The following is a 54395-nucleotide window of genomic DNA, read 5'->3' as shown; positions in this document are numbered from 1 at the left end:
ACGCGCTTGAGGCCGGCCCTACCGATACGCGAGCCGAATAATGCAAGACTCCGAAAATACGCGAATCGCGTGCGTGGTGACGAGAGTCGACCAGGGAGACAGAGTCTCCCGAGAGGTTTTCGAGCTAGACGGCTACATCGTGTTCCGGATCGGACCGCAAGACGGAAAAGCGCTGCTTATCCGCTGCGACGACCCCCAATGGTGCTACGACGCTGCTCGGGTGTTCGAGCTAGGCGGCGACCGACTCAAGCACGCGCAAATGATGAACGAAAGGGACCGACGTCTGTGACAGACGACAAACCGCCGACCGACGAAGCCGAACTAGCTCAGTGGTGTAAACGAAAGTACGAAAAAGACGGGCTCTCAATCCGCGGGGTAGCAGACGCAATCGGGCGCAGCTATGCCGAAGCCAACCGGCTACTCAAAAAGGCCGGCACCAAAATGCGACCGCCCGGGACCCGGCCCATTAAGCCCGATCCGGCACTAAGTAAGGCGTACAACCGGGGCGGATCAATCGCAGCCGCCGCCGCGAAATTCGGGCTCAAACCCGACGCCGCACGGCGGCGACTCCAGGCCGATCCCAACGTCACGATCCGCCGGCACGGTCCCGCGTTCAAGCCGCCGGCCGACGAGTCCGCACCCCCGACCAGCAAGCGGAGCAGGCCGACCGAATGAACGACGACCAGCTCAGCGCCGACACCCGCGGACTCATCCGCCGAGTAATCGCGGCGACCGCCCGCGCCATGAGCGCCAACCACCCGTGCGTCTTCGCACCGTGGGCCGTCGGCGTCGCCGCGCTCCCCACTACCGAGCACGCCCCCGGGCTCCACGCGCAGCTCCACGCCGCCGCGTTCGGCGCCGGGCTCGTCGGCGACCAGCTCGGCGCCGGCGCAGCCCCCGCAGACTCCGCGCCGCCCGGCGCGGGCAGCAACACCGACAGGAAGGACGACGACGAGTGACCGACGCCGAGCAGGAGAAACCCGCCGACCCGGTCGTCCCGGACTTGCCCGATGACGTGGTCGTCGCCGAGCCCGGCACCCCGGAAGCGGAAGCGGCGTGGCGCAAACACGCCGGGTGGTCGTGACCCCGCCCCGGCATGGCACGAGAACCGAAGGCGCGAGCCAAGCGGGACGCCGAGCGCGACGGCGCGCGCATCCCGAAGACTTGCAAACACGAACGCGTCTCATCCGAGTGGCTTACGCGCACGCAAGGCCACTGGGAAAAGGACACGTGCGACGACTGCGGCGACCAACGACGGCTTGAGTGGTTCCCGCGGCCGGGGCTCTTCTGAGCCCTATCGGAAACGTTCACGCGCGATGCACCCGACACGCGTCGCGCTTGAGCAGCCTGGACAGCCCGTGTAACCCTCGGGGTTGTCAGTGTGGGTCAAGTGTCCGCACAGGCGTTCCGAACGGTGCTGCGAGCTGTTCAACGGGGAAGACTCGCCGGCTGGCCACGTCCCGGCCCGGCGATACGCGAACGGCCCCCAACCCTTGCGGTTGGGGGCCGTTCGGACAATCAGCCACGGACCTAGTCCGCGCTCAAGCGCCGGGCGCGTCCGGTACGCATCCCTGTGCGGCTCGGCGGCGCATCCGCGGCCGGCGCAGCCAAGTCCGTGACGTACTCGCCGGCCGTCACCAGGCCGGGCAGATTGCCCGCGGCGAGCAGCTCGCCGACGCACCGGCGGAGCACTTCCGCCGCCGGCGAGTCCGCCGGCAACCCGTCCGCCGCCGCCGACCAGGCCGCGAGCAGCCGGTCACGCGCAACCAGCACGTCAACCGCCTCACGAGCGGCGTCCGCCCGCTTCGCAACGCCGTGCCGCGCTGCCCACTCGTCGAGCAGCGCGAGACGGTCGCCGAACGCAATGTGCGCCTTGCCGCCGATCGACGGCCGGCCGGGTCCGCGGCGAGGCTCGTCGCCGGTCACTCGCCAGACCCGTTCTCGAGGATTTTGGATCCGCGGCCGGCCCGCCGGCGCCGCCCCGCCGGCGCCGGACCGAAGACGACGAGCAGCGTGACCACCAGGACCAGGCCGAGCAGCTCGGCGACGCCGACGAGCACGCTCCCGCCCGTGACCACGGACACCAGGTGGCCCCACCAGGCGAAGACGGGACCGAGCACGTTCCCTAGGAATTCGAACATGCCGGCCATCATGACCACGCCAGACGCGAGAACCGAACCACCGTGACCCGCGTGTTGCCGTCTTCGGCGCTGCCCCAGAGTCGCGCGCCGATCATGGCCGGAAAGTCGTCCGTGGTCGTCTCGTCGAGCACCGTCGAGCACTGAGCCGTGTGGAGCTCGTCGACACCGTCGATTGTGTACCAAACGCTGTAGTAGCTGAACAGGCTCATGGTCCCTGTGTCCCTCTCAGTCGGTGGTCTTACATAAACGATATCGTTTATTACCGAGGGGGCGTTACACCAGTGCCAAGCCGGCCACCCCGCGCGTGCCGATGCGGCAACGTCGTACCCGCCGGCAAGCGGTGCCCGAGCTGCTCGCCGAGCTGGTCGAACCGGCCGGCATCGTGGGACGGCGGAAGTACCCGCCGATGGCGCCGCATACGAGCCGCTCAGCTAGCCGCACACCCGCTCTGTCAGACGGACGGGTGCATACGGCTCGCCGAGCACGTCGACCACGTCACGGCGCTCTCAGAGGGTGGCGACCGGTACGACCCGGCCAACTTGCAAAGCCTCTGCGTCGAGCACCACGCCGGCAAGACGGCCGACGAGTCCCGCCGAGCAGCCGCGCGGATACGCTCCAGCCGTGACGACTGACGACGAAAAAGCCGCCATCCGCGACCAGCTCGACCTAGCCGGCGCCGAATGGCACACCTACACCGCGCCGAGCGGCGCCACCGTCGAAGTTGCCTACGTCGACCACGCCGACGACGCCGGCCAGACCACCACGTACACCGTCGTCCGCGACGCCGCCGACCGCGGCAACCCGCTCGTCTACACCGCCGCCGAATGGGACGCGTTCGTCAAGGGCGTCGACGCCGGCGTATTCGACCCGCCCCAGTAACCCGGCCACCTTTCGTGCGCCGGGCAAACCGCACACGAAAGGACAGCCCCCCGTGAGCTTCTCTATGCACGCGTCCGGCACCGTCGCCGGCGCGCTCGACCAGCTCGACCAGCAGACCGTGACTGGCGACCCCTCACAGGCCGACCGGGTCCGCGAGTTCATCCGCGCCGAACTTGCCGACTTCCCCGAGCGTGACGGGCTCGGCGTCACCGTGCACGCGTCCGGGCACCACTCCGATACGAGCCGGAACGTGAGCATCTCTATCCAGCCCAACAACCTCACGGTCGACCGGTGATCGACACCACGGGGCGACACCCCGGCACTGTCCACATTGCCCGGTTCTTTGACGCCGACCACCTGTCGCGCGAGGACATGCGCACCGTCTCTCAGGCGTGCTGCGACCTCGCCGCCGACATGATCGGCAAGCTCGACGACGGCGCCGAGCTGAGCGCCGGACTTCGGAAGCTCCTCGAAGCGAAGGACTGTTTCGTGCGAGCCGTGCTCTAGACCCGAGCGGGGTAGCGCAGTCGGTAGCGCGCCGGGCTCATAACCCGGAGGACGCCGGTTCAAGTCCGGCCCCCGCCACGACGCCGCGGGTACCCACGGGCGCACGAGAGCGGCACCGGCAACCGGGTTCAACTCCCGGCCGTGCGCCCACACACACCAAACGGACCGGAGCAACCGTGAACACCCTGCGCGTGCTCGTGCTCTTGCTCGCCGTGCTGGTGCTGCTCACCGTCGGTCTACTTTGGACAGCACAGCAGCTCAGCACCCCCTAGGGGGGTCGGAATCACGGGGGCCGACGGCCGGACATTGCGCCCCGTAGTGACGCGCGCAGCGTGACGAATTGGCCGAACCGAGTTACCCAAACGAGTGATCCAGCACGGGAGGTGCGCAGGTGGCACGACCAGGCCGCGCGCCGAAGCCGACCGCGCTCAAGCTACTCGACGGCACCCGCGCCGACCGGATCAACCAGCACGAGCCGTTGCCGCGCGGGCTCCCGCCGGCGGCGCCGGCCGGGCTCGCCGACGACGTCCGCGACGTGTGGGACTACACGGTGCGCGAGCTGGATTCGATGGGGATCGCGTTCGCCGCGGACCGTGACGCGCTCGTCTGCTACTGCGAAGCCGTGGTGACGCACCGCCGGGCGTCCGAGCTGCTCGCCGTGTCCGACGTGCTCGTGACCGGCTTGCACGGCGGACAGGTCCGTAACCCGGCGCTACAGGTTCAGCGCGACGCCGCCGCGGTGGTCCGCGGGTACGCGCAAGAGTTCGGGCTCACGCCGAGCGCACGCACGCGGATCGAGCACAGGGCCGGCCCCGATGGCTCGGAAGAAAACCCGTTCGCCGGCACGGGCTAGCCGTGCTCGGCAGGCTGCGCCGGCCGACGGCGTCGAGCTGTCCGCCGCGGACGACAAGCGTCGTCGCCGGCTACTGCTGTCCCGCGAAGTCGCGTACTACCTGACGTCGCGCGGGATCCCGTGGCCCGACTGTCCGCCGAAGCTCAAGACGCCCGAGCCCGACGAGCAGCCCGGCGCCCGGTTCGACCCGGCGCGCGTTGACCGGGTGCTCGCGGTGTTCGGCCGGCTGCGCCACACGCAAGGCAAGTGGGCGGGCAACCCGCTCAAGCCGGACGCGTGGCAAGTCGCGTACGTGCTCGCGCCGGTTTTCGGTTGGGTGCACCAGAACGACGCCGGCGATTGGGTACGCGTCATCCGGCGCGTGTACGTCGATATCCCGCGGAAGAACGGCAAGACGACCACGGCCGGCGGGATCGCGACGTACCTCACGTGCGCGGACCGTGAGGCCGGCGCGCAGGTCTACGCCGTGGCGAGCGGACGCGATCAGGCTCGCTACTGTTTCGACCCGGTCAAGCAAATCGCCGAGCGCTCGCCGGCGCTGAGCCCGTACGTCAAGACGCTCGCGAGCCGGATCGTGCACAAGCCGTCGGGCTCGTACTTCGCGGTCGTGTCCAAGGTGGCCGATCTCTTGCACGGCGCAAACGTGCACGGCGCGATCATCGATGAGCTTCACGTACACAAGACGGCCGAGCTGGTCGAAGCCGTCGAGACCGGTACAGGCTCGCGGACGCAGCCGCTGACGGTGATCATCACGACGGCGGACGACGGCCGGCGTACGACGATCTACGCCCGCCGGCGCGAGTACGTCGAGCAAGTCGCGCGGCGCGCGCTCGCCGACCCGGGTCTGTACGGCGTGGTGTGGGCGTGCGATGAGGATGACGACCCGTTCGCGGAAAGCACGTGGCGCAAGGCGAATCCGGGGTTCGGGGTGTCGCCGACGCGCGAGTCTCTCGCGCAGGCCGCGCTACAGGCGAAGGCGTCGCCGGCCGATCTCGCGAATTTCCTCCGGCTGCACCTAGGCCGGCGGACGAAGCAAGAGACCCGCTACTACGAAATGGCCGATTGGGACGCGAACGCGTCCCTTGTGGACACGAGCAAGCTCCGCGGCCGGCGCGCGTTCGGCGGGCTCGACCTCGCGTCTACGTCCGACTTGCTCGCGCTGTGTTGGCTGTTCCCGGACGACGACGGCGGCTATGACGCCGTGTGGCGCTTGTGGACGCCCGAAGAGAACATCCCGAAGCTCGACAAGCGCACCGCGGGTTCCGCGTCGGCGTGGGTCCGGCAGGGGCTGATCACGGCGACGCCGGGCAACGTCGCGGACTACGGCTACGTGCGCGACGCGATCGCGCGGGACCTGGACGCATACGACGTTCAGGAAATCGCGTACGACCCGTGGAACGCTACGCAGCTGGTCAACGACCTGGTTTCGGACGGCGCCCCGATGGTCCAAATGCGACAGGGCTACGCGTCGCTTTCCGCGCCCACAAAGGAACTACAGCGGCTGCTACTTGAGGGCACGCCAGAACGTCCGGTGTTCCGCCACGGCGGCAACGCCGCGGTGCGCTGGCAGGTCGACAACGTCGCGGTTGCGATGGACCCGGCCGGAAATGTCAAGCCGGACAAGGGAAAGTCCGGCGACAAGATCGACGCCGTGGCAGCTGCGATCAACGCCCTCGCACGCGCGATGGCGTCGACGGGGCCGGCGCGAAGCAAGTACGAAGACGACGACCTGATGATCTTGGGTGGCTAAGTGTTCCGCAGGGAGCGTGACCGGCTGCTCCGGTTCGCGCTGCGCGACCGGTTCGCAGTCACGACAACGAACGGCGAGACGGTCGAAGGCGTGTTGTTCGACGTCGACGACCGCACGATCGTGCTCGCCGACGCCGCCGCGGTGAACGACCGAGGGACCCGCACGCCGCTTGACGGCTGGGTGTACCTCCCGCGCGCGCACGTGCTGTACCTACAGCGTCCACATGAGACCCGGGGAGGGTGATTCGTGTTCCTGTCGAACGGATCACCGGTGCCGGCACGTGTGCAGGGGCTCGCCGACGTTACGCCGATCTTCGCGGACGCGAGCTACTACGCGACGGATGGCCTGTCGCTGCTCAACCAGTTCGCGGCGTACGGCGAGCTGTACCGCCGGCAACTGTGGATCGGCGTTCTCGTGCGGAAGCTCGCGTTCGGCACGGCCCGGCTCCCGTACCGCGCGTACGCGATCACCGATGCCGGCACCGAGCAGCTTGCCGACAACGATCCGCTCGTGTCGCTGCTCGCGCGTCCCAACGACCAGCTCGACGCGTTCCGTCTGTGGCTGTGGACGTCGGCGACGTACGACGTGTACGGAGAGGCGTATTGGCTCAAGCTGCGTGACGACCGCGGGCGGGTGCGCGAACTACAGCCGATGCACCCGGCGAACGTGATCATCCGACGCGATGAGCTGGGAGAGCTGGTCTACTTCTACAGCGCCGGCGTACGTGACGTGTCGCTGCTCCCGCCGATCCCAGCCGCGGACGTGGTGCCGTTCACGGCGTACAACCCGGACACGCTCGTGCGCGGACTCTCCACTTTGGAGGGACTCCGCGAGACGCTCTACAGCGAAGACGCCGCCCGCCGCGCGACAGCGTCGTTCTGGCGGCGCGGGGCGCGACCGTCCATCGCGCTCACGCACCCGGCGACCCTGTCGAAGCCGGCGCAGGACCGGCTACAGGCCACATGGGACAGCAACCACACGGGCGCCGACCTCATGGGCGGCACAGCGATTCTCGAAGAGGGGTTGACCCCTCACGTGCTCCAGCTCTCCGCCGAAGAGATGCAGTACGTCGAGACGCGCAAGCTCAACCGCGAGGAAGTGTGCGCCGCGTACGACGTTCCGCCGCCCGTGGTGCACATTCTCGACCGGGCGACGTACTCGAACGTCACCGAGCAGATGCGCAGCATGTACCGCGACACGATGGCGCCCCGGCTCAACATGTTCGAGTCGGCCGTTGCTCACCACCTGGTCCCGGACTTTGACCGGTCCGGGAAGACGGTCGCGAAGTTCGACCTTGACGAAGTGCTGCGCGGCGATTTCGAGACGCGCTCGACTGCCGTGCGCGAGCTGATCAGCTCGGGCGTCATGATGCCGGCCGAAGCCCGGCCGTTGTTCAACCTGAACCCGGCCGGCCCCGAAGCGGCGCAGCTTTTCGGCAACGCCGCGCTCGTGCCGCTCGGCTCGAACGCGACGCCGCCCGGCGTCGACGACCAGGGCAACGCGCTCCCGCGGCCGGCTCCGACTCGCCGGCCGCCGGCGCTCCCGGCCGGGGAGGGCCAGGCGGACGACGGGGCCGGCCAGACCCGCGCGTACGACCTCCGGTCGCTGGCCGGCCGTCTCGGGCGCGTCAAGGGACAGCGCGACGCGCTCAGGTCCCGGCTCGCGGACGAACACCGCGCCGCCATCTCCGAGTACTTCGGCCGGCAGGGCACCGCCGTACAGGCCGCTCTAGCCACGAAGGACGCGAGCGGCCTGGACGCCGCCTACTGGGCCGGCGAGCTGGCAACCCTGTTCGGCACGCTCGGCGACGCTACGGCGCGGATGCTCGGCGCCGCCGTCGCGCAGCAGCTCGGCGCCGACGACTACGACCCGGCCACGCTCGCCGCGTGGATCGCGGCCGGCGCGAAGGTAGCCGCCCGCGGCGTCACGGACGTAACCGAGCGCGAGCTAGCCCGAGCGCTCACCGATGCGTCCGACCCGGCCGGCGCCGCCCGCGACTACTTCGGCGGGCTCGACGGCCGCGCCGAGCAGCTCGCCGCAACCCGGGTGACCGTCGTCGGCGGCATGGCCGAACACGAAGCCGCCGCGTGGGCCGGCGCCCACACGAAAACGTGGCACGCCGGCCGGCACCCCCGCGTGTCTCACGAAGCGATGGACGGCGAGACGGCGCGGATGGGAGCCCGGTTCTCCAACGGAATGACCGGCCCCGGCGACCCGGCCGGCGGCGCCGACGAGTGCGCCGGATGCAACTGCTACCTCACGTTCACCGGAGAGTGACCCATGCCCGACGTGATCCTTAAGGACGCGGTCGCCGCGATCGAGCCCGGCGACGACGACGAAGAGAGTCCACACGGGACGTTCGACGTGATCCTGTCCGCGCCGGTCAAGGATCGCGACGGCGAGACGATCAAACCGGACGAGTGGGAAACCCCGCTGCCCGAGCACATCACGTTCGACATTGACCACGGGATGAGCGTCGCGAGCACCGTCGGTTCCGGCCGGCCGTCCATCGATGATGACGGCAACCTGCGGGTCTCGGGCACGTACGCGTCGACCGAGCTGGGCCAGAACACACGCGCACTCGTCAACGAACGGCATATTCGGACGACGTCCGTCGCGTTTCTGCGCAAGTCCGAAAAGGATGCGAAGGGGACTGCCAAGGTTCGGCGCGAGCTGCTCAATGGCGCGTTCGTCGCGGTGCCGGCCAATCCGGCGGCGCTGGTCCTGTCGAGCAAGGCTCTCGCCGGCAAGGCTGGCCGGCGCAACTCCGCCGCCGACGCCGAGACGATCCAGGCGATTCACGATCACGCCGGCAAGCTCGGCGCGAGCTGCGGCGACGGCAAGGCCGTGCGCCTGGTCAAGACGGCCGCTGACCACCTGTCCGAAGACGTCGCGTCGCGACTGGGCGACGTCGACCCGACCACGCTTCCCGAGCCCGTGCGCGCTGCGCTCGCCGAGCTTGGGCTTATTGACCCGGACGACACCGAATCGTCCGCCGCGGGTGAGTCCGCCGAGGAATCCGCCGCCGAACAGGCCGCCGAGGAAACCGCCGACGACGCCGCCGCCGACCGTGCCGCGCTTGCGTTGCGCGCTCGTCGCATCCGGGCAGTGTCCGCTATCACCGCTACGGAGGATTGATCATGCCTACGCTTGCCGAGTCGCGCGAGAAGGTGCGCGAGCTTGCGGCGAAGATGCTTGTCGTCGTTGAGGATTCCAAGCTCAGCGACGCCGAGAAGATCAAGCAGCTCGACGTGTTCGAGCCGGATCTCAAGGCCGCACAGGACGAAGTCGCTTCCAAGGAAGCGGTCGACCGTCGCAAGTCCGAGATTTTCAAGGCCGCCGGCCGCAAGGGCGACAACGACGCCGGCGGCGAAGGCGACGACGAGAAGAAGAACCGGGGCGGCTATCACACGCTCGGCGAACAGTTCGTCAAGTCGTTGGGGTACAAGAACCTGGTTGAGCAGGGTCTCAAGGGCGGTCGCTGGACTTCCGGTGACGTCGAGCTTAAGACGACCCTCACCGAGGGCACCGCCGGAACCCCGGGCGGTGGCTACGACCTGGTGACCACCCCGCCCAACGTGCTTCCGGGCATTGTGGACATTCGCTTTCGGCCGCTGTTCCTTGAGGACCTCCTGCCGAAGGGCGCGACGTCGTCGCCGCTTATCCGCTACCTCGTTGAGGAAGCGGTCACCAACGCCGCCGCCGCGGTCGCCGAAGGTGATCTCAAGCCCGAGTCCGCGCTGAGCTTCACGACCGTTGACGAGACGCTGCACAAGGTTGCGACGTTCCTCCCGGTCACTGACGAGATGCTTGAGGACTGGACTCAGATTCGGTCCTACCTGGACGCTCGTCTCCAGCTTTTCGTTCGCCAGGCCGCGGAAGCTCAGCTTCTCAGCGGCGACGGCACCGGCGCGAACATGGTCGGTCTCCTGAACCGGCCGGGTCTCGCGGCGACCGTCACCAAGGGCACCGCGCCGAGCGCCGCCGGCGACAACAACATGGACACCGTCTATCGCCAGATCACGGCGATTCGTCAGAACGCGTTCATGGAGCCGGACGGGATCGTCATCAGCCCGACCGCGTGGCAGGAAATCGTTCTGAGCAAGAACGAGCAGGGTGCGTACTACGCGAACGGCCCGTTCATGGGTGTTCAGCCCGAAACCCTTTGGGGCAAGCGGGTTGTGCAGACGGCCGCGATCGCGTCGGGCAAGGCGCTCGTGGGCGCGTTCGCGCAGGGCGCGCAGATGTTCGCCAAGGGCGGGATCACCGTCGAGGCGAGCAACAGTCACGCGGACTACTTCCAGCGGAACAAGACTGCGATTCGCGCTGAGCGTCGGCTCGGGCTCGCGGTCTACCGCCCGGGAGCGTTCGGGCTCGTCGCCGGGCTCTGATCCCAACCGATCCGGACGCCCCGCCCCACCCCCCCATCCCTCGCGGGCGGGGCGTCCACCCCGGAGAGGCACACACCATGTCCCGAAACACCCCGAAGCGCGTGCGCTCGACGGGCGCCGTCGAGACGCCGGCCGGCGACGTCGAGACCACGGCCGCGATCGGCCGGCCCGAGTCGACGGGGGCCGTCGAGTTCTCTCACGCCGAGCCCGTCGAACACACCGCGAGCCACCTGAGCGAAGACGTCACCATCCGGCAGGAACCGCCCGGCGAGCCGTTCACGTCGTCCGTCGGGTGGCTCAGCGAAGCCGAGTCGAAGGTTGTCCAGCCCGCGGAAAAAAACTCGAGCGCGGGCAAGCCGGCGCCGGCCAACTCGCCGGCGGAGACGAAGGGCGCTCGTGTCGACGGGCCTCGCAAGTCCTGACGACCTGACGGCGTACTTGGGCGTCGAGCCGCCGAGCGCTGAGCAAGCCGCGTTCCTGCTCGCCGCCGCGACCGCCGTCGTCCGGTCCTACTGCGGGTGGTCCATCACGAAGACGGAGGACGTCACCGCGTGGACGGTGGACAGCCGCGGGGGTGCCGTGCTCACGGTCCCGACGCTGTACCTGCGTTCAGTCGTCGCCGTCATCGTGCGGGGGACGCCCGTAGACCTGTCTGAGATCACCTTCAGCGCGTCGGGCGTGCTGGTCCGGCCGCGCCACCCGTGGCCGGTCGGTCTCGGCTCTGTGGCCGTTCAGGGGACGCACGGGTACGACCAGGCGCCGGCCGACGTCGTCGCCGTCGTGTGCTCGCTCGCGTCCCGCGGCGTCGCGCTCGCCGGCAAGGGTCCCGTGACCAGCTACCGCGTGGGCGGTGTCCAGGTGAACTACGCCGCGAACGGCGTCGACGCGACCGGGCTCAGCACGACCGAGACGGCCGTTATCGACGGCTACCGACTGCGGGAAGCGCGGTAACCCGTGTTCCCGCTCGGCACGCTCACGGCCACCGTCGTGCACATCGAAACCAACGACTACGGCGACCGCACCGAGACGGGCCGCGCCACCTACGCCGGGTGCGTGGTCCAGCCGCTCAGCACCGTCGAGCAGCTCGACACCGGTGACCAGGTGGTGACGCGGTGGACGCTCTACGGCCCGCCGCTGCTCGACGCGAGCCCGACGGACCGGATCGAAGTCGCCGGCGACACGTACGAGCTTGACGGAGATCTCCAGCTCTGGCGCGGGCTCGACGGCCGGCCGCATCACGTTGAGGCGTTCCTACGACGGGTCAAGGGGTGAGCAATGGCGACTGATATCGAGTTCCGCGCGGACGTCGAGGGGATCAACCAGCTCGCGAACGGCCCGGAGGTACACGCACTGCTGCGGGCGCGAGCTCAACTCGGCGCTCAGTTCGTCCGCGGCGCCGCGCCGGTCGACACGGGCGCTTACCGGGCCGGCGTCGACGTCGTCGACGTCGGGCGCGGTGGTCCGCGGCGCGACCGCGCCGAGGTACAGCTACGCGCCAACTCGGGTGACGCGGTGTTCGTCGAGTTCGGCTCGCACGGGCGCCCCGGCCGGCACTTGCTCGCGCGCGCCGTCGACGTGATCGAGCACGGCTGACCGTGGTCGACAAGCTCGCACCGTTTCCCGACGCGGAAACGGTTGTCATGACAATGCTCGCGCCCATCGCGCACACCGTGACGTCGACCCCGCTCCCGCTCACGCCGCCGATGATCCGCATTCAGCGCGTCGGCGGGGCCGATGACCGGCTCACCGACTTTCCGCGGATCGAAGTCGCCTGCTACGGCGCCGACCGCGCGCAAGCGTGGGACCTCGCCGAGCAGTGCCGGCAAACGATCCTCGCGAGCCGAGCGACGGTCGTCGGCGGCGTGCTCGTCGACAACGCCACGACCGACACCCCGGCGCAGCAGATCCCGTACGACGCGCCCGACGTGCGTCGCGTCGTCGCGTATTACCGGCTCGCGTGGCGCCGCCCGCGCAGCACCTGACCGAAATCCGAACGTCCATTTTGGAGGGCTCGCGTGACTACGCCCACGACGACCACGTATGACGAGCTGAAGAATCTTCAGAACGACTTGATTCGCAAGGCGCTTGAGGGATCGGTGTTCTTCGCGCCGTACGCGTCGAGCCTGCCGACCGCGCTCACCGCCGGCGCGTCCGCCGGGCTCGTGCCGCTGCCCGACGGCTACGGCGATATCGGCTGGTGCGACAAGGGGGACGGCGCCACCTGGTCCCGGTCCGTCGACACGTCCGACGTGACGTCGTGGGGCGCCGTCGAGCCGACCCGGCGCGATATCACCAAGCAGACGAACGGGCTCAAGATCACGGCGCAGGAAACGAAGCGCTCGACGATCGAGCTGTACGAAGGCGTCGACCTGTCGACGACCGTGCCGGCGCCGACCACGGGTGAGATCACCTTTGACAGCCCGGCCCGCCCCCAGACGCGCTACTTCCGCGTGCTGGGACTGTTTCAGGACGGCGTCGGCGCGGACGCGATCTACGTCGCGAAGCTGCTCCCGAAGGCCAACGTCACGGACACGGGCGACCAGAAGTGGACCGACGGGGACGACCCGGTCGGGTACGAAGTAACGCTCACGGCCAACTACGACGAAGTCTCGAAGACCGCCATTCGGCATTTCTTCGGCGGTCCCGGTTGGCGCTCGCGGCTCGAAGACATGGGCTTTCCGGCTGTTACGCCGTGACCGAAGCCGCGGCGCGGCGTCGAGCTGCCCCGGGGGGCCGGCCGGCGCCGCGCCGCACCCGAACACTTCCCACCGTCCCGAAAGGACACCCCGCCATGCCCATGCTCAAGTCTCCCGCCGGTGACCTGTACCGCACCGACGACGACGCCGAAGTCAACACGCTCGTCGTCGGACACGGATACAGCGTGCTTCCGGACGACGAGCAGCCGGCCGGCGACGAGCCGGACCAGGCGCCGGCCGATCCCGAGCCCGCCGCCGAGCCGGCCACACCGACCGAGCCCGCCGAGCCGGCGCCGGCCGAAACCGCCGGCCCGACCACCGAGTGACAACCGCTCTACACGGAGGAAAGCCCCCCATGCCGAAGTCTTTCAAGTGGGATCGCTACGTCAGCGACGCCCGTACCGAACCGTTTGTGCTTGAGCTGAACGCCGATGACGCGATCAGCATTCCGGCGCCGGACGGCGAAACCGTTCTGCGCATTGAGGAATCGCGCAGCTCCCGCGCCACGCTCAAGCTGCTCTGTGGCGAGCACTACACCCGCGTGAGCGACCTGATCAGCGTTGCGCCGGCCGGCGTACTCACGTCGCTCGTCTCCGACATGGTCGACCACTTCGGACTCAACGCGGAACCGCCGGGGGGTTCGCTGGCCTCGTCGCGCTGATCGAGCAGCACGGCGAGGCTATCGAGTACGACCTACAGGCCGAGCTAGGCGTTGACCTACTCGACTACTTCCGGGCACGCCGGCCGTGGCCGCAACTCTGGCGCTTCCTCGAACGGATGCCGGACCACGCGCATTACAAAGTGGCGCTACAGGAAGACATTGACCTAGCGCGCCGCGCACGCGAGCACGCGAAGGGCAAGCCGAGCCGGCGCCCCAGAGTCGCCGGCCAGGTGTGGACGCCCGAGCGCGCCGCGCTCACCGACGTCGCGGACATTCTCTTGCGCGTACTGGCTTCCCTTGAGGCGCAACGAACCGGCAAGACGAGCAAACCGCAATCGATGCCCCGGCCGCTCACCGCGGCTGCGCGACTCGACCAGCTCGACGCCGCACAGCGGCACCGCGACCGCGTCCGAATGATGCTGCCCCACCAAGGGAGGTGACCCCGTGGCGTACTCCGCCGGCGCTGCGTACGTCTCAGTCCTCCCGAGCTTCAAGGGGTTCAACACCGCGGTAAAGGCCGGGCTCACCGAGCAGCTCGGCGGGCTCGGGACACAGCTCGGCGCGCAGCTCGGCGGCGAGCTGAGCGCGTCCTTTGTGCCGGCCGCACGCAACGTCGGCGCCGAGCTGGAATCGGCGGCGAACCGCGGCACCGCGGCAATGACGACGCTCGCGCGGGGAACCGCGCCCGTGCTCGACAAGCTCGCCGCGGTGTCGCCGATCCTCGGGCGCGTCCGAGACGGCTTCACCACGTCGGAAGCGGCCGTGTCGGCGTTCAGCGGCACCGCCGGCACGCTCGGCGGCAAGCTTCGGACCGTCGTCGACGTCACGAACGAGACGGCCGCCGGGTTCGGCAAGATGGGCAAGCAAGCCGACACCGTCCTACAGCGCGTCGGCTCGCGAGTGCAGTCGGCCGTCACGGCGCCCGTCCGCGCGGCCGGCGACGCGCTCGGCTCGTTCGGCCTGTCGGCCGGCTCGGCGTTCACCGTGGCCGGCGTCGCCGCCGTGACGATGGGTATCAAGTTCAACGCGTCGCAGGAATCCGCGACGATGGCGTTTACGACCATGCTGCACAGCGCCACACAGGCGCGCGACTTCATGGCTCAGCTCACGCAGTTCGCCGCACAGACACCTTTCGACTTGCCCGGGGTCACCAGTGCCGCGCAAAAGCTTATGGCGTTCGGGTTCCAGGCTCGGGACGTGCTTCCGACGCTCACAGCGATCGGTGACGCCGTGTCCGGGCTCGGCGGGTCCACAGAGGCCATCGAGCGCGTAACGACCGCCATCGGCCAAATGAGCGCCAAGGGCAAGGTTCAGAGCGACGAAATCCTACAGCTCACCGAAGCCGGAATCCCGGCGCTGCGCATCCTCGCCAATCAGTACGGCGTGACGACCGGCGCGATGCAGGACATGGTGACGAAGGGGCTTGTCCCGTCGAGCGAAGCCGTGCCGAAGTTGCTCCAGGGCATCGAACGCGGCACGAGCGGCGCCGCCGGCGAGACGACGGCGTTCGCCGGCATGATGAGCCAGCAGGCGACGACGATCACCGGCGTCTGGTCGAATTTCGTCGACAATTTCAACCGTGCCATGGGAAATCTCATGGCGCCGGCCATGCCCGGGATCAAGTCGGCGCTTACGTGGCTCACGACGCAGCTCGGCACCCTGCCCGGGTGGTTCGAGCGCGTGCGCGCCGTCGCCGCACCCGTGTTCGCTCAGCTCGTCCCGGTGTTCCAGGCCGTCGGCTCGTTCGTCATGACGTCCGTCGTGCCGGCCCTGCGCAACCTGTGGACCGCGGTACAGCCCGTGGTCGTGATCGTCGGCGGCGCGCTGCTCGCGGCGCTGCGACTGGCCGGCTCGATCCTGTCCACTGTGGTCGGTCCGGCACTCGTCGCCGTGTCCGGATGGGTACGCCCCCTCATGCCGATCGTCGTCGGCATCGCTGCGGCGTTCGCCGGATGGTTCGCGATCGGACTCGCCGTTACGTCCGTCGTCCGCGCCGTCGCGTTGCTGCGAACGGTTATTGTCGGCGTCACGGTTGCGTGGCGCATCTTGAGTCTCGCGTTCTCAATCAGCCCGATCGGTGCGATTATCACGCTCGTCGCCGCGCTGGTCGCCGGCGTAATCTACGCGTGGACGCATTTCGAAGGCTTCCGCAACGTCGTGCTCACCGCCTGGTCCGCAATCCAGACGGCCGCCTCGTTTACCTGGAATTCGATTCTCAAGCCGGCGTTTGACGGAATCGTCACCGCGGTCAAGGCGGTCGGCTCGTTCTTTTCGTGGCTTTGGGGAATTGTCTCGCCGATCCTGTCGGCGATTGGGCTTGCGGCGCGCATTCTCGCCGCGATCATCATTACGGTCGTCGTGACGCCGATCGTGCTCGCGTTCAAGGTTTGGGCCGCGATCATGACGTGGCTCTACAATACGATCGTAAAGCCGATCATTGACTTGATTGCCGCAATTTTCGTCGGATTCTACAATCTTGCGATCAAGCCGATTGTTGACCTGATCGTTTTGGGAATTCGCGCAGTTGGCGCGGTGATCGATTGGCTGTGGCCGGTTTTTCAGCGCGCGACTGCGATTATGGGTGCTGTAGTTGCCGCGCTGTACAACATTTTCATCAAGCCGTACGTGGACGGCGCAGTTGCGCTTTTCCACGGTCTCGGCTGGGTGTTCGGACAGGTCGCCGACGGTATTCAGTGGGCGCTCGGCAAGCTCGGCGATTTCTTTTCGTGGATCGGCGGCAAGATTCACACTGCCTGGGACGCGGTCGGAAACGTAGTGCGGTCGGTCTACACCGATCACATTAAGCCGTACATGGATAAGGGCGCCGACGCCGTCCACTGGATCGGAAACGCGTTCGACTGGGCCATTGATCACATCTCGAAAATCTGGGACCAGGTCAAGGGAATTGCCGCGAAGCCGGTCAATTTTATCATCGATTTTGTCTACAACAAGGGAATCCGGGCAGTCTGGAACTGGGTTGCTGACTTGCTGGGACTCGGCAAGCTCGCGCCGGCCGGACTGATCACATTCGCCGGCGGAGGCGTGCTCGACGGCTTCGCGCCCGGCCGCGACGTCGTTCCCTCGCTGCTGTCACCTGGTGAGGCCGTGCTCGTGCCTGAGCTGGTCCGCCAGATCGGGCCGGCGAACATCATCGCGGCGAACGCGGCGGCGTCCAACGGCCGGCCGGCGACCGTCGTCGGTGGGGGTCGGTTCGCCGGCGGTGGAATCGCACGGTTCGCCGGCGGGGGCGTCGTTTCCGACTTGCTCGGGTTCATCGGCGACATTGGCTCTGACGTCGTCGACATGTTCTCTGACCCCGTCGGCTGGATCGGCTCGCACATCGGGGCCGGCGCATCGCAGTGGGTTTCGATGCTCGCCAAGATGCCGGCGACGCTGATCGACAAGTCCGTTACGTGGCTTTGGGACAAGATCACCGATTGGATCAATCCGTTTTCGTCGAGTGGTGGCGGTGGCGGAAACGCGAGCCTTGCCGGCTGGATCGCGCAGGCAATGGCGCTTACCGGCGTCCCGGCGAATTGGGCTGGTCCGCTCAACACGCTTATTATGCGCGAGTCCGGCGGTAATCCACGGGCTATCAACTTGTGGGACAGCAATGCTCAGGCCGGCCATCCGTCGCAGGGCCTTATGCAGACGATTCCCGGAACGTTCGCCGCGTACCGCGACCCGCGGTTGCCGAACGATATCTACAACCCGGTCGCGAACATCGTTGCGGGCATTAATTACATCCGTTCGCGCTACGGCTCGATTTTCAACGTTCAGCAGGCCGTCGGATCGACGCCGAAGGGCTACGACTCGGGCGGCTGGCTGCCCCCGGGCTATTCGACCGTCTACAACGGCACTGGCCGACCGGAAGCGGTGTTTACGGCGGACCAGTTCGACGTGATCACCGCGGCGGCGAGCGGGTCCGTCGGCGGCGAATTCTCCGGCGTGCTCGTGCTCGACTCCGGCGAGTTTCTCGGCGTCGTCCGCGGCGAAATCGCGCAGTCCAATGACGCGCTCGGCACCGCGATTGCCACCCGCACCCGCATCTAAGCCGCCTAGCGGAGGAAACGCTCGTGTACGAAATCCGTGTTCCGATGAACTACGCGTTCGGACAGCTCACCAACGCCGGCGCTATCTCGGATACAACTCTGACGTCGACTGACTTTGCGGGGTTCCCGTCGAACCTCTCGACGACGGTCTATATCCCGCTTACGCTCCAGGACCCCGCGAATAAGGCGTTCGAGATCGTTTGGGCGACCGCGCACGCCGCCGGCTCGTCCACCCTGACGATCATCCGGGGGCGGGAGGGCACCGCGGCGCGCGCGTGGCCGGCGTCGACGCTTTGGGCGTGCGCGCCGACACTGCGGGACGCCGTGCTCCCGGTCGTCAACTCCGCCGCGTTGCCGGCGGACCCGCACATCGGGTTGCGCGTGCTCCAGCAGGACACACAGCAGATGCTCGAATGGTCTGCGGGTGGCTGGGCTTTGGAGCTGGGCAAGGGAATTCTGAACATCACGAAGCGCAACGTGGCCGACGCGATCGGGGCCGCGACGACGTTGATGGAGACGCTCGCGCTCTCCGGGTTGAAGGCTTCGCGCTGGTATAAGGCGGTTTGGACGTTCAATGCGAACGCGAGTGGCACCGTCAACCCGCCGAACGGTACTGCGAGTATCCACTTGTCGGCCGTCGGTGCGGCTGTGTCGACGGCGGACGCTGTGATTCGTACGGCCGGCGTGATCAATCAGAGCACGACGAGCCCCGGACTCTTGCTTGAGATGCCGTTCACCGTGCCGAGCGATGGCACGTACCAGCTCGGCTGTAGTGCGGCTTCGGGTGGCTCGTCGACGACGCTCAACTTTCTCGCGTCGGGGGCCGCCGGTGACACGAACGCGGCGAACCGGCGTGCGTTCTGGGTCGAAGACATGGGGCTTAAGTGATCCTCGCCCGTGACGCGTGGGGACGCGCTCCGTACGCGAGCGCGGAAGTGCCGGCCCCGCCGGTCACTCAGCTACCCCCGCCGGTGCCTGGGGGTACCACTCGGTACGTCGTCACCATGCAGGGCGGCGATTTTCCCTGGGCTATGGGCGGGTGGGCCGGCCCGGCGCTTCCGCTGCCAGCACTGCCCGGGGGGCTCGTGGTCGTTCCGGACTCGTCGGCCGGCGTCGTGCGCGTGCTCACCTGGTGGCCGGATGCCGCGATGCTCGAAGTCATCCGGCTCAACCCGGATGGGACCCGCACGCCGGTTCGCGGCGCCTACCCGGCGACGCTGCCCGCCGGCGCTACCCGACGCAACTACGCCACCAACCCGAGCGTCGAGCAGTCGCTAGCCGGCTACGTGCCGAGCGACGGCAACCCGACGCTCACGCAAACGGCCGGCGCGGCGGCCGGCACGTCGGCGCTGCGCGCCACGATCGCGGCGGCCGGCGCCGACGGCGTCGCGATCCCGCACGGCTTGCCGGCGTCGACGTTCGCAACGCTCGGGTTGGCGCTCAGGCTGTCCGCACGCGCCGCATCGGTGACGGTGTCGGTTGCGTACACCGACGCCGGCGGGGGCGCGCTCACGACGCAGACAGCCACCCTTACGGCCGACCAGGTAAACGCGTCGGTCAACACGTGGGCTCGACAGGTGGTGCGGGTCCAGGCGCCGGCGTTCGCCGCGACCGTCGGCACGGTCAAGGTGGTCGCCGGCGGGATGCCGGCCGGCGGGTACGTCGACCTCGACGCGGTCACCGTCGAGCAGGGGCAGACGGACGGGAGCTACGTCGACGGCGACCAGCTCGGCGGGCTCTGGACCGGCACGCCCGGTCTGTCGGCGTCGGTTGTTGCCGGCGTTCAGACCATCGTGGACGGCGAGGCACCGCAGGACGTGCCCGTCACGTACCTGGTGACGAGCCCGAGCTTTACCGGCGGCTCTGCGACGTCGCCCCCCGTCGTGCTCGACTCGAACGGCCGGACGTGGGTCACGCACCCGGCGAACCCGAGTGCGCCTCTCTGCTGCGACCCGGCGACGGCCCCGACGCTCACCCGGCCGGCCACGCAAGCCGCGTTCGCCGTACTCGGGCGCGGATACCCCGTCGTCGTCTCGGCGCAGCGCGGTTCGCCGACGGGCTCGCTCACGGTCAACACGCGCACGTTCGCCGAACGTGACGCGCTGCTCGCCGCGCTCGCCGACGGGTCACCGATCTACTTCCGCGCCCCGGGTGACTTCGGGCTCGGCTACGGCCTGTGGCTCGCGATCGGCGACGTCGGCGAGGACCCGGCCGGCCGCCCCCAGTGGCACCCCGGCCGCGTGCTGACCCTGCCGTTCACCGTCGTTGACGCCCCGCTCGGGCCGGCCACGATGGCGGCGTGACGTGTGGCCGATCTCGTCGACGGCGCAGAACGTCCTAACGGGCTCGCACACCATCGATGTGCGCGCGACCGCCTACACCGCCGGCTACGGCGCCGTGTCGCTTCCCGTGTCGTCCGGCTCGATCACCGTCGACGCAACGTCTCAGATTCGCCGTACGGGCACGATCGGCATCGCGGACCCGCTCTACTGGCCCGGCGACCCGCTCGCGATCCTGTCGCCGCTCGGGTCCGAGCTGCTCGTTGAGTACGGGATCGTCATCCCGCGCGCCGGCACCGAGTGGGTTCCGGTGATCCGCGGGCCGATCACCGAAGCTCGCCGGCAACGGCCGTACTCGTCGGGCGACGGCGCCGTGTCGGTCACCGTCAACGACCGGTCCGCGCTCGTCTCGCAGGCTCGGTACGAGCAGCCAACGCAGACCGTCGCCGGCGCGACGAACGTCGCCGAGATAGCCCGGATCATCCGGGAAGTAGTGCCGGCGTCGTCGGTCACCGACTTGACCGGCTCGGCGCAGGTGGCCGCACAGCTCGACATTGAGCGCGAACGGTGGGCCGACGGCGTCGAGAAGCTCGCCGACGCAATCGGGGCCGAAGTCTTCGCCGACCCCGTCGGCAATTTCGTCATCCGGACGACGCCGACCCTGTCGAACCCCGTCGCGTGGGTGATTGCGGCCGGCCGCAACGGCATTCTCGTAAGCAAGGCGGACACGCTCACTCGTGAGCTGACGTACAACGAAGTCGTTGCCTCTGGCCAACGAACCGACGGTACGCCGCCCGTGTTCGCCACCGTCGCCGACACCGACCCGACGAGCCCGACCTACATCGGCGGGCCGTTCGGCCGGCGTCCGCGGTTCTACTCGTCGCCGCTGCTCACCACCGTGGCGCAGTGCCAAAGCGCGGCGGCCGGCTTGCTCGCGCGGACGGTCGGGATGCACGCGACGGTGTCGCTCAGCGCGATCGTCAACCCGGCGCTCGACGCCGGCGACGTCGTCGCGGTGGTGCAGGGCAAGACGACCACGCTGCACCTGGTCGACACGCTCACGATTCCGCTGCGCGTCGGCGACGCGCAGTCGATCACCACGCGCTCACTGACTCTGCCGGCGGAAGCATGAAACCCGAACGCGCACTAGAGCAGCGCTTTACCGACACGTCCGAGCGGTTCCGCGTCGGACAGGTGTCGTCGGTCGTGGCGAACCAGCTGATCGTCACAACGTCCGGCGGCGCAAGCAAAACCGTTCCCCGGCTTGCAACGTGGACGCCCGCCGTCGGCGACGTCGTCGTCATCGCGCTCACGCCGGCCGGCTGGATCGCACTCGGCAAAATCGCCTAACGAAAGGAAACCCCGTGGCTAGCGGACTCATGGACATTCACGACCTCGCGCAGAACCCCGCGTTCGTGCGCCGAGTCACCGCGTCGGCCGTGTTCGCTGCTGTCCAGGTGGGCGGCGAAGAGTACGACGGTTCGCAGTACCGGATCATGCGGCGCGCGCTTGCTCGCAACGTCGTCACCGACCCGGAGACGTGGGGTGCCGTGTTCGCGTGGGGCGCCGCCGCCAACCCGGTGATCGAAATCGAGAGTGTTGACGGCGATATTCAGTACACCGTCAATTCGCTGTGGGACGCCGTCGCCGGCGCCTATCAGGCCACCAGCACGGCGCCCGAGCCGGCCGCGAGCTAGTGACGCCGTTCGGTACGCCGTGGCTCGCGTTCGCGGACACCCTGCGCGCGTTCTGTGTCGCCGGCGGGATCGCGCTCGCCGTCGGGGCCGGCTTCCGGCTGATCTCGCACGGCTCGACGAGCCCGACCGTCCGGTGTGGATACCTCGCGCTCGCGGTGCTCGGCGTATCCGCGATCGGGACGGAGTATCAACACCTTGGCGACCACGTGACCTACCGGTTGTGGTGCAACACGGCCGGCGTCGCGCTCGGGCTCGCGGCGGTCGTGCTCGCCGTACGCGAGCGGAACCGGTAGCGCGCCATGCTCCCGCGCCCCCTGGTGATCGCGCTCGCGTTGCTCATTTCGATCGTGTGGGCCGTCAATGTCGTCGTCGGGTTCGTCGACCCTACGCGCCATGATCCGACCTTAAACGGGATCTTCGCGCTCGTCGTCGGCGCCGTGTTCGCGTTGGGCCGTAAAGAAGAGAGCAAGGTCAAGGCCGTACGGAAGCGCATCGCACGCGCGATTGCCGGCGAGGACGACGAGCCGCCGGCCGATGAGGACAAGACAGGTGATCCGTCGTGAGCCCCGTAGTCGCGTACCTCATTCAGTCCGTCGGGTGGGCCGGCGCCGGCTTCCTCGCCGGCGTGCTCGTCGGTCGCGCAGCACGAGACGTGCGACGGATCGCAGCCGCGGTCACCGTCGACGACACCGAGGGGGATGAGGACATGCCAGACCCGCGGGGGAGTCGTCCGCACTGGATCGGCACGGCGTCCGCTCAGACGCTCGTCGCGCTCGTCGTCGTGCTGCTCGGCGTGGTGACCGTCGTACAGGGCATTGTTCAGAGCGACGCGACGGCCGGGCTCACCCGTTGCCAGTACGAGTACAGCAACGCTTTCGCCGACGCGCTCGAAGCACGGTCGCAGGCGTCGACGGACGCGCAGGACGCGCTAGACGAACTACTCACCACGGTCGGGCAGACGCTACAGAGCACCGACCCGAACGCGACCCGGCCGCCGGTCCAGCGCGCTATCTCCGAGTACCTCGCGAAGCGGCAGGCGCTCAAGGCGCAGCAGGCCGCACACCCGTACCCCGCCGCCCCCCGGGCGCGCTGCCCGTAAGTCCAGAAAGGACGGACCACGATGGACTATGGCGTAGACGTATCGCACTACAACGCCGTTGCCGACGCGAACGCCGTGCGCAACAACGGGATCACCTTCGCGTGGTGCAAGGCCACCGAGGGCACCACCTACGTTGACCCGACGTTCGCGAATAAGGTCGCTCAGCTCAAGGCGGCCGGGATCGTCGTCGGGGCGTATCACTTCCTGCGCGCCGGCGACGTCGCCGCGCAGGCTCGCCGCTTCCGACAGGTGGCCGGCGACGCCGGCTGTCTCAACGCCGGGGCGCTACTGCCGATGGCGGACATGGAAGCGAACGACGTTCGCGGCTCGGCGAACACCGCCGTTACGACGTTCTATGACACGTTGGGCGTCTCGCCTGTCGATGTGTACGGCAACCTGGATTGGTGGCGGAACGTACTCGCGCCCGGCCAGTGGGGGGCGCGCGCCATCCTCGGGCACATCGCGCGGTACAACGGCGACCCGGGCAACCCGGGGTGGTTGTACGGGAGCCTTGCGCTTCACCAGCACACGAGCAGTGGCAGCGTCCCGGGCATCCCCGGCAACGTCGACCGGAACGCCACGATCGGCACGTACAACCTGCGCGGGCTCACGATCGGGCAGGTTGCCGCGCCCGTCGAGCCGGTTCCGCTCGTGCCGGCGCCGATCACGGGCGGCGACTCGTGGACGGTCAAGCGCGGCGACACGCTGTCTCGGGTCGCGTCGGCGTGGCACATGACGGTGAGCGCCGTCGCCGTGGCGAACGGCATCACCAACCCCGATCTCATCACGGTCGGACAGGTGATCCACCGTCCGGGCTCGGCGAGCGCGAAGCCGGCGCCGGCGGCGCGGACGACGTACAAAATCCGAGCCGGCGACACGCTCGGCGCGATCGCGCGAAAGTACAACACGACCGTGCCGGCGCTCGTCGCGCTCAACCACCTGAGCAACCCGGACCGGATCTACGCTGGCCAGACCCTGACGATCTAGGAGAACGGACCATGTCCACTTTCGAAAGCCGCGCGCAGCCGCGCCCGCTCCGCTTGATCGCGGCCGTCGGCGCGCTCGTGTCGCTGATCGTCGGCGGGCTCCCGACCGTCGGCGTATCGCTGAGCGCCGACGCCGTCGGTTGGCTGGTCGGGATCGTCGGCGCGGCGTCGGCCGTCGCCGTGGCGTTCATCGGCGAAACGCAGGTCACCCCGCTCACGTCGCCGCGCGCCGCGGACGGGGTGCCGCTCGTGCGCGCGGCCGGGCCGACGACGCTCGTCGACCCGGGGGCGCCGCCGGCCGGCTGAGCCCCGGGGAAGGTTCGGAGAGGCTCAGCCGGCTTCGGCGGCACGCGTGTTGAGGTAGGAGACAAACTCCCGCGCGCGGGATTCCTTGCCGGGGTCGGGCTCGGCGACGATCACGCCGTCGGTGCCCTGGACGTACAGGAACAACTCGCGGTTGTCGACCTTGCGGCCGGGCAGGAAGACGCCGAACCCGCCGGCGGCGACGAAAGCCCCGCCGCGCCGCTGGATACTGCCGGCCGTCTCGACGACCGCGAGCGCGCCGGCGAGCGCCACGCTTCGGTCCTTGTGGTGAATCCGGCCGTTCGAGATCCACACGCCGGCGAACGAGTCGCCGGCGACGATCGCGTCACCGCGCGCGTTGCCCTCGGCAACCGCGTCCTTGAACCAGCGCTTGACCCCGGCAGTCAGCTTGCCCACGTCCGTCACTCCCTCTCGGCTGTCCAGGTACCGACGAGTCTGATCGTGTGCACGAGCGCGGCGTTACTGCCACTCGGGCGGGGGTGACGCAACGGACTTCCGGCACTCAAATATCGGCGGCCGTTGCTATGGTCACGGGTGGTCGTGATCATGAGACGGTCGGGGGCGGGGTGTCTGTCGACGAGCTGCGCGCGGACGTCGCGACGGCCGGCGAGAAAGTCGCCGCCGCGCTCGCGGCTGTCACCACGGCCCGGCAGGCACTCGAAGAGGCACAGCAGACGTTAGCGCAGGCCACGCAGGGTGCGAGTGCGCCCGAGGTGACGCAGGCGCTCGGGCTGCTCGCTCAGGCCGCCGGCCAGGATGGGGCCGCCGGGCTTGAGCAGACGATCAACGCAGCGGCCGGCGGCATCACGGCGTACCTGGACAAGCACCCCGGCGAACCGGCCGGCGACGTTCCAGCGCCGTCGAGCGGCTCGGCGCCGCCGGCGCCGTCGAACGATTCCACGGTCGACAAACTTCGGCGTGACCTCCCGGAACGGACGCCCGGCAAGCGCGGACAGAAGACGCACGGCCAATGGTTCGCCGCCGGCAAGCCGCCCGCCGAGCTGGTGAGCGGGCGGGACAAGCTCACCGATCGAGTTGACGACGTGCTCGCGGAGGCCGGATGCCCGCGACGTCCAGTCACAGCGGCCAACGATGTTGAGCTCAAACTAGCCGCGCACATGCGCGACCAGGGCATCGCCGATGCGAGCGTCGTGATCAACAACAAGCCGTGCAAGGGGGCGCTTTCGTGTGACGAGCTGGTGCCGGTCGTGCTCCCGCCCGGCTCAAGCCTTACCGTCTACGGTCCGGACGGGTTCGTGAAGACGTACAGGGGAGGTGCTAAGCCGTGGCGGACATGATCGCGTGGTTTGAACCGGGACAGGATGAACCGACCGTGCTGAGCAACCCGGCGCAGGTAGACGCGCTTTTTGATCGCATGGTCACCGAAGCGGCCGACGCCGGCGTGTCAGTGATCGCGCAGGTTGAGCGCGGGGACGCCGCCGGCCGCGCGGTGCTACAGCTCGGTGTCGGTGGTGATCGCGGATTCGTCGGTGTTGTCGACGCGGACGGAAGCGTGATGAGCACCAACGGCGCGAGGTCCGGCGACCCCGTCGCATACGACTACATGGGGCACGAACGCGAGGTATCGAGCGCGGATGAAATCGGGCTCGCCGACGTGCGCGAAGCGCTGCGCGCGTTCGTCCGGACCAACGGTGAGCGGCCGACCGGCGTGGAATGGCGACCGGTTTAGACCGGCCCTGAGACCCGTCTCAGCCATACGAGACGCCCCGTCGCCTTACAAGGCGACGGGGCGTCTTTCGTGCGTCTCCGGCCGTCTCAGCCGCTCGCGCGGACCATCTCCGCCGTCACGTCGGCGTGAAAGTCGGCCGGCGCGATCCTGAGATGCCGAAGCGTTCGCGCGACCACGTCACGCCAGAACGCCGGCGCGTCGTCGAGCTGGCCGGCGTACTCAGCCGCTGTGTGATTGACCAGCACGTCGTACGGGTGCGCCATCGCGGTCGTGCACGGCCGGCAGTACGGAAACACCGCGTTCGGGATGCCCGGCACGGCCGCCGCGTGAACCGCGGGGTTCTCGCCGCACACGGCGCACGTCCACGGGTGGGCCGGCGCTTCCGCAAGCGCGGTCACTTCCGCGCCGCCCGTCGACCGCCCCGCTTGCGCGGCGCCGGCTTCTCGTCGACCGGCTCGGCGGGTTCGCTCTGCGCCGTCTCGTACGCGTCGATCACACTCGTCGGAATCCGGCCCCGATCCGCCAACGGATAGCCGTTCTGAGCCGCCCACGCCCGCACGGCGGTGTTGTACTCCCGCCGAGCCGCGTACCCCTCGGGCGGCGCCGAGCTGGACGCAGACGAGAACACGGCGGCCGTCGAGCCCTTGCCGGCGCGGCCGGCCAACCGCTGAGCGCCGGGAGCCTTGCCGGCGCCCTTGACGAGCCGGCCGCCGGTCCGCCGAGCAGCAGTGACGTACGGGCCGAAGATCTCGCGCAGCGCTTCGGCGTTCTCGTCGTGCAAGTCGATTTCGTACGTGATGCCGTCGAGCCCGAACGGGACCGTTGACGCGCCGGGGCGGCCGTCAATGTCGTCGGTGACCTCGATCATCGTTTTCTGAGCCACTACGCAACTACTTTCTCGTGATCTTCACTTACAGGGGGATGGACGGCCCCCGCCCCCTGCGCGGGGGCCGTCCGGGACTTCACCCCGCCGGCGCGTGGCCGGCGGGGGTACGCGCTGAGCGCGAGCGCGAGACCAACCGCGACGAGCACACCGAACACGATCGGCGCGAGCGGCAAGATCTCGCGCAGGTCCGACGCGAGCCACATCGCGGCGACGCCGGTCGACACGCCGCCGACGAACGCGCACGCCCAATCGAGCCGGCTCACCGGCCGCCGGCGGATGCCGTGACGCGCCATCACGCCGGCTCACCGCCGGCGGTGCCGGTCCGTCTATGGCGACCGATACCGGCGCCCGCTTCGCCGTCTCGTGCGTCGCGGTACAGCCGCGCCAGGTACCCGACGGCCGTCGTGAGCCCTTCCGAGCCGTGCTCGTGCTGCACACCGAGCACGGCCGCCCGACACCCGGCGTGGTCGCCGGCAAGTCGAGCCGACACCGCGGACCAGGCGCCGGCGCGCGGGTCCGTAGGCGCGGGATCGTCGACCGCTTCGGCCACGGACGGCGGGACCGGGTAGCCCGTCCCGCAAAACATATCCGCGGTAACGCGAACACCCGCCATCACCAGCGAAAACACCTGGTCGTCGGCCGGCCGATCGTCCGAAGCGAGGTACAGCTCAATCGTTCGCGCGCGGCGCTGCTGCGCCTGGTCGTCGTCGGTACCCAACGCTATAGCCCGAAACGTTGCTACAGAACGAAAAAATACGTCACTATCCTCAATGTCGTTCACCGATAGCCCTCTCTTACACGTCCCGCGTGACGTCGATCCCGTAGTGCCTCAGCGTTCGCACGCTGTTCCGGATCGAACGCCAGTCGCCGACGTTCGCCGCAATGCCGATCGGAGACGCCCCCGGGACGCGCACCACGTAGTGGTTTGACGTCCGCTCCACTGCGTCTTTGCCGACAACTTGCCTAACCCGCTCGATCAGTTCGGGAATCGACGTCGGCACCCGAGTGCCGGCACCCCCATGCGTTCGGCGCTTCGGCCGGCGGACCGGCGTCAAGACGGGTGACGCCGCCCCGACCGGGGCCGGCGCGTGGTCGCCGATGCTGATAATCGTTCCCGTCTCGGCGCTCACGACCAGGTGGACCCCGCACCCGATGCGTACCTCACGGTCTGGGTAAACCCGCGGGTCACAGTCGTGCCGGATCTCGGGGTAGTAGTAGGCAGTAAGCACGTCCCTCGCGTGATCACGGTCTCTGACACAGTCCATCGCGGACGGTGCCATCTTCGGTAGTCGCATCCCATCTAGCTCAACAACCATGCATAGCCACCCTTGCCAGCAAACAGTGTGCTAGTTCGCTCGCATCGGGCACTTTCGTCGCGCCGCAACCATTTTCGAGCGCGTGTGCTCCGAGCGGATAACGCTTAAGCGAGTGGCCTGGGCAGTCTTCACCAGACGAGCGAAGCTAAGTTAATTGATTCCCCAACGGCGCAGACGCCGTGTAGTTGGACGTCGGCGGACCGAGCCGGGGCGGCCGATGAGCTGACATCGGGCGGCGCGCTGCGCTCCCAAATGTCCGAAGCTTGCTCATTGGGTCGTCTGCTCCTGGTCCGTTTGCTCCGATCCGTCTCACCGGTATCGGTTCCGTCTCACTGTCCATCATTTGTCACGTCTGCGCCGACTACGTTAAGCGCTGACGGATTAATCGCAAACCAAGATCGCCAATGTCACCCAAAAGGGTAGTTGTCGCAGGTCTCCGCTACCCGAATGGCCCAATCGTGCATTGGCCGACGGTGATCACCACTGGTCGAGTTAACGCGGTCGTGCATCCATCTGCGCACGGCAAGCACCCCGGGTTGGCGACACGACTGGTCACAGTAAGTCGCTATAAGGTGACGTTGCGCTCCGAAACGATTGTGTCTCATTCCGGGTGTCGGCAAGACGACGCTGGCCGTCCAGTGGGCGCACCGGGTGGAACACCACTTCCCCGACGGCACGTTGTTCGCCAACCTCCGGGGCTACGGCCCGAGCGCCCCGGTGCACCCGAGCTCGGTGCTCACGTCGTTCCTGCCCGTACTGGGCATCGAGGACGACCGGGTCCCCGCCGAGCTGGACGCCCAGGTGAGCCTGTACCGCTCGCTGCTGGCCGGCCGCCGGGTGCTCGTCCTGCTGGACAACGCCGGCTCCGCGGACCAGGTGCGGCCGCTGCTGCCGGGCTCCCCCGGCTGCCTGGTGCTGGTCACCAGCCGGGCCAGCCTGACCGGGCTGCTGGTCGCCGAGGCCGCCAGCCAGCTCACCCTCGACCTGTTCAGCCAGGAGGAGGCCCACGTCCTGCTCCGCCGGATCCTGGGGAGCGCGCGGGTCGACGCCGAACCCGAAGCCGTGGCCGGTCTCGTCGACGTGTGCGCCCGGCTGCCGCTGGCGTTGCGGATCGCCGCCACCCGGATCGCCACCCGGCGCCACACCAGCGTCGCCGAGATCGTCGCGGACATCGTGGCCGACCGGACCGGATTGGACGTGTTGAGCAGCAGCCGGGACGGAGGCAGCGCCGTGCGGACCGTGTTCGACTGGTCGTACACCGGGTTGGCCGAGGACCACGCCCGCCTGTTCCGCCGGCTGGGCCTGCACCCCGGCGCGGAGTTCGGGGTGCCCGCCGCCGCGGCGGTGGCCGGGGTCGACGTCGCCACGGCGTACCGGCAGCTCGACGCACTGGCCGAGGTGCACCTCGTCGAGCCGGTCGGCGGCCGGCGCTACCGGCTCCACGACCTGCTGCACGCCTACGCCGCCCACCGGGCCGGACTGGACGACGACCCGGACCACCGCCACGACGCCCGGTGCGGCCTGTTCACCTGGTACGCCCGGACCGCCCGGACCGCGGACCGGCTGGTCTTCCCCGGGCTGGAGGCGCCCGCCGTCGAGCTGCCGCCGTCCGGTCCCGAGCTGCCGCTGCCCGACCGCGGGGCGGCCCTCGCCTGGCTGACCACCGAGCGGGCCAACCTGACGGCGGTGCTGCGCGCGGCCGTCGAGCACCGCGCCCACGAGGCCGCACTGGTGCTGGCCGGCACCGCCCGGTTCCTCAGTCTCCGCGAAGAGGCTGCGTGGTCCGTGCGCTTCGAGGCCGAATCCCTGGGGCTCGCCGCCGCGAGGGCGGTCCGGGACCGGGCCGCCGAGGCGGTGCTGCTCGGGTTCCGGGGCGACACGCTCGCCGACCTGGGGCGCTGGGACGCGGCCGAGGCGGACTTCCGCCGTCAGCTCGAGCTGGCGGACGAGGCCGACGACCCGGTCCGGCAGCAGGTGGCGTTCTCCGGCCTGGGGCAGGTCCGCTTCCTGCAGCACCGCTACGCCGAGGCGCGCGAGTGCTACCGCCGGGCCCTGCCACCGGCGCGGCGGGCCGGTGGCGAGCGTGCCGAAGCGGTCGTGGAGTGCAACCTCAGCCGGATCAGCGTCCGGCTGGGCGAGTTCGGGCAGGCACGCGAACACGCCGAACGCGAACTCGTCCTGCGGCGCGCGGCCGGCGACCGCGTCGGCGAGGCGTATGCCCTCGGCGACGTGGCCGAGGCCCTGCAGGGACTGGGGGCCCACGACACCGCGATCGAGTACGCCGGCCAAGCCGTGGCGCTGTACCGGGCTCTCGCCGGTACCGAGACGCTCCTCGCGCAGGCCCTCGAGACGGTGGCGGCCTCGTTCGAGCACACCGGCGACCTCGCGCGCGCGGCGCGATCCCTGGCGGAGGCCGCCGCCCTCCTCGAAAGCCTGGACCCCGAACGGGCCGAGACGCTGCACCGCCGGGCCCGCGAGCTGGAAGTCCCGTGACATCAGCGGTTTCCGCACGCCGGGCAGTCCGGACGGGGTGCTTCGGGGCCGAGCGCGAAGCTGTCCTGCAAGGTGACGAGGTTGACGCCGTACTGGCAGTTGGTCCGCACCGCGGGCACCCCGGTGATCAGGCTGAGCGTCAGGTGCGCGGCCAGCTGCCCGGCGACGCCGGCCGACACGGCGTTCGCGGCGTGCGGCCGGGCGGTCCGGGCGGCCGACGGCGAACAGGTCACCGGCGGCAGCGCGGCCTGCCGCTCGAGTTCGGCGACGCGGCCGCAGTCGTGGCACGGCCCGGTTCCCGGCCGGTACACCCCGCAGCTGACCTGCGGTCCGTGGTAACCGCCGTGCACCCAGGCCGTGCCGGTCGCCACGCACGCCTGGTTGGCCCAGGAGCGGATCTCCGGCGGCTGGTCCGCGGCGAGCAGCAGCACGTCGAAACCGGTCGCCAGCTTCCGCAGCCCGGCGGGGCCGTCGACGGCGGACCGCTCACCGGTGACCAGGACCCCGGAGTCGTACGCGCTCAGCCGCTCGACCGCCGCGTCGACCTTGGGCCGGCCGAGGTCGCGCTCGGTGAACAGGATCTGGCGGTTGAGGTTGGACAGCTCGACGACGTCGGGCTCGACACAGTGGACGTGCCCGACCCCGGACACCACCAGGGTCTGGGCCGCGGTGCAGCCGACGCCGCCGATCCCGACCACCACCACCCGTGCGCCGCGCAGCAGCAGCTGCGTGTCCCAGCTCGTGCGCCGCGGTGTGCGATCCATCCAGCGGAAGAGGGCCCGGCCGCGCCGGTGGCGCCCCTGCTCCGCGGCGGTCAGCCCGGCGGGCGGCGGCGCACCGGCGTCCTCGACGTAACCGGCCCGGACGAGATCGCCGACGGCCGTCCGGACGTCGGCCTCGGACCGCCCGGGGTGGCGGTGGACCAGCTCGGCGACGACCTGGTCCGTGGTCCGCGAACCGTCGAGAGCCGCCAGCAGCGCCCACACCCACCCGTCGGGGTCCGCGATGTCGGCGGCGATGCCCCGCACGACGCCGCCGATCCGGATGCGATCGTCGCCGTGGCGGACCGGGAGGTGCTCGGGTTTGATCATCGGACGCTGCATGGCCACTCCTCCCCTGGTCGCTAACTCTGCTGCGTCGGGCTGCTGAAGGTCGTTTCCCGTGCCACTTCAATGAACTCGATCATGGTTTCGAGCCCTCCCTCGGACGGTTTTCGATCGGATACGGCAAGCTTGGAACCCCGCCCTGTCAACGGCGTGTCGGTGGCGGCGTCAACCACACAACAAGCGGGCGCCAAACGTGACAATTCGAGGTCAGCACAGGTCAGAGCGCTGCGCGCCACCGAGGGGAAATGCCAGAATCGAAATGCGCGATGAGGTGCCACACAGCAATCCCAGGAGGGGGGAAAGCTGGCGGATGGAGATCGTGTTCGGAATTCTCGGGCAGACAACCATGCGCATGCACGGGCAGTTGACCACCCGATGGGGCTCACCCAAGCAGCAGAAAGTGCTGGCGGCGTTGCTGACGCAACCCAGGGTGCGCATGGGGGTGACGACCCTGGCCGAATGGGTCTGGTCGGCCGACGAACGCGAGCCCCTCGACCCGGTGGCCACGTTCCGCACCTACGCCGCGCGCGTCGGCAAAGCCTTGCGCGAGGCCGGGGTTCCCGCGACCCTGCGCACCATCGACGGCGCGTTGCTGATCGACGTCGACCGGACCGCGATCGATTATTTCGCCGCCGGGGAACTGATCGAGACGGCTCGGCGGCAGAGCAAGGCACAGGACCACGAAGCGGCGTGCGAAGCGGTCACGGCCGCACTCGGGCTGTGGCAAGGAGAACCGCTCGCGGACCTGACCTCCCAGCGCGCCCGGGATTGGCGTTATGCGGCGGTACACAACACCTGGCTGCCGGCGAACCAGCTGCTGCTGGGCGAACTGATCGCCCTCGAACGCTTCGACGCCGCCCTGCGGAAGCTCGACGAACTGCAGCGCGAACATCGCACCGACATCGGGCTGGCCCGGCGCCGCCTGCAGGTGCTGCGCGGACTCGGCCGGACCGACGACATGGGCGCCTACCACCTCGCCGTTCGCCGGCTGCTCCTCACCGACGACGACCAGGCCGCGGCCGACGACTTGCTCAAGTACTACAACACCTTGACCGCGGCACCCGAGGCGAGCCGGCGAAACGGGCCGGGAGCACGCAGCGCGGCCGAGCGGCTGGCCGCCCTCCCCCGCCCGCGGCCGCCGGCCGACCGGCCCGTCCCCGACCCGGACAGCCTGCTCCCGGCGTTCCTGCCGCGGGGACAGTCCCTGCTTCCCCCCGCCCCGGCCGACTTCGTCGGGCACCAGGACCTGCTGGCCGAGCTGGATCGCCTGGCGTGCACGGCCGAGGGCCGGTTCCGCCCGGGCGTCGTGGTCCTGGACGGCTTGGCGGGCATCGGAAAGACCGCGCTGGCCGTGCAGTGGGCGCACCGGCAGTACGGCCGCCTGGTCGACACGGCGTTGTACCTGGACCTGCACGGCTTCGACGGCAGCCGTCCCCTCGAAGCCGCCGACGTGGTCGACGCGCTGCTCGACGCGGCCGACGTGCCGATCGCCCGGCTGGCCACCCGCGCCCGGCGGGAGGCGAAACTGCGGGAAATGCTCACCGGGACGCGGACGCTGGTCGTGCTGGACAACGCCGCGAACTCGGCCCACGTGCTGCCGCTGCTGTTCCCGCTCTCGCCGTGCCTCGTCCTCGTCACCAGCCGCCAGGGCCTGACCGTGCTGGCGAGCCGGCACGGGGCACGGCACTGTTCGGTCACCCCGCTCGACGAAGCGCACGCCGCCCAGCTGCTGGCCGCCCGCATCGGTGAGCGCGGCGCCGCGGAACAGGCCGCGCTCACCCGGATCACCGCGCTCTGCGGCGGGCTTCCCCTGGCGCTGCAACTGGTCGCGCACCACATCGGAAGCCGCCGCGGCGCGGCGCTGACCGAGGTCGCCGACGAACTCCAGGACGAGAGCCGGCTGCTCGACATCGGCGACGACGGGGACGATCCGCCCGCGAACGTGCGAGCCGCCTTCTCGGTCACCTACCACGCGCTGCCGCCCGCGGCCCGGGACCTGTTCCGGTTGATCGGGCTTTCCCCGGCCCCGGAACTGACCGTGCACGCCGCCGCCGCGCTCGCCGGGTCGCCGGTCAAGGAGGTCCAGCACGCCCTCGACGTGCTCGCCGGCACGCATTTCCTGACCCACACGGGATTCCGCGGCCGCTACCGCATCCACGACCTGCTCCGGGCTTTCGCCCGCGAGCTCGCCGGTCAGGTCGACGGCCGTGAAGAAGCCGAGCGGCGGTTGCTGAGTTTCTACCTGCACGCCGGTTACGGTGCCGACCGGCTGCTGTTCCCCTTCCGGCCGCCGGTCCCGATGTTGCCGCCGTTGAGCGGTGTCCCGTTGCCGGAACACGCATCCGAGAGCGCGGCCGCGAGTTTTCTCCTGAACGAGCGCACCAATTTCTCCCAGCTGGTCCCGTGGGCCGCCGAACGGGGACACCACGAGTACGCGTGGCGAATTCCGCACAACCTGTACGGCCTCTACCGTCGTTACGGTTTCTACAGCGACCTCCACGACACTTACCGGGTCGCCGTTTCTTCCGTCCAGGCGGTGCAGGACCTCGAATCGGAAGGGGCGACGCGGAGCGATTTGGGCAAAATAGCCGCCGCGCTGGGTGACCGGGATTCGGCGTTGCGGCAGTTCCACCTCGCGGCCGCCATCGCGCAGCGGACGCAGAGCCCGATGGGAATCGCGATTTCGCTGGCGAACCTGGGGAACTACGAAGCCGAGGTGGGCAATCTCGACGCGGCCGGCGAACTGTACCGGCGCGCGTTGGCGCAGCTCGCCGGAATCGGCAGCCCCGGCGCCGAGTCGGCGATCCTGCACCGGCTGGCGGAGACCGTGCGCAGCGGCCGTGGGCGTCACGAGGAGGCCCTCGCGTTGTTCGACCGGGCCCTGAGGTTGCGCGAGTCCATCGGGAACCACCACGGCCAGGCCGAGACGGAGGCCGAAATGGCTTTCACGTTGGCCGAAAAGCACGACTACCCCGGGGCGCGGCACCACAGCTTGCGCGCCTTGGCCCTCGTCGAACAAATCCACGACCTCGAAGTGGGCCCGCGGGCCTGCTGTGTGCTGGCGGCCATCCACTACCGCCAGGCCGAGCACGCAACCGCGATCGGCTACGCCCGCCAGGCCGTACGGCTGGCCCGCCTCACCCACAACGCCAAAGTCGAAGCCGACGCCCTGCACGTGCTCGGGCACGCCCTGCAGGAAACCGGACGTTTCGCCGCCGCCGAAGAAGGCTGGCGCCACGCGGCGGCCATCTACGCGGACCTCGGTGACAGCGAGCGCACTCAGCACATGGAAGCGGACCTCGCGGCCGCCGAGTGAAGCGGAGTAGTTACCTTCCAGTAAATCGTTCACCCGTGCTGGTTATGCGAAGACACGCCGGACAAGCGTTTAGCCCACCAGACAGGCGCTCACCCACTCGTTCGCGTGACCCCAATCGGGGGCAATCGACTACCGTTCGCAACCCCGCCCGCGAGCCGATTCCGACGGGCCTCTACTCTTCGCCCTCGAGTCCTTACAGGACTCAAGCGCGTCGGCCGCCCACTCCGCGGAAGTCGCCCTCGAGGTTGCCCAACGCAAGAATCAAGAACCAAGGAAATTGTTCGACACATGAAGAATTTTTCCGCCGCCGTGCTTGCGCTCGCCTTCTTCGCGATAGCTGCCGTACTCGCCACCAGTGGTTACTGGAACCCTGAAGCCATTTCCTGGCTTTTGGGACGCGGGCTCGCGTAGGCGCCGATCCGGCGCGCAGTGACGGGGCAGGCGGCCGTTGCCTCCTGCCCCACACCTAACGACCGGCCGGCGCGTCCCAGACCGAGCCGGCGTCCACGAAGGACCGCAGCAGCGTGGTCAGCCCGGGGTCGCCGCGGCCGTTGAGGTCGTCGGAGGCGATGCGGCGGGCCGCGCCCGCCAGGAAGTCCGCCACCTGGACCCGGGCGTCCGTCCGGGAGTCCACGAACCGGACGCCCGCCAGCCGCGGGCCGAGGGTGGCCTTGAGCTGCAGGACCCGCTCCGGCGTCAGGGCCAGCTGCTCGTCGTGGACCAGCTGGACCGGGGTGCCGTCCGCGCTCCAGTGGCGGACCGTGTGGATCACCGCCGGCACCAGCGGGTCCAAGACCGGGACCAGACCCGGGTCGGTCGCCAGCCGGGTCCGGTAGGCCGCCACGCGCCCGGCGGCGCCGCGGAACCGGCCGATGAGCTCGCCCGCTTCGCCCGGGACGCCGGCCAGCTCGTCGACCAGCGTGAAGAACTCCGCCGGTGACGTCGTCACGCCGCGCCGGGGCTTCAGCCGCAGGACGCTCACGAACGCCGTCAGGAAGTACACCCAGCGGGCGGCGCCGAAGGCCGCCGGGCCCGTGCGGTGGAGCGTGCGGGCCATGGCTTCCGTGCCGTCCTCGGCCAGGAGGGTGACCGCCGCCCGGACGGCGAAGAACGTCTTGCCCGTCAGGTGGACGTGGCCGCGGCCGGTGAGGGGGCCGTCCGGGGCGAGCAGCCCCTCGAGGACCGCGCGGTGCTTGGCGCGCAGCAGGTGACCGGCCTTGTACTCCTCGGCGGGCGAGCCGATCCGGGCGCGGATCTCGCGCACGCAGGCGGTCGCCTCCGGCCCGGACATCCGGACGCCCGCGTGGGCGAAGACGTCCGTTTCGCCGCCGAGCAGGTTCTCGCCCTCCGAGCCCGACTCGTCGCAGGCGATCTCGACCGGGCGCACCCGCCCGATCGTGCCAGAGCGGGCCGGCCGCGGGCGACCGGATTACCGGCCGGCGTCAGGTGCCCCCGACCCGGCGGTGGGCCGGAACCACCCGCGGAAAGAGCCACTGCCCGGCCCCGGCAACCGGGTCGATCGTGGTTGACTGGCGGCATGCTGCCCTGGGACGGCGACCTCGCCGGCCGGCTCGACCGGCACACCGTGACCTCCACGCTGCTGCGCGGCAACCCGCTCGGCGACCCGCACGAACGGCCGCTCTGGGTGTACGTGCCACCGGGTTACGACGACGGCGACGAGCGGTACCCGGCGGTGTACGTCATCCAGGGCTACACCGGGCACCTGACCATGTGGGCCAACCGGACCCCGTTCCGGCAGCCGTTCGTGGAGACGGCCGACGCGGTCTTCGCCGGCGGCGCCCCGGGGTGTGTCGTGGTGTACGTCGACGCGTGGACCGCGTACGGCGGCTCGCAGTTCGTCGATTCGCCGGGCACCGGCCGCTACCACTCGTACCTGTGCGACGAGATCGTGCCGTGGGTCGACGAGCGCTACCGGACGCTGACCGCCCCGGCCTCCCGCGCGATCGCCGGCAAGTCCTCCGGCGGGTTCGGCGCGATGATCACGCCGATGCTGCGCCCGGACCTGTTCGGCGCACTGGCGACGCACGCGGGCGATTCGCTCTACGAACTCTGCTACGTCCCCGACTTCGGCAAGGCGGTCCGCGCCCTGCGCGAGTACGACCAGGACATCCAGGCGTGGTGGGCGGACTTCCGGAGCCGGCCGGCGTTCACCAAGCCCGAGGACGCGTCCCTGCTGATGCTGCTCGGCGTCTCGGCGTGCTTCTCGGCCCGCGAAGACGGCACGCCGGAGCTGCCGTTCGACCCGCTGACCGGCGCACTGCGGCCGCAGGTGTGGCAGCGCTGGCTGGACTGGGACCCGGTCCGGATGGTGGCGCGCCACGCGGAGGCGGTCCGCTCGCTGCACGCGGTGTGGATCGACGCGGGCACGAGCGACGAGTGGTTCCTCGACCTCGGCGCGGAGGCGTTCCGGGCGGAAGCGGTGGCGGCAGGCCTGCCGGAGGACCGCGTCCACTTCGAGCTGTTCGACGCCGGCCACGGCGGGATCGACTACCGCTACCCGCTTTCGCTGGCCTGGCTGGCGGAGCGGCTGGCCCGCTGATGGTCACCGAGTCGGAGCTGGCCCTGCCCGGCGGGCGCTCGCTGCACGTCTACGACACCGGGACGCCCGCCCGGCTCACCGTCTTCTGGCACCACGGCACGCCCAACACCGGGGCCCCGCCCGGGCCGCTGCTGCCGCTCGCGCGGACGCTCGGCGTGCGGTTCGTTTCCTTCGACCGGCCGGGTTACCGCAGCTCCACGCCGATGCCGGAGCGGACCGTCGGGGACGTCGCCGGGTGCGTGGCCGCCGTCGCCGATGCCCTGGAGATCCCCCGGTTCGCGCTGCTCGGGCACTCCGGTGGGGGTTCGCACGCCCTCGCCTGTGCCGCGCTGCTGCCGGAGCGGGTGCTCGCCGTCGCGAGCCTGGCCGCGGTGGCGCCGTTCGACGCGGCCGGGCTCGACTGGTTCGGGGGCATGGCCGCCGCGGGCGCCGCCTCGCTGCGGGCCGCCACCGAAGGGCGGGCCGCCAAGGAAAAGCACGAGGCCGCCGCCGAGTTCGATCCCGACGTCTTCACCGCTGCCGACCTGGCGACGCTGCGCGGCTCGTGGTCGTGGCTGGACGAGGTCGTCCGCGCGGCGCTCGCGCACGGGCCCGGCGGGCTGATCGACGACGACCTCGCCTACGTCCGGCCGTGGGGTGGCGACCCCGCGTCGATCAGCGCGCCCGTCCTGCTGGTGCACGGCGAAGAGGACCGGATGGTCCCCGCCACGCACAGCGCGTGGCTCGCCGGGCGGTGCCCGGACGCCGAGTACCGGCCCTCCCCCGGCGACGGGCACCTGTCCGTGCTGCGCCACGCCGCCGAAACCCTCACCTGGCTCGCCGATCACGGCAGCAGGAGCAGCGAAGCGACCACCGGCGCCAGGTAGAGCGCCGGGAACACCAGGTGGCCGTACGACCGCGCCCGGGCCACGGTGATCAGCGCGCCGGTGAAGTACAGCACCAGGCCGATCGCCGCCGCGATGCCGATCGGCGGCCAGATCAGCCCGGCGAGCAGCCCGGCCGCGCCGGCCGCCTTCGCCGTGCCGAGCAACGCCCAGAACCGCTCGGGCACGCCGTACTCGCTGATCGGCTCGACGACCCACTTCGCGCGGGCCAGCATCGAGACGGCCGAGAAGCCGACCCAGGCCGCGGCGGCGATGGTGACGATGAGGTGAGCGGTGGACATCGGGACTCCTCGGGGGTTTCGCGGTCCCCGGTCCGGGGTCCGTCACCCCCTCGACTCCGCGGTCCGGGCCGATGTGACAGTGCGGGCCGTGACGCCCGTCACTCGGCCGCGAAGTGCACCACCACCATGTCGACCAGCGCGGTGACGTCGGCGTCGACCATCGGTTCGCCGGTCATGCCCATCCGGTGCAGCAGGGAACCGACGACGACGTCGACGAAGAACAGCACCCGCTGCTCCGGCTCGCCGAGCGCGTCCTGGAGCGCGAGCCGGTACGGGTCCTGCAGCCGGGACGACAGCACCACGCGCAGGACCGGATCGCTGACGGCGTCGCTGAACACGCCGGCGAACGCGTCGCCCACCCCGGGTTCGGCGATCTTCGCCGCGGCCCAGCGGATGACCGACGTCAGGATCTCCGCCCGGCTGCCGCCCACCAGCGGCGCCGGGCCGAACGCGGCCAGCAGGACGTCCACGATCAGCTCGCCCTTGGACGGCCAGCGCCGGTAGATCGTCGTCTTGGCGACGCCGGCCGCCGCGGCGATGCGCTCGACGGTGGCCCGGGCGTAGCCGAGTTCGTCGACCGTCCGCAGCGTCGCGGCGAACACCGCGGCGTCGACGCCGGCGCGGGGACGGCCCGGCGGCCGGGCGGGTGCGGAAGGCATGGCGCCATCCTAGCGGTTTCGCTACCGTAGGTTTCGATACCTGAGGTTTCGAAACTAGGGAGCCGACCATGTCCGAGGAAACGACCTTGCCGCGCCCGGCGGAGCCCGACTGGCTCGCGATGACGGCCGAAGAGCTGATCGCCTACCGCGAAGCGGAGAACCGCTTCCGGGCGTCCGCCGCCGCGCGGGCGTTCACCGGGGAACCGGACCCGGGCGCCGTGATCGAGTGGCGGGAACTGGCGCTGCCCGGCCGCGACCTGCCGGTCCGGGTGTACCGGCCCACGGACCACGACGGCCCGGCGTTGCCGCTGGTGGTCCACGTGCACGGCGGCGGGTTCGTCGGCACGGCAGTGCAGAGCGACTGGGTCAACAGCCACCTGGCCGCCCGGCTGCCCGCGGTCGTCGTCTCGGTCGAACACCGGCTCGTCGACCCGGACCACCCGGTGGCCGACGCCGTCGACGACGGCTGGGACGCGCTGCGGCACCTCGTGCGCGACGCCGGGCCGTGGGGCATCGACCCGGCGCAGGCCGCCGTCTTCGGTGAAAGCTGCGGCGGGCTGATCAGCGCCCTGGCGGCGATCCGGGCCCGGGAGGCCGGCCTGCCGCTGCGCGCGCAGGTGCTGGTCAACCCCGCGACCGAGCTGACCGCGACGATGCTGGAGCACGGCTCGGCCGCCGAGCACGCCCACACCCCCACGCTCAGCGTGCCGGTGCTGCGCCTGTTCCAGCGGCTCGCCGTCCCGCCGGGCACCGACGCCCGCACGCTTTCGCCGTTGCACGCCGGCGACCTGGGCGGGCTGGCCCCGGCGCTGGTGGTGGTGCCGACCCACGACCCGCTGGCCGACCACGGCCGCCGCTACGCCGAGCGGCTCGACGCGGCGGGCACCCCGGCGCGGCTCACCGAACACGGCGGCGCGGGGCACGCGTTCCTCAGCATGCCGGGCGTGGCGCCGCAGGCCGAGGCCGCGCGGGCGGAAATCCTCGCGTTCCTCCGGACCTCCTTCGCCGCATGATCGAGGACCGCATCGACGGCGCGACCCTGGACGGCGTGGCGGCCACCTGCCTGTGGACGCTGCGCAACCGCGCCGAGGAGTCGAGGCACCCCGGCTCGGTGTTCGCCGACCCGCTGGCCGAGCGCCTCCAGCGCCGGATCTCCTACGACTACGCGCGGTTCGGCAAGCCGGACCAGATCCACCCGCTGCGCGCGGCCGCCCTGGACTTCGCCCTCCGCGCGTACCTGGACCGGCATCCCGCCGCGACCGTCGTCGCCCTCGGCGAGGGCCTGCAGACCACCTACTGGCGGCTGGGCCGGCCCGCCGTCGACTGGCGGCTGGGCCGGCCCGCCGTCGACTGGCTGTCGGTGGACCTTCCGCCGGTGATCGACCTGCGCCGGCGCGTGCTCCCGCCGGAGCCGCGGGTGACGTCGATCCCGGCCTCGGCGCTTGACCGCGCCTGGCTGGCCGCGCCCGATCCGGCGCGGGGCGTGTTCATCTCGGCCGAGGGGCTGTTCATGTACCTCGAACGCGACGACGTGCTCGCGCTGATCGCCGACTGCGCCGCGCGCTTCCCGGGCGGGCAGCTGTTCTTCGACTCGATCCCGCCGTGGCTCAGCCGGCGGACGCTGAAGAGCGGGCCGCGGGGGCGCCCCCCGTTTTCCACTTCACCGGAGGGCACCGACAATTCCGGGCTGCGCCTGTCCGCCGGCTACACCGTGCCGCCGATGCCGTTCGGGCTGACCGTTTCCGAGGCCGCGCGCCTGCTCGGGCGCATCCCCGGCGTGGCCGCCGTGGCCGACGTGCAGCCGCCGCCCGGCCGCGGGGCGTGGCGGCCGGGGACCCTGCGCCGGCTCGCGAACCTGCCCGGGCTGCGCGACCTGCGGCCGTCGATCACGCTGGTGACGTTCGCCGGGTGACCGCGGTGCCGTGCCGGTCCCGGCACGGCACCGTTCGTCCACAGTGGATCAGCGGGCCGGCAGCAGCGGCAGGAGTTCCTGGTGGCGGCCGGGACGGCGCAGCACGGGCGAACCCGGCCCGTCCGGGTCCGGGGCGCCGGCCCGCAGCTCGGCCAGGAACCGCACGACCTCCCGCGCCGGCGGCAGGATGTCCGCGCCGCCCAGGTAGGCCAGCACGATCATCTCCTCGCCGCACGCCGCCTCGACCGCGACCGCCCAGCCGTGCACCTCGTCCCAGAGCAGCGCCACGTCACGCTCGGGGAACCGGCGCAGCCGCCAGTCCACCGCCACGTAGGCCGAGACCGGGACATCGACGTCCACGGTGCACGACTCGAAGCCGAAGCCGAGCGCACGCGCCACTTCGCCCAGATACGCGCGCAGGCCACGCTGGAACCAGAATTCGAAATCGGTGTCGATCAGGGCGGACACCTGTTTCCTTTCGCCACGTGCGACAAGAACGGCGACGGCCGCCGTGTCATTGTCTTTTCACCACCACGGCGGACGCCGCGGTTCGTGCGTCGACCGTACCGACTCCGCCGACTCCGGCCCACCGCCGGATGTCCGGTGCTCCGGGTTCGTGCAGCGACACGATCGTCTGCACGTGCAACGGTCCGATGTGGACGATCAAATCCGCAGGTGACACCGTTTTCCGTGCGGTTCCGGCAAATCGGCGCCGTCGGACGGTGGAATGGCGCTTTCCGAAGTTCAGCCGATCGCAGGAATCGGCGCGCGCGTGCGTTCCAGATCGGCGAAAAGATCTCCGAGGTCCTCGACACGCCGCAAAACTTCACCGGCAGTGAACCGCAGGTGCGTGACGTGCCGGCACGCGCGGACCTCGTCCCAGGTGACCGGCGCCGAAACCGTCGGCTCGTCGCGCCCGCGCAGCGAGTACGGCGCCACGGTGGTCTTGTACGGGTTGTTCTGGCTCCAGTCGATGAACACCTTGCCCGGGCGCAGGTTCTTCGTCATCCGCGCCACGACGAGGTCCGGCGTTTCCGCCGCGAGCCGCTCGGCCAGCGCTTTCGCGTACCGCGACGGCTCGGCCGCGTCCGTGGTCACCACGCCCGCGTACAGCTGCATGCCCTTGGAGCCGCTCGTCTTCGCCACCGGGGTGAGGCCGTCCGGCACGAGGACCTCGTGGAGCCGCTCGGCGACCCGGCAGCAGTCGACGACCGTCGCCCCGGGACCGGGGTCGAGGTCGAACACGAGCCGGTCCGGCGTGCTGCGCTCGTCGCCGGGCCCGACGGTCCACTGGTGGACGTGCAGTTCCAGGGCGGCGAGGTTGGCCGCCCAGACGAGCGCGGGCAGGTCGTTGAGCAACGGGTACTCGACGATCTCGGGCTCCTGGCCCCGGCCGCCGACGGCCAGGCGCGCGGTGCGGACCCAGTCCGGGGCGTGGCGCGAGACGTCCTTCTCGAAGAAGGAGCCACCGCCGACGCCGTCCGGGAAGCGTACGAACGTCATCGCCCGGTCGCGGATGTGCGGCAGCAGCACCGGCGCGATCCGCGTGTAGTAGTCGAGCACTTCGCCCTTGGTGAAGCCGTGCCGCGGGTAGAGCACCTTCTCGAGGTTCGAGAGCGTCAGCTGCCGCTCGCCGACCTGCACCGTGATCCGGCTCCCCGCCACGAACCCACGTTACCGCGGCGGGACGTGCCCCGAGACCACCCGATCGACGAACCGCTCGGCGACCTCACGCAGCTTCGTGTTCTCCCGCTGCGACTGCTCGACGAGCAGGGCGAAGGCATCATCGGCGCCGACCTGCCGGATGGCCATCAGCATGCCCTTGGCCTGGTCGATGACCGCCCGCGAGGTCAGCGCGGTCCGCAGGTGCTCGGCGGTGTCCCGCGCCCGCAGGTACCGGCGGTACACGCGGAGTACGGCCTCGACCGCGGTCGTGTAGAGCTCGAGCAGCTGGGCGTCGACCTCCTCGAAGCCGTCGTCCTGACGCCCGTAGCAGTTGACGGCACCGGAGAACGCCTCGTCGGCGACCAGCGGCGCGGCGAGGAAGCTCCCGAACCCGGCCTCCCGCGCCCCGCGGCCGAACTCCGGCCACCGTTCGAGCGCGTCGGTCACGGTGGTCCGGACGATCTTCCCGCCGCGGATCGCCTCGAGGCAGGGCCCGTCCCCGATCCGGTACTGATCGGCGTCGAGATCGCCGACGACGCCGCTGGTGGCGGTGGCGGTGTGCGGGATCTCCCCGGTCACCAGCGTGACGGAGGCCTCACCGACCCCGGGCACGGCGTGCCGCACCTCGAGGCAGACGTGCTGCAGCAGGATCCGGAAGTCGTCCTCCTCCCGCAGGACGGCGGTGAGGGCTTCGAGCGCCCCGGTGACCTCGTCGAACAACGGCGAGGCCGTCGCGGTGGGGTCGGGCCGTTCCATGTCTGCTCCTCCCGCTCGGGCGCGAAGTGACCTCGGGTACCCAGTCGGGGGCGGATCCATGTCCGCGATGGGCCTTCGAGCCGACGAGCGGCGCCCCTGGGTGGCGCACCGCCGGTTCGCATGGGCCGCCTCGGGGCCGAGCTGAACGGAGCAGGTTTGCCGGGGGCGCCGGATAGGTAATCAGCACGCATGTCGGATGAGGCTGGGCTGCCGCTGGATGGGGAGCTGGCCGCCGTGGCCGCTCGGATGTCGGGGTTGCTGCTGTCGCGGGAGACCGTCGATTCGGTGCTGGAGCTGATCGTGTCGCTCGCCGGGACGACGATCACCGCCGCGTCCGGGGTCGGGGTCACCCTGGTCGACGGCGAGGGGGATTTCGTCACGACGAGCGCGTCGGGGCCGCTCGTGCGCGAGGCCGACACCCTGCAGTACGAGCTCGGCGAGGGGCCCTGCCTGGCCGCGCTGAACGAGTGTTCGCCGCAGCGGATCGACGACGTCGCCGTCGAACGGCGGTGGGCCCGGTGGTGTGCCGCCGTCGCCGGGTCGGGGCTGCGGTCGGTCGTCACCGCTCCGATGGTCACCGGGGAAGGCTGCCACGGCGCGATCAAGCTCTACGCGACTTCTCCCGGCGCGTTCGGGCCGTCCGACGAGCGGGCGCTGGAGCGGTTCGCCGACCGCGCCGCGGTACTGGTCGCCAACGCGCGGGCCTACGAGCGGGCCAGCCGGTTCAGCGCGCAGTTCAAGGACACCCTGCGCGACCGCGACCTGATCTCCCTGGCGAAGGGGTTCCTCATGGGCCGCGACGGCCTCGACGAGGACGCCGCGTTCGACCGCCTGCTTTCGCTGGCCCGCGCCCGCGGTGACAGTCCCGCCGAGGCCGCCGCGCGGCTCGTCGCCCCCGCGCCGCGGGAAGGGTGAACGGATGCGTTACCTGCCCGAGGACGAACAGCGACGGCAGATCGCCGCCTGCTTCGCCCGGAGCGACCTCACGCTGGAACAGCTGTGGATGCGGTACTTCGCGCTCGGCGGCAGCCTGAGCCTGATCGAGCTGGACTCCTACCTGAACGGGCTGACCACGCTCCCCCGCGTCGACCGCGACATGCTCGCCCACGCCGTCAACGAGCGGCTCGACGAGGTGACCGGGCCCGCCCGCGCGCCCTACAGCCACACGGTCCGCGACGCGAAACCGCTGCACGGCCCGCTGAAGGCCCTCGTCGACCTGCTCGAAGGCGCGCACCGGGCGCCGCCCGAACGGCTCCCCGCCGTCGTCGCCGAGGCGGGCCGCGCGCTCGACCTGACCATCGGCGTCTACCTGGCCGACTACGATCAGCGCACGCTCGTGCCGCTGCGCCCGGACGCCGCCGAGCTGGACATCGAAACCACCGTCGGCGGGGACGTGTTCCGCCGCGCCGGGACGACCGTCACACGGGACGGCACGCTGTGGACGATCCTGCTCGACGGCGTCGAACGGCTCGGGGTGCTGGAGATCGTCCCGGCCGACGGCGCCGACCCGCACGATCCGGTGCTGCGGGAGCAGTGCCGCTGGCTGTCCACGCTGCTCGGGCACCTGGTCACCGTCACGACCCAGTACGGCGACGGGCTCGACCACCGGCGCCGGCGCCGGCGCCGCGGCTCCCCCGCCGAGCTGCTGTGGCAGAGCCTGCCGCCGCTCACCGCGGCCACGGAAAGCGTCGTCGTCGGCGCGAGCGTCCAGCCGGCGTACGAACTGTGCGGCACGGTGTTCGACTACGCCCTCTCGGAGGACCGCGCGCAGCTGGCGCTGTTCGACGCCGGGATGCGCACCGACGGCGCGAACATCGCCGTCGTGACGGCGCTGTCCGCCTACCGCGCCGCCCGCCACGGCGGAGCGGCGCTGGCCGGGCAGTTCGCCGCGGTCGCCACCGAGCTGGCCGCCCGGCCGGTCGCGGTGACCGGGGTGCTCGCCGAGCTGGACCTGAACACCGGGGTCCTGCGCCTGCTCGGCGCCGGCGGCCCGGCACCGCTGGTCATCCGCCGCGGCGAGCCGCTCCCCGCGGTGGACCCGGCCGCGACGCGGTTCGCCGCGGCCGGCGGCCCGCCCCCGGTGACGGAGGTGCAGCTCGAGCCGGGCGATCTGCTGGCGGTGTACTGCCGGGGCGTCGCGGAGACGACGGACGCGGCCGGGGAGCCGTTCGGCCGCGCCCGGATCGCCCGCCACCTCGGCCACGACGAGGGCGAGCTGCCCCCGGAGATCGCCCGCCGGCTCACCCGCGCGGTGCAGGCTCACGGTGCCGGCGAACCGGGGCAGGACGCGAGTGTGCTGATCGTCCGCTGGGGCCCGCGCTGAGCTGCGATGCTCCTCGGCAGGCGCGCCGCGCGGTTCACGGCGCCGGCTTCCTGGCTCTCCGCGCTGAGGGCGGGGCTTCCGGCAGGCGCGGTCCTGCGCCCCGGCCGCCCGCACCGGCCCCAAGCCGGCCGCCGAGCAAGCTCCGCCAAGGATCGGCCGCCCACCGAGCCGCGGGTCACCTCAGCAGGCGCGCTCCTGCATTCCTGCCGCCAGCAGCTCGCGCAGGGCGTCCGACAGCGAGGCGAACATCGGCACCGCCGCCGCCAGGCCCGTGATGCGGAACAAGCGGGCGAGGGTCCGGCTGTTCGCCACCACTCCGAAGCACCCGCCGTCGGCGTTCGCGCGCTCGGCCGCGGCCGCCAGGGCGCGGGCGCCCGCCAAGCCGATGAAAGCCAGCTGGGTCAGGTCCACCACCACCGTTGTCCCGGGTGGGGCCGCGCGCAGCTCGCGGTCGAGGATCGGGAGGGTCAGCGCGTCGATCTCGCCGGCGAACGTCAGCACGAGGAGACCGGGGCGGTACTCCGTCCGGCGCGCCGTGAGGGGCGCGGACCGGGTGGGGACCGGGAACGTGGGGGACACGGGTTCGGTTGGCCTTCCGCGCCGGCCAGGCCGGCGACGCAGTGACGTGATCAAGGACGGGGTCTTGATACCCAAACCGCCGGTTCGGAAACGCTCTCCTTCAGGACGAGACCGCCGCGAAGGCCGACCAGAGCCGTTCCGCGGCGTGGTGGGCGTCGGCGCCGGCGTGGATGGCCGGCGTGCCCGCCGGCTGGGTCGCCTCGTGGCCGCCGAGGTGCTCGACGAGGGCGATCGCCAGTTCGCGGACCTTGACGTTGAACTCCTGGCTGGCGCGGCGCAGCGTCTGCCACGCCTCCTCCGGCGGGCACCGCCGGACCGCCATGATCGCGCCCTTCGCCTGCTCGATGGCGGCGCGGGAGGCCAGCAGGTCGAGCATCTGGTCGGGGTCGCCCGCGGTGGCCGTCTCGGCGACCACCAGGGTCATCTCGGTGAGCTTCGCGTACCGCTGCAGGACGGGCAGGGTGGTCGAGCCGGGCGGCCGGTCCAGCGTCGCCGAGAGGACGAAAGCCCCCTGCTCGTCCCAGAACCCGGGCAGCGCGACCGCGCCGCGGACCGCCTCGCCACCGGGCACGGCGTCGACGGTCAGCCCGGGCCAGCGCGGGTCGCCGAAGAGCTCGTCGGTGGTGACCGGCTCGCCGGTGGCGTCCGCGACGGCGATCGGGCCGCCGTCACGCAGCTGGGCGTGCACCAGGTGCCCGGCGACGCCGGCGGTGGCCAGCACCTGCAGCGGCCGACCGCCGTGGCTGACCGTCAGGCCCGCGCCGAGGCACCCCGGCAGCTCGCCGGTGATCCGCTCGAGCAGGGCCTGCAGCAGCTCGGTCAGCGGTCTCCAGCGATCCGCCGCGTTCACCAGTGATTCGGTCACCCGCTCCTCCACCCGTCTCGGTCCTCTTGATTTACCGCAAGACGCGGTGGTCCGCCTCCGCCGGCGGGGCCCTTTGTGGGGCCGGCCACGCGCACGGCCGGGTGTCTCCGCCGTCCGGCGCAACCGGTTCACCCGGCCGGGGCCAGCAGGTTCTGCTCCCGCACGACGGGCAGCGACAGCGTCCGGTAGCCGACGTCGTCGAAGAGGACGGTCAGCTTGTCCTCCTCGATCGTCATCACGACACCGCGGCCCCACTCGGCGTGCCGGACCACGCTCTCCGCCCGGAACTCCCCCGCGGACGCCGGTTCTTCGGCCGCGGTACCGGCTTCGCACGTGTCACAGTGGCCGCACGGCTGCGCGAGCTCCTCGCCGAAGTACCCGAGCAGGTACCGGCGGCGGCAGCCCGTGGTCTCCGCGTAGGCGCGGATCATCTCCACCCGCGAGCGGACGAGCTCGGCCGCCCGCTCGGCCGCTTCGAGCGCCTGCCCGACGGCGGCGCCGGGGTCGGTGCGGCCGCGGGTCAGGGCGAACCGGCCGTCCGGCCCGGTCAGCACGGCGCCGCAGCGCTCGAGCAGGCCGAGCGCGCGGGTCCGCCGGGCGGCCGGCCCGGGAACTGCTTCGGCGAGCTGCCGCCGGTCCAGCGGCCCCGGCCGCAGGGCGTCGACGACCGCGCGGAGTTCGGCCTCCGGCGGCGCGGACCGGGTCAGGAAACGCTGCCGCGCCAGGTCTTCCGGCCGGTAGCAGAGCACGACCTCGGCGGGCTCGCCGTCCCGGCCCGCGCGGCCGATCTGCTGGTAGTACGTGTCGACCGAGTCGGGGACGGACGCGTGCACGACGAACCGCACGTGCGGCTGGTCGATGCCCATGCCGAACGCCGAGGTCGCCACCACGACGTCGGTCTCCCCCGCGGCGAACCGCTCGTGGACGGCGTCGCGGTCGGCGCCCTTCATCCCGCCGTGGTAGGCGAAAGCGCGGACGCCGCGGTCGGCCAGGGCGGCGGCGTAGTCCTCGGTTTCCCGGCGGCTCGCGGTGTAGAGCAGCCCGCTGCCGAGCATGGCGGTGACGCGGTCCACCACCGCGTTGCGCTTCGCGGCGTCGCCGGTGAAGCGCTCGACCGCCAGGTGCAGGTTCGGCCGGTCGAAGCTCGCGATCACCCGCGCCGGGTCCCGCAGCCCCAGCGCCGCGACGATGTCGTCGCGCACCGGCGCCGCCGCGGTGGCGGTCAGGGCGATCACCGGCGGCCGCCCGAGCCGTTCGACGACCGGGGCCAGCCGCAGGTAGTCGGGCCGGAAGTCGTGGCCCCACGCCGAAACGCAGTGGGCTTCGTCCACGACGAACAGGGACACGCCCGCCTCGGCCAGCCCGGCGACGACCTCGTCCTTCGCGAGCTGTTCCGGCGAAAGGAAGACGTACTCGGCGGAGCCGCGCCGGATCGCCGCCCACACCGCGTCCCGGTCGGCGGCCGACTGCCGCGAGTCGAGCGCGACGGCGTCGGGCACGGCCGCGGCGTCCAGGCCCTCGATCTGGTCGCGCTGCAGGGCCAGCAGCGGCGAGACGACCACCGTCGGGCCGGGCAGCACCAGCGCGGGCACCTGGTAGATCGCCGACTTGCCGGCTCCGGTGGGCAGCACCGCCAGCACGTCCCGGCCGTCGCACACCGCGCTCATCGCCGCGGCCTGCTCGGCGGACAGCTCGGCCCAGCCGAAGCGTTCCGCGGCCAGCCGGCGCAGCTCGGCCACGTTCGGATCATCGCTCATGGCGGCAGGGCTACCCACGACGACCTTCGGCAACCACTCGACCCGAACGAGCGGTTTACCCCGCGTCGCGGACCGGGTAGCCGATCGGTGACCCGAGGAGGCGCCATGACCCACCGGTGGACCCGATGACCTTCAGCGAAGTCGTCGTCGCCGGGCAGATCGCCCGTGACCTGGTGATCGAAGTCCCCGACGCACCCGACGCGGACTCTTCGGCGCCGGTGCGGCACCGGCAGGAGCTGCTCGGCGGGAAGGGCGCCAACCAGGCGGTGGCGCTGAGCCAGCTCGGGATGTCGGTGTCGCTGGTCGGCGTCGTCGGCCGCGACCGCACCGGGGACGCGCTGCTCGCCCAGGCCCGGGCGGACCGGATCGGCACCTCGCACGTGATCCGCCGGGCGGGCACCGAAACGGCGTTGCTGGTCGACGTCGTCGACGACCACGGCCGCCGCCGGTACCTCGAGCACGTCCCGGAGGGCACGCTGCTCACCGAGACCGACGTCTTCGCCGCGTCCGCCCCGATCTCGGCCGCCGCCTCGCTGATCGTGCAGCTGCAGCAACCCGCGCCGGTGGCCCTGCTGGCGGCCCGGCTGGCGCACACGGCAGGCACCCGGGTCGTGCTGGACGGGGCACCGCAGTCCGACACGCTCACCGCGGACCTGCTCGCCCTGGCCGACGTCGTGCGCGCCGACGGCCAGGAAGCCGAGCTGCTCACCGGGCAGCCGGTGGACGACGTCGCTTCGGCCGCCCGGGCCGCCGCGGACCTCCGGCAGCGCGGGCCGTCGCTGGTCGTGCTGGAAGTCGGCGGGCAGGGCAACCTGTTCGCCGGGCCGGAGGGCACCTGGTTCGTGCCGCACGTCGAGACCGAGGTCGTCGACCCCACCGGCGCCGGTGACGCGCTCGTCGCCACCCTCACCGCGGCCCTGACCCGGCGGCGGCCGCTGGAGACGGCGGCGAGCCTGGCCGTGGCGGCGGCCGCGGCGACGACCGAGCACGCGGGCGGGCGCCCGCACCTGTCCCGCGCGGAACTCGACCGCCTGCAGCCCCGTCAGCTCGAAACCGTCCGCGCCTGAGGCGTCACAGGCCGGGCAGCTTCTGCTCCAGGCCGAGCAGGACCGCGAAGGGGTCGCCCCGCCCGGCCAGCCGGGCGGGGACGTCGCGGATCGTCCACCGGTCCGGCGCGAGGTCCGGGTCGTCCAGCTCGTCCCAGTCCAGCGGGACCGAAACCGGCGCGCCGGGCCGCGGGCGCACGCTGTAGGGCGCGACGAGGGTCTTGTTGAGCACGTTCTGCGTGTAGTCCAGCCGGGCCCGGCCGCGGCGCTTGTCCTTCGTCCACGCCCAGCTGACCAGGTCGGGCAGCACCCGGCCGATCGTCCGGGACACCGTCTCCGCCCAGGCGCGGGTCTGCTCGAACGTGCAGCGCGGCGCGATCGGGACCCACACCTGGATCCCGCGCTGCCCGGTGACCTTGGGCCGGCCGGTCAGGCCGAAGTGCTCCAGGGCGGTGCGGTGCAGCCGCGCCAGGTCCAGGACCTCCTCGAACGTCGTCTCCGGGCCCGGGTCGATGTCGAACAGGACCCACGTCGGGTGGTCGACGTCGGCGGCGCGGGAGGTCCAGGCGTGCAGCTCCAGCGCGCCGTAGTTGGCCAGCCAGGCCAGGGTCGCGACGCTGTCGGCCACGACGTACCGCTGGCTCTCCCCCGGGTCGGCGCGCTCGTTGCGCCAGGTGGTCAGCCAGTCCGGCGCGTGCTGCGGGACCTCCTTCTGCCAGAAGCCGGGCTCGGTGACGCCCTGCGGGAACCGGTGCGTGTTGAGCGGGCGCCCGGCCAGGTACGGCAGCATGGCGGGCCCGGCGGTGACGTAGTAGCGGATGAGGTCGCGCTTGGTGACGGGCTCGCCGCCGCGCGCGGCCGGGAAGAGCACCTTGTCGAGGTTGGTCAGGGCCAGCTCACGGCCCGCCACCGACCAGCGGCCCTTGGCGCCCAGCGCGTCGAGGGCCGCGAGCTCGTCGTCGGTCGGCGCCTGCCAGCCGCCCACGGACTCTTCCGCCTCCGCGGCCGGCCGGTCGCTGTGCCACAGGGCGTCGGGTGCGGCCGCGACCTCGTCGTTGGTGCGGCCGCTCTTCACCGACCTCGGGTGGTCCTCGGCGTCCCAGCCGGACTGGGCGTGCTCGTCCTGCTTGTGCAGCAGGAACCACTGGTCCTTCTCGCCGCGGCTGGTGCGGACGAGGACGAACCGGCCGGCCAGCTTCTCGCCGTCGAGGTCGAAGTGCAGCGTGCCGGCCTCGATCGCGCGGGCCGGATCGGCTTCGACCGGCCGCCATTCGCCGCGGTCCCAGACGATGACGTCGCCGCCGCCGTATTCGCCGCGCGGGATGACACCCTCGAAGTCGGCGTACTCGATCGGGTGGTCTTCGACGTGCACGGCCAGCCGGCGGGCCTTCGGGTCCAGCGTGGGGCCCTTGGGCACCGCCCAGCTGACCAGTACCCCGTCGAGTTCGAGGCGGAAGTCGTAGTGCAGCCGCCGCGCGCGGTGCCGCTGCACCACGAACCGGTGGCGGTCCGGGCCGGCCGCGGCCCCGCCGGCCGGCTCCGCGGTCCGGTCGAAGTCGCGCATTTCCTGGTAGCGCCGCAGTTTGCGGGCCGGGGCTCCTGCCATGCCGTGGGGGTACCCACTCAGTCCGGAGCCGACCAGGGCGGGTTCTTCCGCGCGAGTTCCTCGTATTCGGCGACTTCCTGCGGGGTCGGGTCGGTACCGGCCTCCTCCGCGAACTCTTCCGGGTCGGTGACCTCGTCGGGCTCGGTCACGTCAGCCTCCCAGCGCGCCGCGGATGAGGTCGCGCGCCCGGTCCATGATCGCCGCGGGCGCGCCCAGCAGCAGGTTGGCCTTCGCGCTTTCGACGCCGGGGTGCGGGCGGGTCGGCCCGACCGCTTCGGCCAGCTTGGCGGTCGCGGCCATCGCGCGCAGCCGCTCCGGCGGGCGGTGCGCCCGCAGCAGCGGGAACTCGTCCCGCTCCTCGTGCTCGGCGTGCGCGAGGACGTCCTCGCGCAGCTGCACGAGCAGCGTGTCGAAGCCGTCGGCCTCCGGGCCCAGCTTCTGCAGGGTGGTCAGCAGTTCCTTGGCCCGGTGCTCCTCGCCCAGCCGCGCGTCGACGACGGGCTCCGCCGCCGGTTCGAGGTCGCGGATCTCCGGGTGAACCACCAGTTCTTCCGCCGTCTCGTGCACCGCCAGCAGCCGCACGAGGTCGTGGAACAGGTCCCGGCGCCGGTCCCCTTCCGCGGTTTCCAGCTCCGCGAACAGCGCGCGGATCTCCCGGTGCTGCCGCTGCAGCAGGTCGATGACGTCCTCGTCGTGCTCCGCCATGGACGGCCTCCTCCTCGATCGTCGGGTGGAGGCAGCGTTCCCCGTCGCGGGCGGGTTACTCGTCGCGGTTCGCGACTGTGAGCCAGAGCGCGCCCGCGGCGGCCGCGACGACCCCGGCGACGGTCCACCACGACCACCCGCCGAAGAAGGCGACGACCAGCCCGACGGCGAGCAGCATGCTCCCGCCGATCGAGGCGGTGTCCTCGTTCCCGGCCCCCGCGGTGAACGCCATCAGCCCACCCGCCCATCGACGGCGGCGACGACGAGGGCGGCGCACCGCGCCACGGCCACCCCTCGTTCCTGCGCCATGGAAACGAGGGCGGCATTCGCGGCGGCCCGGCTCAACCCCTGCGAGGCAAAAACTTCCAGAGCCAGTCCGACGACATCGGCGGCGGGCGGGGCGACGGTGCGCACGGGCATCGGCAGACCTCCGGCTGAATCGGCGGCGGAAAGAACGCGACCGGATACCCCGCCGCGCCGGGTTTCACACCCTTCACGGAACCCTTTCGGGTGGTGGCCGCTCAACTCCTGACGAGCCTTGTGGGTGGCGGAGTGGCTTGGGAGGGTTCCCGCCGGGCCGGGCGACGCTCGGCGAGCTCAGGTAGGCGGCCGGCGCGGGGCCTGCGAAGCCGCTCGCTGCAGACACCCGCCGGCGCGGGGCGGCTCCCGGCGAGCCCGCGCCGCGGCACGCGACCGTCGCCGAGCGGCCCGCTCGCCAGCAGGCGGGTGCTCGCGGCGCCGGGCGAGGGCCGCCCGGTACAGGCTCAGCATCGAGTCCGGGGCGTCCATCTCGGCTTCCGGCGAGATCGCCGTCCTCCGTGCCTTCGAGTATCTAGGCTGAGGGCGTGGCCGACGCGTGGGAATGGGATCCGACCCTCTATTCGGGCAGTGCCGGGTACTACGCGCGGGGCCGCGCGGCCTATCCGCCGTCGCTCGCCGGTGCCTTCGCCGGAGAACTCGGGCTGGACGGCACCGGACGGCTGCTCGACGTCGGCTGCGGGCCGGGCTCGCTGACGCTGCTGCTGGCCGGGTCGTTCGCGGAGGCGGTCGGGCTCGACGCGGACGCGGACATGCTCGCCGAGGCAGGCCGGCTGGCGGCGGGCGCGGGCGTCCGGAACTGCCGCTGGGTGCACCGGCGCGCGGAGGAGCTGCCCGCCGGGCTGGGGCGGTTCCGGCTGGTCACCTTCGCCCAGTCGTTCCACTGGTTCGACCGGCCGCGGGTCGCCGCCGCGGTGCACGGGATGCTGGCGCCGGGCGGGGTCTGCGCCCACGTGGGCGCATCGACGTACGAGGAAGTGGACCCGGCGATCACGGAGCTGGTGCGCGCCTACCTCGGCCCGGTGCGGCGCGCGGGCCAGGGCACGTTGCCGGACGGCACGGCCGGCGGCGAAGCCGACATCTTCCGCGCGGCGGGTTTCCGGGGGCCGCGGCGGTTCGACGTGCCGGGCCGGGTGGTGACGCGCACCGCCGACGAGGTCGTCGCCGGGGTGTTCTCGCTGTCGAGCTCGGCGCCGCACCTGTTCGGCGCCCGGCGGGCGGAGTTCGAGGCCGACCTGCGGCGGCTGCTCGCCCCGGCGGGGACGTTCACCGTGCGGCTGCGCGAGATCTCCGTCCGGCTCTGGTGACCGGTCACCAGGGGTTGTCGAAATCCTCGTCCTCTTCGGCGGCGGCGCGG

Annotated in this window: 68 protein-coding genes and 1 tRNA gene; 45 read left to right on the top strand and 24 right to left on the bottom strand. The window is 71.1% G+C overall.

Going from position 1 to position 54395, the window contains the following annotated elements; all coding sequences use genetic code 11:
- Positions 1–285 precede the first annotated feature (285 nt).
- From C2L59_RS33970 to C2L59_RS49940, 3 genes are read left to right on the top strand one after another with little or no spacing between them, the layout of a single operon-like run.
- Positions 286–675 carry a helix-turn-helix domain-containing protein gene (locus tag C2L59_RS33970; RefSeq protein WP_103353626.1) on the top strand — a complete coding sequence of 130 codons (390 nt, stop codon included), beginning with the start codon at positions 286–288 and terminating at the stop codon, positions 673–675.
- Positions 672–959, top strand: coding sequence for a hypothetical protein (locus tag C2L59_RS33965; protein WP_103353625.1), 288 nt, complete (start codon positions 672–674; stop codon positions 957–959). The genes C2L59_RS33970 and C2L59_RS33965 overlap by 4 nt, the downstream gene beginning before the upstream one ends.
- On the top strand, positions 956–1084 hold the full coding sequence (locus C2L59_RS49940) for a hypothetical protein (protein ID WP_255410326.1): 129 nt from the start codon (positions 956–958) through the stop codon (positions 1082–1084). Before C2L59_RS33965 ends, C2L59_RS49940 begins: the two co-directional genes overlap by 4 nt.
- A 446-nt stretch (positions 1085–1530) precedes the next feature.
- Here C2L59_RS49940 and C2L59_RS33960 read toward each other — a convergent pair whose 3' ends face one another.
- Genes C2L59_RS33960 through C2L59_RS33950 form a run of 3 tightly spaced genes read right to left on the bottom strand, consistent with a single transcriptional unit; the run spans position 1531 to position 2350 of the window.
- Positions 1531–1926, bottom strand: a complete 396-nt coding sequence (locus tag C2L59_RS33960; protein ID WP_103353624.1) for a hypothetical protein — start codon at positions 1924–1926, stop codon at positions 1531–1533.
- Complete coding sequence (locus C2L59_RS33955) at positions 1923–2141, bottom strand: hypothetical protein (protein WP_146060471.1); 219 nt, start codon at positions 2139–2141, stop codon at positions 1923–1925. Before C2L59_RS33955 ends, C2L59_RS33960 begins: the two co-directional genes overlap by 4 nt.
- Before the next feature lie 8 nt (positions 2142–2149).
- Positions 2150–2350: a hypothetical protein gene (locus C2L59_RS33950; protein ID WP_103353622.1), complete on the bottom strand. Its 201-nt coding sequence runs from the start codon at positions 2348–2350 to the stop codon at positions 2150–2152.
- Positions 2351–2762: 412 nt separating this feature from the next.
- On the opposite strand from C2L59_RS33950, the gene C2L59_RS33940 reads away from it, so the two are divergent.
- The 30 genes from C2L59_RS33940 (at position 2763) to C2L59_RS33795 (ending at position 24297) form a co-directional block, all read left to right on the top strand.
- Complete coding sequence (locus tag C2L59_RS33940; RefSeq protein ID WP_103353621.1) at positions 2763–3020, top strand: DUF397 domain-containing protein; 258 nt, start codon at positions 2763–2765, stop codon at positions 3018–3020.
- Positions 3021–3072: 52 nt separating this feature from the next.
- Positions 3073–3315 carry a hypothetical protein gene (locus C2L59_RS33935; protein WP_103353620.1) on the top strand — a complete coding sequence of 81 codons (243 nt, stop codon included), beginning with the start codon at positions 3073–3075 and terminating at the stop codon, positions 3313–3315.
- Positions 3312–3527 (top strand): hypothetical protein, encoded by a 216-nt coding sequence (locus tag C2L59_RS33930; RefSeq protein WP_199199380.1) that lies wholly within the window; start codon positions 3312–3314, stop codon positions 3525–3527. The genes C2L59_RS33935 and C2L59_RS33930 overlap by 4 nt, the downstream gene beginning before the upstream one ends.
- 5 nt (positions 3528–3532) lie before the next feature.
- Positions 3533–3605: transfer RNA gene (locus C2L59_RS33925), tRNA-Met, on the top strand.
- A 313-nt stretch (positions 3606–3918) separates the two neighbouring features.
- Positions 3919–4380, top strand: coding sequence for a phage terminase small subunit P27 family (locus tag C2L59_RS33920; protein WP_103353619.1), 462 nt, complete (start codon positions 3919–3921; stop codon positions 4378–4380).
- On the top strand, positions 4343–6130 hold the full coding sequence (locus C2L59_RS33915) for a terminase large subunit (RefSeq protein WP_103353618.1): 1788 nt from the start codon (positions 4343–4345) through the stop codon (positions 6128–6130). Before C2L59_RS33920 ends, C2L59_RS33915 begins: the two co-directional genes overlap by 38 nt.
- Positions 6131–6373 carry a hypothetical protein gene (locus C2L59_RS33910; RefSeq protein ID WP_103353617.1) on the top strand — a complete coding sequence of 81 codons (243 nt, stop codon included), beginning with the start codon at positions 6131–6133 and terminating at the stop codon, positions 6371–6373. It begins immediately after the preceding gene.
- A gap of 27 nt (positions 6374–6400) precedes the next feature.
- Entirely contained in the window at positions 6401–8407 is a 2007-nt protein-coding gene (locus C2L59_RS33905) for a phage portal protein (protein WP_158263128.1), read from the top strand.
- Positions 8408–8410: 3 nt separating this feature from the next.
- Positions 8411–9268, top strand: coding sequence for a hypothetical protein (locus C2L59_RS33900; protein ID WP_103353615.1), 858 nt, complete (start codon positions 8411–8413; stop codon positions 9266–9268).
- Positions 9269–9270: 2 nt separating this feature from the next.
- The gene (locus C2L59_RS33895) at positions 9271–10521 is read left to right on the top strand and encodes a phage major capsid protein (RefSeq protein WP_103353614.1); all 1251 of its coding nucleotides are present in this window, start codon (positions 9271–9273) and stop codon (positions 10519–10521) included.
- A 77-nt stretch (positions 10522–10598) separates the two neighbouring features.
- Positions 10599–10943: a hypothetical protein gene (locus C2L59_RS33890; RefSeq protein ID WP_103353613.1), complete on the top strand. Its 345-nt coding sequence runs from the start codon at positions 10599–10601 to the stop codon at positions 10941–10943.
- The gene (locus C2L59_RS33885; RefSeq protein WP_103353612.1) at positions 10918–11472 is read left to right on the top strand and encodes a hypothetical protein; all 555 of its coding nucleotides are present in this window, start codon (positions 10918–10920) and stop codon (positions 11470–11472) included. The genes C2L59_RS33890 and C2L59_RS33885 overlap by 26 nt, the downstream gene beginning before the upstream one ends.
- A 3-nt stretch (positions 11473–11475) precedes the next feature.
- Positions 11476–11793, top strand: coding sequence for a hypothetical protein (locus C2L59_RS33880; protein ID WP_103353611.1), 318 nt, complete (start codon positions 11476–11478; stop codon positions 11791–11793).
- Positions 11794–11796: 3 nt separating this feature from the next.
- Positions 11797–12114: an HK97 gp10 family phage protein gene (locus tag C2L59_RS33875; RefSeq protein WP_103353610.1), complete on the top strand. Its 318-nt coding sequence runs from the start codon at positions 11797–11799 to the stop codon at positions 12112–12114.
- A gap of 2 nt (positions 12115–12116) precedes the next feature.
- Positions 12117–12503: a hypothetical protein gene (locus tag C2L59_RS33870; RefSeq protein WP_103353609.1), complete on the top strand. Its 387-nt coding sequence runs from the start codon at positions 12117–12119 to the stop codon at positions 12501–12503.
- Between the two features lie 33 nt (positions 12504–12536).
- Positions 12537–13217 carry a hypothetical protein gene (locus tag C2L59_RS33865; RefSeq protein ID WP_146060470.1) on the top strand — a complete coding sequence of 227 codons (681 nt, stop codon included), beginning with the start codon at positions 12537–12539 and terminating at the stop codon, positions 13215–13217.
- 95 nt (positions 13218–13312) lie between these two features.
- On the top strand, positions 13313–13543 hold the full coding sequence (locus C2L59_RS33860) for a hypothetical protein (protein WP_146060469.1): 231 nt from the start codon (positions 13313–13315) through the stop codon (positions 13541–13543).
- 29 nt (positions 13544–13572) lie between these two features.
- On the top strand, positions 13573–13878 hold the full coding sequence (locus tag C2L59_RS33855) for a hypothetical protein (protein ID WP_103353606.1): 306 nt from the start codon (positions 13573–13575) through the stop codon (positions 13876–13878).
- Positions 13879–13994: 116 nt separating this feature from the next.
- The gene (locus C2L59_RS33850; RefSeq protein ID WP_103353605.1) at positions 13995–14318 is read left to right on the top strand and encodes a hypothetical protein; all 324 of its coding nucleotides are present in this window, start codon (positions 13995–13997) and stop codon (positions 14316–14318) included.
- Between the two features lie 4 nt (positions 14319–14322).
- Positions 14323–17931, top strand: a complete 3609-nt coding sequence (locus C2L59_RS50480) for a tape measure protein (protein ID WP_103353604.1) — start codon at positions 14323–14325, stop codon at positions 17929–17931.
- A gap of 23 nt (positions 17932–17954) precedes the next feature.
- A complete protein-coding gene (locus C2L59_RS33840; RefSeq protein ID WP_103353603.1) occupies positions 17955–18818 on the top strand; it encodes a hypothetical protein in 864 nt (287 codons plus the stop codon).
- Between the two features lie 197 nt (positions 18819–19015).
- Positions 19016–20233, top strand: a complete 1218-nt coding sequence (locus C2L59_RS33835) for a hypothetical protein (RefSeq protein ID WP_146060468.1) — start codon at positions 19016–19018, stop codon at positions 20231–20233.
- 1 nt (position 20234) lies between these two features.
- Positions 20235–21341 carry a DUF5047 domain-containing protein gene (locus C2L59_RS33830; protein WP_158263127.1) on the top strand — a complete coding sequence of 369 codons (1107 nt, stop codon included), beginning with the start codon at positions 20235–20237 and terminating at the stop codon, positions 21339–21341.
- Positions 21338–21559: a hypothetical protein gene (locus C2L59_RS33825; protein ID WP_103353600.1), complete on the top strand. Its 222-nt coding sequence runs from the start codon at positions 21338–21340 to the stop codon at positions 21557–21559. Before C2L59_RS33830 ends, C2L59_RS33825 begins: the two co-directional genes overlap by 4 nt.
- Positions 21560–21573: 14 nt before the next feature.
- Positions 21574–21906 carry a hypothetical protein gene (locus C2L59_RS33820; protein WP_146060467.1) on the top strand — a complete coding sequence of 111 codons (333 nt, stop codon included), beginning with the start codon at positions 21574–21576 and terminating at the stop codon, positions 21904–21906.
- The gene (locus C2L59_RS33815) at positions 21906–22199 is read left to right on the top strand and encodes a hypothetical protein (protein ID WP_103353598.1); all 294 of its coding nucleotides are present in this window, start codon (positions 21906–21908) and stop codon (positions 22197–22199) included. The genes C2L59_RS33820 and C2L59_RS33815 overlap by 1 nt, the downstream gene beginning before the upstream one ends.
- A gap of 24 nt (positions 22200–22223) precedes the next feature.
- Complete coding sequence (locus C2L59_RS33810; protein ID WP_146060466.1) at positions 22224–22469, top strand: hypothetical protein; 246 nt, start codon at positions 22224–22226, stop codon at positions 22467–22469.
- Complete coding sequence (locus C2L59_RS33805; protein WP_103353596.1) at positions 22466–23005, top strand: hypothetical protein; 540 nt, start codon at positions 22466–22468, stop codon at positions 23003–23005. The genes C2L59_RS33810 and C2L59_RS33805 overlap by 4 nt, the downstream gene beginning before the upstream one ends.
- Positions 23006–23026: 21 nt before the next feature.
- Positions 23027–23992 carry a LysM peptidoglycan-binding domain-containing protein gene (locus tag C2L59_RS33800; RefSeq protein WP_103353595.1) on the top strand — a complete coding sequence of 322 codons (966 nt, stop codon included), beginning with the start codon at positions 23027–23029 and terminating at the stop codon, positions 23990–23992.
- Between the two features lie 11 nt (positions 23993–24003).
- Positions 24004–24297 (top strand): hypothetical protein, encoded by a 294-nt coding sequence (locus tag C2L59_RS33795; protein WP_103353594.1) that lies wholly within the window; start codon positions 24004–24006, stop codon positions 24295–24297.
- Positions 24298–24321: 24 nt separating this feature from the next.
- Here the strand turns inward: C2L59_RS33795 and C2L59_RS33790 are convergent, their stop codons facing one another.
- Complete coding sequence (locus tag C2L59_RS33790) at positions 24322–24711, bottom strand: hypothetical protein (protein ID WP_146060465.1); 390 nt, start codon at positions 24709–24711, stop codon at positions 24322–24324.
- A 170-nt stretch (positions 24712–24881) separates the two neighbouring features.
- Between C2L59_RS33790 and C2L59_RS33785 the strand changes: the two genes are divergently transcribed.
- Positions 24882–25613, top strand: a complete 732-nt coding sequence (locus tag C2L59_RS33785; RefSeq protein ID WP_199199379.1) for a DddA-like double-stranded DNA deaminase toxin — start codon at positions 24882–24884, stop codon at positions 25611–25613.
- Positions 25610–26005, top strand: coding sequence for an Imm1 family immunity protein (locus tag C2L59_RS33780; RefSeq protein WP_233223823.1), 396 nt, complete (start codon positions 25610–25612; stop codon positions 26003–26005). Before C2L59_RS33785 ends, C2L59_RS33780 begins: the two co-directional genes overlap by 4 nt.
- Positions 26006–26091: 86 nt before the next feature.
- Here C2L59_RS33780 and C2L59_RS33775 read toward each other — a convergent pair whose 3' ends face one another.
- The 5 genes from C2L59_RS33775 to C2L59_RS33755 form a co-directional block, all read right to left on the bottom strand.
- Positions 26092–26403, bottom strand: a complete 312-nt coding sequence (locus C2L59_RS33775; protein WP_103353590.1) for a hypothetical protein — start codon at positions 26401–26403, stop codon at positions 26092–26094.
- Positions 26400–26888 carry an Lsr2 family protein gene (locus C2L59_RS33770; RefSeq protein ID WP_103353589.1) on the bottom strand — a complete coding sequence of 163 codons (489 nt, stop codon included), beginning with the start codon at positions 26886–26888 and terminating at the stop codon, positions 26400–26402. Before C2L59_RS33770 ends, C2L59_RS33775 begins: the two co-directional genes overlap by 4 nt.
- Positions 26888–27187 carry a hypothetical protein gene (locus C2L59_RS33765; protein ID WP_103353588.1) on the bottom strand — a complete coding sequence of 100 codons (300 nt, stop codon included), beginning with the start codon at positions 27185–27187 and terminating at the stop codon, positions 26888–26890. Before C2L59_RS33765 ends, C2L59_RS33770 begins: the two co-directional genes overlap by 1 nt.
- Positions 27184–27609, bottom strand: a complete 426-nt coding sequence (locus tag C2L59_RS33760; RefSeq protein WP_103353587.1) for a hypothetical protein — start codon at positions 27607–27609, stop codon at positions 27184–27186. The genes C2L59_RS33765 and C2L59_RS33760 overlap by 4 nt, the downstream gene beginning before the upstream one ends.
- 76 nt (positions 27610–27685) lie before the next feature.
- Complete coding sequence (locus C2L59_RS33755; RefSeq protein WP_146060462.1) at positions 27686–28207, bottom strand: hypothetical protein; 522 nt, start codon at positions 28205–28207, stop codon at positions 27686–27688.
- A gap of 594 nt (positions 28208–28801) precedes the next feature.
- On the opposite strand from C2L59_RS33755, the gene C2L59_RS33750 reads away from it, so the two are divergent.
- Entirely contained in the window at positions 28802–30700 is a 1899-nt protein-coding gene (locus tag C2L59_RS33750) for a tetratricopeptide repeat protein (protein WP_103353585.1), read from the top strand.
- 2 nt (positions 30701–30702) lie between these two features.
- On the opposite strand, the gene C2L59_RS33745 is transcribed toward C2L59_RS33750, so the two are convergent.
- Positions 30703–31803, bottom strand: coding sequence for a ThiF family adenylyltransferase (locus C2L59_RS33745; RefSeq protein ID WP_103353584.1), 1101 nt, complete (start codon positions 31801–31803; stop codon positions 30703–30705).
- A gap of 313 nt (positions 31804–32116) precedes the next feature.
- Between C2L59_RS33745 and C2L59_RS33740 the strand changes: the two genes are divergently transcribed.
- Entirely contained in the window at positions 32117–35122 is a 3006-nt protein-coding gene (locus C2L59_RS33740) for a tetratricopeptide repeat protein (protein ID WP_158263125.1), read from the top strand.
- Between the two features lie 466 nt (positions 35123–35588).
- On the opposite strand, the gene C2L59_RS47605 is transcribed toward C2L59_RS33740, so the two are convergent.
- Complete coding sequence (locus C2L59_RS47605; protein WP_158263124.1) at positions 35589–36509, bottom strand: DUF3800 domain-containing protein; 921 nt, start codon at positions 36507–36509, stop codon at positions 35589–35591.
- Between the two features lie 150 nt (positions 36510–36659).
- On the opposite strand from C2L59_RS47605, the gene C2L59_RS33730 reads away from it, so the two are divergent.
- Together C2L59_RS33730 and C2L59_RS33725 are read left to right on the top strand one after the other, a co-directional pair.
- Complete coding sequence (locus C2L59_RS33730; RefSeq protein WP_103353582.1) at positions 36660–37682, top strand: alpha/beta hydrolase family protein; 1023 nt, start codon at positions 36660–36662, stop codon at positions 37680–37682.
- Positions 37682–38548 (top strand): alpha/beta fold hydrolase, encoded by an 867-nt coding sequence (locus C2L59_RS33725; RefSeq protein WP_103353581.1) that lies wholly within the window; start codon positions 37682–37684, stop codon positions 38546–38548. Before C2L59_RS33730 ends, C2L59_RS33725 begins: the two co-directional genes overlap by 1 nt.
- Here the strand turns inward: C2L59_RS33725 and C2L59_RS33720 are convergent.
- Entirely contained in the window at positions 38506–38847 is a 342-nt protein-coding gene (locus C2L59_RS33720; protein WP_103353580.1) for a DoxX family protein, read from the bottom strand. The genes C2L59_RS33725 and C2L59_RS33720 overlap by 43 nt on opposite strands.
- A 98-nt stretch (positions 38848–38945) precedes the next feature.
- A complete protein-coding gene (locus C2L59_RS33715; RefSeq protein WP_103353579.1) occupies positions 38946–39506 on the bottom strand; it encodes a TetR/AcrR family transcriptional regulator in 561 nt (186 codons plus the stop codon).
- 68 nt (positions 39507–39574) lie between these two features.
- Here C2L59_RS33715 and C2L59_RS33710 point away from each other — a divergent pair, with 68 nt between their 5' ends.
- Together C2L59_RS33710 and C2L59_RS33705 are read left to right on the top strand one after the other, a co-directional pair.
- On the top strand, positions 39575–40519 hold the full coding sequence (locus tag C2L59_RS33710) for an alpha/beta hydrolase (protein ID WP_103353578.1): 945 nt from the start codon (positions 39575–39577) through the stop codon (positions 40517–40519).
- Positions 40516–41418: a class I SAM-dependent methyltransferase gene (locus C2L59_RS33705; RefSeq protein WP_103353577.1), complete on the top strand. Its 903-nt coding sequence runs from the start codon at positions 40516–40518 to the stop codon at positions 41416–41418. The genes C2L59_RS33710 and C2L59_RS33705 overlap by 4 nt, the downstream gene beginning before the upstream one ends.
- A 48-nt stretch (positions 41419–41466) precedes the next feature.
- On the opposite strand, the gene C2L59_RS33700 is transcribed toward C2L59_RS33705, so the two are convergent.
- The 3 genes from C2L59_RS33700 to C2L59_RS33690 form a co-directional block, all read right to left on the bottom strand.
- The gene (locus C2L59_RS33700) at positions 41467–41886 is read right to left on the bottom strand and encodes a DUF6292 family protein (protein ID WP_103353576.1); all 420 of its coding nucleotides are present in this window, start codon (positions 41884–41886) and stop codon (positions 41467–41469) included.
- Between the two features lie 276 nt (positions 41887–42162).
- Positions 42163–43083 carry a non-homologous end-joining DNA ligase gene (gene ligD / locus C2L59_RS33695; RefSeq protein WP_199199378.1) on the bottom strand — a complete coding sequence of 307 codons (921 nt, stop codon included), beginning with the start codon at positions 43081–43083 and terminating at the stop codon, positions 42163–42165.
- A 9-nt stretch (positions 43084–43092) separates the two neighbouring features.
- Positions 43093–43839: a GAF and ANTAR domain-containing protein gene (locus C2L59_RS33690; RefSeq protein ID WP_103353575.1), complete on the bottom strand. Its 747-nt coding sequence runs from the start codon at positions 43837–43839 to the stop codon at positions 43093–43095.
- 189 nt (positions 43840–44028) lie between these two features.
- Between C2L59_RS33690 and C2L59_RS33685 the strand changes: the two genes are divergently transcribed.
- Together C2L59_RS33685 and C2L59_RS33680 are read left to right on the top strand one after the other, a co-directional pair.
- The gene (locus C2L59_RS33685) at positions 44029–44754 is read left to right on the top strand and encodes a GAF and ANTAR domain-containing protein (protein ID WP_103353574.1); all 726 of its coding nucleotides are present in this window, start codon (positions 44029–44031) and stop codon (positions 44752–44754) included.
- A gap of 4 nt (positions 44755–44758) precedes the next feature.
- Positions 44759–46162 carry a PP2C family protein-serine/threonine phosphatase gene (locus C2L59_RS33680; RefSeq protein ID WP_103353573.1) on the top strand — a complete coding sequence of 468 codons (1404 nt, stop codon included), beginning with the start codon at positions 44759–44761 and terminating at the stop codon, positions 46160–46162.
- 180 nt (positions 46163–46342) lie between these two features.
- Here the strand turns inward: C2L59_RS33680 and C2L59_RS33675 are convergent, their stop codons facing one another.
- The 3 genes from C2L59_RS33675 to C2L59_RS33665 form a co-directional block, all read right to left on the bottom strand.
- Positions 46343–46741, bottom strand: a complete 399-nt coding sequence (locus C2L59_RS33675) for an STAS domain-containing protein (RefSeq protein WP_103353572.1) — start codon at positions 46739–46741, stop codon at positions 46343–46345.
- Positions 46742–46841: 100 nt separating this feature from the next.
- Complete coding sequence (locus tag C2L59_RS33670) at positions 46842–47606, bottom strand: ANTAR domain-containing protein (protein WP_103353648.1); 765 nt, start codon at positions 47604–47606, stop codon at positions 46842–46844.
- A 128-nt stretch (positions 47607–47734) separates the two neighbouring features.
- Positions 47735–49363 (bottom strand): ATP-dependent DNA helicase RecQ, encoded by a 1629-nt coding sequence (locus tag C2L59_RS33665; protein ID WP_103353571.1) that lies wholly within the window; start codon positions 49361–49363, stop codon positions 47735–47737.
- A 125-nt stretch (positions 49364–49488) separates the two neighbouring features.
- On the opposite strand from C2L59_RS33665, the gene C2L59_RS33660 reads away from it, so the two are divergent.
- Positions 49489–50430: a PfkB family carbohydrate kinase gene (locus C2L59_RS33660; RefSeq protein WP_233223819.1), complete on the top strand. Its 942-nt coding sequence runs from the start codon at positions 49489–49491 to the stop codon at positions 50428–50430.
- 4 nt (positions 50431–50434) lie between these two features.
- Here C2L59_RS33660 and ligD (C2L59_RS33655) read toward each other — a convergent pair whose 3' ends face one another.
- Genes ligD (C2L59_RS33655) through C2L59_RS33645 form a run of 5 tightly spaced genes read right to left on the bottom strand, consistent with a single transcriptional unit; the run spans position 50435 to position 53140 of the window.
- Entirely contained in the window at positions 50435–52015 is a 1581-nt protein-coding gene (ligD, locus tag C2L59_RS33655; protein WP_103353569.1) for a non-homologous end-joining DNA ligase, read from the bottom strand.
- Between the two features lie 17 nt (positions 52016–52032).
- Positions 52033–52164, bottom strand: a complete 132-nt coding sequence (locus C2L59_RS49935; RefSeq protein ID WP_255410325.1) for a hypothetical protein — start codon at positions 52162–52164, stop codon at positions 52033–52035.
- 1 nt (position 52165) lies between these two features.
- Entirely contained in the window at positions 52166–52720 is a 555-nt protein-coding gene (locus tag C2L59_RS33650; RefSeq protein ID WP_103353568.1) for a hemerythrin domain-containing protein, read from the bottom strand.
- A gap of 55 nt (positions 52721–52775) precedes the next feature.
- On the bottom strand, positions 52776–52952 hold the full coding sequence (locus C2L59_RS47600) for a hypothetical protein (RefSeq protein ID WP_158263123.1): 177 nt from the start codon (positions 52950–52952) through the stop codon (positions 52776–52778).
- Positions 52952–53140 carry a hypothetical protein gene (locus C2L59_RS33645; RefSeq protein ID WP_103353567.1) on the bottom strand — a complete coding sequence of 63 codons (189 nt, stop codon included), beginning with the start codon at positions 53138–53140 and terminating at the stop codon, positions 52952–52954. The genes C2L59_RS47600 and C2L59_RS33645 overlap by 1 nt, the downstream gene beginning before the upstream one ends.
- Before the next feature lie 425 nt (positions 53141–53565).
- Between C2L59_RS33645 and C2L59_RS33640 the strand changes: the two genes are divergently transcribed.
- Positions 53566–54345 carry a bifunctional 2-polyprenyl-6-hydroxyphenol methylase/3-demethylubiquinol 3-O-methyltransferase UbiG gene (locus C2L59_RS33640; RefSeq protein WP_103353566.1) on the top strand — a complete coding sequence of 260 codons (780 nt, stop codon included), beginning with the start codon at positions 53566–53568 and terminating at the stop codon, positions 54343–54345.
- The last annotated feature ends 50 nt before the right edge of the window (positions 54346–54395 follow it).

The sequence above is a fragment of the Amycolatopsis sp. CA-128772 genome, from assembly GCF_002904295.1.
Lineage (GTDB): Bacteria > Actinomycetota > Actinomycetes > Mycobacteriales > Pseudonocardiaceae > Amycolatopsis.
Note: the sequence above shows the minus strand (reverse complement) of the source record. Positions and strands in the feature narration are given on the sequence as shown.

What these genes read in the sequence shown, in the direction of transcription:
- C2L59_RS33710 (WP_103353578.1), top strand. Translation starts at nt 39,575, where the DNA reads ATGTCCGAGGAAACGACCTTGCCGCGCCCGGCGGAGCCCGACTGGCTC.
- C2L59_RS33895 (WP_103353614.1), top strand. Translation starts at nt 9,271, where the DNA reads ATGCCTACGCTTGCCGAGTCGCGCGAGAAGGTGCGCGAGCTTGCGGCG.
- C2L59_RS33680 (WP_103353573.1), top strand. Translation starts at nt 44,759, where the DNA reads ATGCGTTACCTGCCCGAGGACGAACAGCGACGGCAGATCGCCGCCTGC.
- C2L59_RS33660 (WP_233223819.1), top strand. Translation starts at nt 49,489, where the DNA reads ATGACCTTCAGCGAAGTCGTCGTCGCCGGGCAGATCGCCCGTGACCTG.
- C2L59_RS33950 (WP_103353622.1), bottom strand. Translation starts at nt 2,350, where the DNA reads ATGAGCCTGTTCAGCTACTACAGCGTTTGGTACACAATCGACGGTGTC.
- C2L59_RS33795 (WP_103353594.1), top strand. Translation starts at nt 24,004, where the DNA reads ATGTCCACTTTCGAAAGCCGCGCGCAGCCGCGCCCGCTCCGCTTGATC.
- C2L59_RS33780 (WP_233223823.1), top strand. Translation starts at nt 25,610, where the DNA reads ATGATCGCGTGGTTTGAACCGGGACAGGATGAACCGACCGTGCTGAGC.
- C2L59_RS33720 (WP_103353580.1), bottom strand. Translation starts at nt 38,847, where the DNA reads ATGTCCACCGCTCACCTCATCGTCACCATCGCCGCCGCGGCCTGGGTC.
- C2L59_RS33715 (WP_103353579.1), bottom strand. Translation starts at nt 39,506, where the DNA reads ATGCCTTCCGCACCCGCCCGGCCGCCGGGCCGTCCCCGCGCCGGCGTC.
- C2L59_RS33725 (WP_103353581.1), top strand. Translation starts at nt 37,682, where the DNA reads ATGGTCACCGAGTCGGAGCTGGCCCTGCCCGGCGGGCGCTCGCTGCAC.
- C2L59_RS33645 (WP_103353567.1), bottom strand. Translation starts at nt 53,140, where the DNA reads ATGCCCGTGCGCACCGTCGCCCCGCCCGCCGCCGATGTCGTCGGACTG.
- C2L59_RS33955 (WP_146060471.1), bottom strand. Translation starts at nt 2,141, where the DNA reads ATGTTCGAATTCCTAGGGAACGTGCTCGGTCCCGTCTTCGCCTGGTGG.
- C2L59_RS33755 (WP_146060462.1), bottom strand. Translation starts at nt 28,207, where the DNA reads ATGGTTGTTGAGCTAGATGGGATGCGACTACCGAAGATGGCACCGTCC.
- C2L59_RS33690 (WP_103353575.1), bottom strand. Translation starts at nt 43,839, where the DNA reads ATGGAACGGCCCGACCCCACCGCGACGGCCTCGCCGTTGTTCGACGAG.
- C2L59_RS33685 (WP_103353574.1), top strand. Translation starts at nt 44,029, where the DNA reads ATGTCGGATGAGGCTGGGCTGCCGCTGGATGGGGAGCTGGCCGCCGTG.
- C2L59_RS33860 (WP_146060469.1), top strand. Translation starts at nt 13,313, where the DNA reads ATGCCCATGCTCAAGTCTCCCGCCGGTGACCTGTACCGCACCGACGAC.
- C2L59_RS33900 (WP_103353615.1), top strand. Translation starts at nt 8,411, where the DNA reads ATGCCCGACGTGATCCTTAAGGACGCGGTCGCCGCGATCGAGCCCGGC.
- C2L59_RS33965 (WP_103353625.1), top strand. Translation starts at nt 672, where the DNA reads ATGAACGACGACCAGCTCAGCGCCGACACCCGCGGACTCATCCGCCGA.
- C2L59_RS33855 (WP_103353606.1), top strand. Translation starts at nt 13,573, where the DNA reads ATGCCGAAGTCTTTCAAGTGGGATCGCTACGTCAGCGACGCCCGTACC.
- ligD (WP_103353569.1), bottom strand. Translation starts at nt 52,015, where the DNA reads ATGGCAGGAGCCCCGGCCCGCAAACTGCGGCGCTACCAGGAAATGCGC.
- C2L59_RS33730 (WP_103353582.1), top strand. Translation starts at nt 36,660, where the DNA reads ATGCTGCCCTGGGACGGCGACCTCGCCGGCCGGCTCGACCGGCACACC.
- C2L59_RS33665 (WP_103353571.1), bottom strand. Translation starts at nt 49,363, where the DNA reads ATGAGCGATGATCCGAACGTGGCCGAGCTGCGCCGGCTGGCCGCGGAA.
- C2L59_RS33650 (WP_103353568.1), bottom strand. Translation starts at nt 52,720, where the DNA reads ATGGCGGAGCACGACGAGGACGTCATCGACCTGCTGCAGCGGCAGCAC.
- C2L59_RS47600 (WP_158263123.1), bottom strand. Translation starts at nt 52,952, where the DNA reads ATGGCGTTCACCGCGGGGGCCGGGAACGAGGACACCGCCTCGATCGGC.
- C2L59_RS33745 (WP_103353584.1), bottom strand. Translation starts at nt 31,803, where the DNA reads ATGCAGCGTCCGATGATCAAACCCGAGCACCTCCCGGTCCGCCACGGC.
- C2L59_RS33890 (WP_103353613.1), top strand. Translation starts at nt 10,599, where the DNA reads ATGTCCCGAAACACCCCGAAGCGCGTGCGCTCGACGGGCGCCGTCGAG.
- C2L59_RS33740 (WP_158263125.1), top strand. Translation starts at nt 32,117, where the DNA reads ATGGAGATCGTGTTCGGAATTCTCGGGCAGACAACCATGCGCATGCAC.
- C2L59_RS33825 (WP_103353600.1), top strand. Translation starts at nt 21,338, where the DNA reads ATGAAACCCGAACGCGCACTAGAGCAGCGCTTTACCGACACGTCCGAG.
- C2L59_RS33705 (WP_103353577.1), top strand. Translation starts at nt 40,516, where the DNA reads ATGATCGAGGACCGCATCGACGGCGCGACCCTGGACGGCGTGGCGGCC.
- C2L59_RS33800 (WP_103353595.1), top strand. Translation starts at nt 23,027, where the DNA reads ATGGACTATGGCGTAGACGTATCGCACTACAACGCCGTTGCCGACGCG.
- C2L59_RS33915 (WP_103353618.1), top strand. Translation starts at nt 4,343, where the DNA reads ATGGCTCGGAAGAAAACCCGTTCGCCGGCACGGGCTAGCCGTGCTCGG.
- C2L59_RS33875 (WP_103353610.1), top strand. Translation starts at nt 11,797, where the DNA reads ATGGCGACTGATATCGAGTTCCGCGCGGACGTCGAGGGGATCAACCAG.
- C2L59_RS33850 (WP_103353605.1), top strand. Translation starts at nt 13,995, where the DNA reads ATGCCGGACCACGCGCATTACAAAGTGGCGCTACAGGAAGACATTGAC.